Origin of the sequence: Mesorhizobium sp. M1169 (genome assembly GCF_040318345.1) — a bacterium.
Lineage (GTDB): Bacteria > Pseudomonadota > Alphaproteobacteria > Rhizobiales > Rhizobiaceae > Mesorhizobium.
This window is the reverse complement of record NZ_JAMYME010000008.1, coordinates 55,467-110,557: the sequence shown is the minus strand read 5'-3', so window position 1 is coordinate 110,557 and position 55,091 is coordinate 55,467. Positions and strand designations below refer to the sequence as shown.

60 protein-coding genes and 1 pseudogene (2 of these 61 cut by a window edge) are annotated in these 55,091 nt (G+C 63.0%); 29 read left to right on the top strand and 32 right to left on the bottom strand.

Features of this window, described 5'->3' with window-relative positions:
- A protein-coding gene (gene ndk, locus NKH41_RS11085) for a nucleoside-diphosphate kinase (protein WP_023677669.1) crosses the window boundary here: on the top strand, positions 1-43 show its 3' portion. 380 nt of this gene lie to the left of the window's left edge; the window shows 43 of its 423 coding nt (coding positions 381-423); its start codon lies beyond the left edge, outside the window; it ends in the stop codon at positions 41-43.
- 258 nt (positions 44-301) lie between these two features.
- Positions 302-910 (top strand): class I SAM-dependent methyltransferase, encoded by a 609-nt coding sequence (locus tag NKH41_RS11080; protein ID WP_352771755.1) that lies wholly within the window; start codon positions 302-304, stop codon positions 908-910.
- 75 nt (positions 911-985) lie between these two features.
- On the opposite strand, the gene NKH41_RS11075 is transcribed toward NKH41_RS11080, so the two are convergent.
- The 7 genes from NKH41_RS11075 to NKH41_RS11045 form a co-directional block, all read right to left on the bottom strand.
- On the bottom strand, positions 986-1,255 hold the full coding sequence (locus tag NKH41_RS11075) for a hypothetical protein (RefSeq protein WP_352501870.1): 270 nt from the start codon (positions 1,253-1,255) through the stop codon (positions 986-988).
- A 193-nt stretch (positions 1,256-1,448) separates the two neighbouring features.
- Positions 1,449-2,216, bottom strand: coding sequence for a YbaY family lipoprotein (locus tag NKH41_RS11070; protein ID WP_352771753.1), 768 nt, complete (start codon positions 2,214-2,216; stop codon positions 1,449-1,451).
- A 65-nt stretch (positions 2,217-2,281) separates the two neighbouring features.
- Complete coding sequence (locus NKH41_RS11065; RefSeq protein ID WP_352771751.1) at positions 2,282-2,761, bottom strand: molybdenum cofactor biosynthesis protein MoaE; 480 nt, start codon at positions 2,759-2,761, stop codon at positions 2,282-2,284.
- A gap of 3 nt (positions 2,762-2,764) precedes the next feature.
- Positions 2,765-3,022: a molybdopterin converting factor subunit 1 gene (gene moaD / locus NKH41_RS11060; RefSeq protein WP_023677674.1), complete on the bottom strand. Its 258-nt coding sequence runs from the start codon at positions 3,020-3,022 to the stop codon at positions 2,765-2,767.
- Between the two features lies 1 nt (position 3,023).
- On the bottom strand, positions 3,024-3,620 hold the full coding sequence (gene pgsA / locus NKH41_RS11055) for a CDP-diacylglycerol--glycerol-3-phosphate 3-phosphatidyltransferase (RefSeq protein ID WP_023719790.1): 597 nt from the start codon (positions 3,618-3,620) through the stop codon (positions 3,024-3,026).
- A gap of 100 nt (positions 3,621-3,720) precedes the next feature.
- Positions 3,721-5,799: an excinuclease ABC subunit UvrC gene (gene uvrC / locus NKH41_RS11050; RefSeq protein ID WP_352771749.1), complete on the bottom strand. Its 2,079-nt coding sequence runs from the start codon at positions 5,797-5,799 to the stop codon at positions 3,721-3,723.
- Entirely contained in the window at positions 5,796-6,572 is a 777-nt protein-coding gene (locus NKH41_RS11045; RefSeq protein WP_352472599.1) for an SDR family oxidoreductase, read from the bottom strand. Before NKH41_RS11045 ends, uvrC begins: the two co-directional genes overlap by 4 nt.
- 419 nt (positions 6,573-6,991) lie before the next feature.
- On the opposite strand from NKH41_RS11045, the gene NKH41_RS11040 reads away from it, so the two are divergent.
- Positions 6,992-7,642 (top strand): outer membrane protein, encoded by a 651-nt coding sequence (locus tag NKH41_RS11040; protein WP_292662341.1) that lies wholly within the window; start codon positions 6,992-6,994, stop codon positions 7,640-7,642.
- A 77-nt stretch (positions 7,643-7,719) separates the two neighbouring features.
- Here the strand turns inward: NKH41_RS11040 and NKH41_RS11035 are convergent, their stop codons facing one another.
- The 3 genes from NKH41_RS11035 to NKH41_RS11025 all read right to left on the bottom strand — a co-directional run bounded on the left by NKH41_RS11035 (position 7,720) and on the right by NKH41_RS11025 (position 10,244).
- Positions 7,720-8,316, bottom strand: a complete 597-nt coding sequence (locus NKH41_RS11035) for a glutathione S-transferase family protein (protein ID WP_352472598.1) — start codon at positions 8,314-8,316, stop codon at positions 7,720-7,722.
- Positions 8,317-8,799: 483 nt separating this feature from the next.
- Positions 8,800-9,219: a hypothetical protein gene (locus NKH41_RS11030; RefSeq protein ID WP_352493235.1), complete on the bottom strand. Its 420-nt coding sequence runs from the start codon at positions 9,217-9,219 to the stop codon at positions 8,800-8,802.
- Positions 9,220-9,713: 494 nt separating this feature from the next.
- Positions 9,714-10,244, bottom strand: a complete 531-nt coding sequence (locus NKH41_RS11025; RefSeq protein ID WP_352771747.1) for a DinB family protein — start codon at positions 10,242-10,244, stop codon at positions 9,714-9,716.
- Between the two features lie 62 nt (positions 10,245-10,306).
- Between NKH41_RS11025 and NKH41_RS11020 the strand changes: the two genes are divergently transcribed.
- Positions 10,307-10,942 (top strand): TetR/AcrR family transcriptional regulator, encoded by a 636-nt coding sequence (locus NKH41_RS11020; protein ID WP_352617669.1) that lies wholly within the window; start codon positions 10,307-10,309, stop codon positions 10,940-10,942.
- Positions 10,943-10,980: 38 nt separating this feature from the next.
- On the opposite strand, the gene NKH41_RS11015 is transcribed toward NKH41_RS11020, so the two are convergent.
- Entirely contained in the window at positions 10,981-11,733 is a 753-nt protein-coding gene (locus NKH41_RS11015; RefSeq protein ID WP_352472595.1) for a sulfite exporter TauE/SafE family protein, read from the bottom strand.
- 117 nt (positions 11,734-11,850) lie between these two features.
- Between NKH41_RS11015 and NKH41_RS11010 the strand changes: the two genes are divergently transcribed.
- A complete protein-coding gene (locus NKH41_RS11010) occupies positions 11,851-12,210 on the top strand; it encodes a VOC family protein (protein WP_352472594.1) in 360 nt (119 codons plus the stop codon).
- 36 nt (positions 12,211-12,246) lie between these two features.
- Here NKH41_RS11010 and NKH41_RS11005 read toward each other — a convergent pair whose 3' ends face one another.
- From NKH41_RS11005 to NKH41_RS10990, 4 genes are all read right to left on the bottom strand, one after another.
- On the bottom strand, positions 12,247-12,699 hold the full coding sequence (locus NKH41_RS11005; protein ID WP_023677684.1) for a hypothetical protein: 453 nt from the start codon (positions 12,697-12,699) through the stop codon (positions 12,247-12,249).
- A 125-nt stretch (positions 12,700-12,824) separates the two neighbouring features.
- Positions 12,825-13,673: a 23S rRNA (adenine(2030)-N(6))-methyltransferase RlmJ gene (locus NKH41_RS11000; protein ID WP_352771103.1), complete on the bottom strand. Its 849-nt coding sequence runs from the start codon at positions 13,671-13,673 to the stop codon at positions 12,825-12,827.
- Entirely contained in the window at positions 13,670-14,281 is a 612-nt protein-coding gene (locus NKH41_RS10995) for a hypothetical protein (protein WP_352771744.1), read from the bottom strand. The genes NKH41_RS11000 and NKH41_RS10995 overlap by 4 nt, the downstream gene beginning before the upstream one ends.
- 4 nt (positions 14,282-14,285) lie before the next feature.
- Entirely contained in the window at positions 14,286-14,957 is a 672-nt protein-coding gene (locus tag NKH41_RS10990; protein WP_352771742.1) for a TetR/AcrR family transcriptional regulator, read from the bottom strand.
- A gap of 85 nt (positions 14,958-15,042) precedes the next feature.
- Between NKH41_RS10990 and NKH41_RS10985 the strand changes: the two genes are divergently transcribed.
- Positions 15,043-15,510: a carboxymuconolactone decarboxylase family protein gene (locus NKH41_RS10985; protein ID WP_352541657.1), complete on the top strand. Its 468-nt coding sequence runs from the start codon at positions 15,043-15,045 to the stop codon at positions 15,508-15,510.
- A gap of 27 nt (positions 15,511-15,537) precedes the next feature.
- On the opposite strand, the pseudogene NKH41_RS10980 reads toward NKH41_RS10985, so the two are convergent.
- The 5 genes and pseudogenes from NKH41_RS10980 to NKH41_RS10960 form a co-directional block, all read right to left on the bottom strand.
- Positions 15,538-16,529, bottom strand: a pseudogene (locus tag NKH41_RS10980) (aminoglycoside phosphotransferase family protein).
- A gap of 119 nt (positions 16,530-16,648) precedes the next feature.
- Positions 16,649-17,098 carry a DNA polymerase III subunit chi gene (locus NKH41_RS10975; protein ID WP_023719810.1) on the bottom strand — a complete coding sequence of 150 codons (450 nt, stop codon included), beginning with the start codon at positions 17,096-17,098 and terminating at the stop codon, positions 16,649-16,651.
- Between the two features lie 38 nt (positions 17,099-17,136).
- Positions 17,137-18,633, bottom strand: a complete 1,497-nt coding sequence (locus tag NKH41_RS10970) for a leucyl aminopeptidase (protein WP_352771661.1) — start codon at positions 18,631-18,633, stop codon at positions 17,137-17,139.
- A gap of 49 nt (positions 18,634-18,682) precedes the next feature.
- Positions 18,683-19,066 (bottom strand): VOC family protein, encoded by a 384-nt coding sequence (locus NKH41_RS10965; protein WP_352471101.1) that lies wholly within the window; start codon positions 19,064-19,066, stop codon positions 18,683-18,685.
- Positions 19,067-19,139: 73 nt separating this feature from the next.
- A complete protein-coding gene (locus NKH41_RS10960) occupies positions 19,140-20,306 on the bottom strand; it encodes a flavin-containing monooxygenase (protein WP_352771654.1) in 1,167 nt (388 codons plus the stop codon).
- A 354-nt stretch (positions 20,307-20,660) separates the two neighbouring features.
- On the opposite strand from NKH41_RS10960, the gene lptF reads away from it, so the two are divergent.
- From lptF to NKH41_RS10925, 7 genes are all read left to right on the top strand, one after another.
- The gene (gene lptF / locus NKH41_RS10955) at positions 20,661-21,863 is read left to right on the top strand and encodes an LPS export ABC transporter permease LptF (RefSeq protein WP_352471099.1); all 1,203 of its coding nucleotides are present in this window, start codon (positions 20,661-20,663) and stop codon (positions 21,861-21,863) included.
- On the top strand, positions 21,860-22,945 hold the full coding sequence (lptG, locus tag NKH41_RS10950; protein WP_023677695.1) for an LPS export ABC transporter permease LptG: 1,086 nt from the start codon (positions 21,860-21,862) through the stop codon (positions 22,943-22,945). The genes lptF and lptG overlap by 4 nt, the downstream gene beginning before the upstream one ends.
- The gene (locus NKH41_RS10945; RefSeq protein ID WP_352771652.1) at positions 22,945-25,362 is read left to right on the top strand and encodes an LPS-assembly protein LptD; all 2,418 of its coding nucleotides are present in this window, start codon (positions 22,945-22,947) and stop codon (positions 25,360-25,362) included. The genes lptG and NKH41_RS10945 overlap by 1 nt, the downstream gene beginning before the upstream one ends.
- A gap of 117 nt (positions 25,363-25,479) precedes the next feature.
- Complete coding sequence (locus NKH41_RS10940) at positions 25,480-26,406, top strand: peptidylprolyl isomerase (RefSeq protein ID WP_352453231.1); 927 nt, start codon at positions 25,480-25,482, stop codon at positions 26,404-26,406.
- 12 nt (positions 26,407-26,418) lie between these two features.
- The gene (gene pdxA / locus NKH41_RS10935; RefSeq protein WP_352771650.1) at positions 26,419-27,438 is read left to right on the top strand and encodes a 4-hydroxythreonine-4-phosphate dehydrogenase PdxA; all 1,020 of its coding nucleotides are present in this window, start codon (positions 26,419-26,421) and stop codon (positions 27,436-27,438) included.
- Positions 27,439-27,505: 67 nt separating this feature from the next.
- Entirely contained in the window at positions 27,506-28,345 is an 840-nt protein-coding gene (rsmA, locus tag NKH41_RS10930) for a 16S rRNA (adenine(1518)-N(6)/adenine(1519)-N(6))-dimethyltransferase RsmA (protein ID WP_352771648.1), read from the top strand.
- 75 nt (positions 28,346-28,420) lie between these two features.
- Positions 28,421-28,714 carry a DUF1330 domain-containing protein gene (locus NKH41_RS10925; protein WP_352771647.1) on the top strand — a complete coding sequence of 98 codons (294 nt, stop codon included), beginning with the start codon at positions 28,421-28,423 and terminating at the stop codon, positions 28,712-28,714.
- Here the strand turns inward: NKH41_RS10925 and gmk are convergent, their stop codons facing one another.
- The 9 genes from gmk to fabD form a co-directional block, all read right to left on the bottom strand.
- Positions 28,715-29,371, bottom strand: coding sequence for a guanylate kinase (gene gmk / locus NKH41_RS10920; RefSeq protein WP_023677701.1), 657 nt, complete (start codon positions 29,369-29,371; stop codon positions 28,715-28,717).
- A gap of 33 nt (positions 29,372-29,404) precedes the next feature.
- Positions 29,405-30,295, bottom strand: coding sequence for a YicC/YloC family endoribonuclease (locus tag NKH41_RS10915; protein ID WP_352471095.1), 891 nt, complete (start codon positions 30,293-30,295; stop codon positions 29,405-29,407).
- A 138-nt stretch (positions 30,296-30,433) separates the two neighbouring features.
- On the bottom strand, positions 30,434-31,654 hold the full coding sequence (gene mltG, locus NKH41_RS10910; RefSeq protein ID WP_352615821.1) for an endolytic transglycosylase MltG: 1,221 nt from the start codon (positions 31,652-31,654) through the stop codon (positions 30,434-30,436).
- 93 nt (positions 31,655-31,747) lie between these two features.
- Complete coding sequence (gene fabF, locus NKH41_RS10905) at positions 31,748-33,010, bottom strand: beta-ketoacyl-ACP synthase II (RefSeq protein WP_352454402.1); 1,263 nt, start codon at positions 33,008-33,010, stop codon at positions 31,748-31,750.
- A gap of 34 nt (positions 33,011-33,044) precedes the next feature.
- The gene (locus NKH41_RS10900; protein ID WP_006203723.1) at positions 33,045-33,281 is read right to left on the bottom strand and encodes an acyl carrier protein; all 237 of its coding nucleotides are present in this window, start codon (positions 33,279-33,281) and stop codon (positions 33,045-33,047) included.
- Between the two features lie 187 nt (positions 33,282-33,468).
- Entirely contained in the window at positions 33,469-34,206 is a 738-nt protein-coding gene (gene fabG / locus NKH41_RS10895; protein WP_352471093.1) for a 3-oxoacyl-[acyl-carrier-protein] reductase, read from the bottom strand.
- 54 nt (positions 34,207-34,260) lie between these two features.
- Positions 34,261-34,527, bottom strand: coding sequence for a type II toxin-antitoxin system RelE family toxin (locus tag NKH41_RS10890; protein ID WP_352771645.1), 267 nt, complete (start codon positions 34,525-34,527; stop codon positions 34,261-34,263).
- Entirely contained in the window at positions 34,511-34,732 is a 222-nt protein-coding gene (relB, locus tag NKH41_RS10885; protein WP_352467166.1) for a type II toxin-antitoxin system RelB family antitoxin, read from the bottom strand. The genes NKH41_RS10890 and relB overlap by 17 nt, the downstream gene beginning before the upstream one ends.
- 52 nt (positions 34,733-34,784) lie before the next feature.
- Entirely contained in the window at positions 34,785-35,762 is a 978-nt protein-coding gene (gene fabD, locus NKH41_RS10880) for an ACP S-malonyltransferase (protein ID WP_352771643.1), read from the bottom strand.
- 247 nt (positions 35,763-36,009) lie between these two features.
- Between fabD and NKH41_RS10875 the strand changes: the two genes are divergently transcribed.
- Positions 36,010-37,935 carry an LTA synthase family protein gene (locus NKH41_RS10875; protein WP_352771641.1) on the top strand — a complete coding sequence of 642 codons (1,926 nt, stop codon included), beginning with the start codon at positions 36,010-36,012 and terminating at the stop codon, positions 37,933-37,935.
- A gap of 31 nt (positions 37,936-37,966) precedes the next feature.
- Here the strand turns inward: NKH41_RS10875 and NKH41_RS10870 are convergent, their stop codons facing one another.
- Entirely contained in the window at positions 37,967-39,511 is a 1,545-nt protein-coding gene (locus NKH41_RS10870) for a pilus assembly protein TadG-related protein (RefSeq protein ID WP_352771639.1), read from the bottom strand.
- A 453-nt stretch (positions 39,512-39,964) separates the two neighbouring features.
- Between NKH41_RS10870 and rpsF the strand changes: the two genes are divergently transcribed.
- The 13 genes from rpsF (at position 39,965) to NKH41_RS10805 (ending at position 51,949) form a co-directional block, all read left to right on the top strand.
- Positions 39,965-40,465 carry a 30S ribosomal protein S6 gene (gene rpsF / locus NKH41_RS10865; RefSeq protein WP_292663863.1) on the top strand — a complete coding sequence of 167 codons (501 nt, stop codon included), beginning with the start codon at positions 39,965-39,967 and terminating at the stop codon, positions 40,463-40,465.
- On the top strand, positions 40,465-40,713 hold the full coding sequence (gene rpsR, locus NKH41_RS10860; protein ID WP_006203718.1) for a 30S ribosomal protein S18: 249 nt from the start codon (positions 40,465-40,467) through the stop codon (positions 40,711-40,713). The genes rpsF and rpsR overlap by 1 nt, the downstream gene beginning before the upstream one ends.
- A gap of 272 nt (positions 40,714-40,985) precedes the next feature.
- Positions 40,986-41,570 (top strand): 50S ribosomal protein L9, encoded by a 585-nt coding sequence (gene rplI / locus NKH41_RS10855; protein ID WP_254820243.1) that lies wholly within the window; start codon positions 40,986-40,988, stop codon positions 41,568-41,570.
- A 153-nt stretch (positions 41,571-41,723) separates the two neighbouring features.
- A complete protein-coding gene (locus NKH41_RS10850; protein WP_352771638.1) occupies positions 41,724-43,013 on the top strand; it encodes a cyclopropane fatty acid synthase in 1,290 nt (429 codons plus the stop codon).
- 81 nt (positions 43,014-43,094) lie between these two features.
- Positions 43,095-43,418 carry a YnfA family protein gene (locus NKH41_RS10845; RefSeq protein WP_352771636.1) on the top strand — a complete coding sequence of 108 codons (324 nt, stop codon included), beginning with the start codon at positions 43,095-43,097 and terminating at the stop codon, positions 43,416-43,418.
- A gap of 3 nt (positions 43,419-43,421) precedes the next feature.
- Positions 43,422-44,390: a small ribosomal subunit Rsm22 family protein gene (locus NKH41_RS10840; RefSeq protein ID WP_352771634.1), complete on the top strand. Its 969-nt coding sequence runs from the start codon at positions 43,422-43,424 to the stop codon at positions 44,388-44,390.
- A 206-nt stretch (positions 44,391-44,596) separates the two neighbouring features.
- Positions 44,597-46,087, top strand: coding sequence for a replicative DNA helicase (locus tag NKH41_RS10835; protein ID WP_352471085.1), 1,491 nt, complete (start codon positions 44,597-44,599; stop codon positions 46,085-46,087).
- 252 nt (positions 46,088-46,339) lie between these two features.
- Complete coding sequence (gene radA / locus NKH41_RS10830) at positions 46,340-47,758, top strand: DNA repair protein RadA (RefSeq protein WP_352771632.1); 1,419 nt, start codon at positions 46,340-46,342, stop codon at positions 47,756-47,758.
- Positions 47,759-47,805: 47 nt separating this feature from the next.
- The gene (locus tag NKH41_RS10825; RefSeq protein WP_352771630.1) at positions 47,806-48,477 is read left to right on the top strand and encodes a CvpA family protein; all 672 of its coding nucleotides are present in this window, start codon (positions 47,806-47,808) and stop codon (positions 48,475-48,477) included.
- Between the two features lie 125 nt (positions 48,478-48,602).
- The gene (gene purF / locus NKH41_RS10820; RefSeq protein WP_023677717.1) at positions 48,603-50,072 is read left to right on the top strand and encodes an amidophosphoribosyltransferase; all 1,470 of its coding nucleotides are present in this window, start codon (positions 48,603-48,605) and stop codon (positions 50,070-50,072) included.
- A 74-nt stretch (positions 50,073-50,146) separates the two neighbouring features.
- Positions 50,147-50,887, top strand: coding sequence for an SDR family NAD(P)-dependent oxidoreductase (locus NKH41_RS10815; RefSeq protein ID WP_352471083.1), 741 nt, complete (start codon positions 50,147-50,149; stop codon positions 50,885-50,887).
- An 80-nt stretch (positions 50,888-50,967) separates the two neighbouring features.
- Positions 50,968-51,597, top strand: coding sequence for a hypothetical protein (locus tag NKH41_RS10810; RefSeq protein WP_352540796.1), 630 nt, complete (start codon positions 50,968-50,970; stop codon positions 51,595-51,597).
- Positions 51,598-51,727: 130 nt separating this feature from the next.
- Entirely contained in the window at positions 51,728-51,949 is a 222-nt protein-coding gene (locus NKH41_RS10805; RefSeq protein WP_254820234.1) for a hypothetical protein, read from the top strand.
- Positions 51,950-51,983: 34 nt separating this feature from the next.
- Here the strand turns inward: NKH41_RS10805 and NKH41_RS10800 are convergent, their stop codons facing one another.
- Positions 51,984-52,490 carry an OsmC family protein gene (locus NKH41_RS10800; protein WP_352501843.1) on the bottom strand — a complete coding sequence of 169 codons (507 nt, stop codon included), beginning with the start codon at positions 52,488-52,490 and terminating at the stop codon, positions 51,984-51,986.
- 322 nt (positions 52,491-52,812) lie between these two features.
- Between NKH41_RS10800 and NKH41_RS10795 the strand changes: the two genes are divergently transcribed.
- Positions 52,813-53,721: a DMT family transporter gene (locus tag NKH41_RS10795; protein ID WP_502895725.1), complete on the top strand. Its 909-nt coding sequence runs from the start codon at positions 52,813-52,815 to the stop codon at positions 53,719-53,721.
- Positions 53,722-53,917: 196 nt separating this feature from the next.
- Here the strand turns inward: NKH41_RS10795 and NKH41_RS10790 are convergent, their stop codons facing one another.
- The gene (locus tag NKH41_RS10790) at positions 53,918-54,772 is read right to left on the bottom strand and encodes a LysR substrate-binding domain-containing protein (RefSeq protein WP_352771628.1); all 855 of its coding nucleotides are present in this window, start codon (positions 54,770-54,772) and stop codon (positions 53,918-53,920) included.
- 114 nt (positions 54,773-54,886) lie between these two features.
- On the opposite strand from NKH41_RS10790, the gene NKH41_RS10785 reads away from it, so the two are divergent.
- On the top strand, positions 54,887-55,091 hold the 5' portion of the coding sequence (locus NKH41_RS10785) for a tautomerase family protein (RefSeq protein WP_023677725.1). The gene runs 203 nt beyond the window's last position; only the first 205 of its 408 coding nucleotides appear in the window; it begins with the start codon at positions 54,887-54,889; its stop codon lies beyond the right edge, outside the window.

Below are 55,091 nucleotides of genomic sequence, written 5' to 3'. Positions count from 1 at the left end.
GGAGATCAAATACTGGTTCTCGGACACCGAGATCGTCGGCTGAGCCGGCATCCCGAACCCCATCAAAGAGGCCGGCGCAACGCCGGCCTTTTTTGCTAAAGCGCGTCGCGTTCGACCGGCCTCATGCGACGCGCGTCAGGTTTCTTGTCTTGATGCATATCGGTATCGCAAAACCGCTGCACAGTTTTGCGCGACATGCAGTGGCGGACATTTTCAGCTTCAGGCTCCTCGACGGGTCACGGGTGCGTTAAGCTCGGAGGGGCGGATCAAACGCGGTCCCGACAATGGAGCCGACCAGGCCATGACCAGCACCATTCCCGGTTTCTTCCAAGGCACCGAAATGCCAACCAGCGGCTGGTGGGAAGCGCTGTGGCCCGAGCCTGCCAGTGTCCTGGCGGCAGTCGGCATGAAGCCCGGCACGGACGTGGTCGATCTCTGCTGCGGCGACGGCTGGTTCTCGCTGCCAATCGCCAGGGTCGCCCGTCATGTAATCGCTATCGACATCGATGCCGATCTGCTCGAAGTCGCCAGGCGGCGGCTGGCCGAAGGAGGCGCGAGCAATTGCGAGTTTTTGGCGGGCGACGCCTATGAACTTGCCAGGCTGGTGCCTCAAACCGTCGACTTCGTCTTTATCGCCAACGCTTTCCACGGCGTTCCGGATCGGCCGCGGCTTGCCCGCGCCGTGCGCGCGACGCTTGGCCCTGCCGGTCGTTTTGCCATCGTCAACTGGCACCAGTATCCGCGCGAGCAGACCACGGTCCTGGGCGAGCCGCGCGGGCCAAAGACCGAGCTGAGGCTGTCACCCGAACAGACCACCGCGTCGGTGGAAGCGAGCGGGTTCAAGCTCGCCGAGCTGGTTGATGTGCCGCCCTATCACTATGGCGCGGTATTCAAACTCGCGACGAATTGAGAAATATCGCATGAGATGCGGCATCGTCGCCCGATACATGTCGCCCGCCGCCCCCTAGCGGCGGGTTCTGCCAGTCTATTTCGCCTCGCGTTCCTTCACGTTCGCATGTTCATTCGCCGCTGCCGTGTCGGTGGACGGGGTCTTGGTCTCTTCACCTGAAAACGGGCTGCCCTGCCCCGGTGCGAGATCGCCGCTATGGCCGGCCTTGTTGGTCTGGAACGGTTGGCTGTCCGCTTTGAGACCGTGGTCAAGAGCATTGACGAGATGGTCGTCCGCCTTGGCAAGGCCGGTAAAGGCAAGGAGCGATGCACCGGTGGCGGCAAGGATAAGCGTGTGCGTTTTCATGTCTGGACTCCTTTGAGTTAAGGCCAGAACGAGCCGCAGCCATTCTGGCGGCTTCAACGAAGGGACAAACGTCCCTTTTGCCTTACCCGCCATTCATGAAGAACTAACGCGCCCCCTGCCCGGCCTATTCCCGCTGAAACACAACGTGATCGGCATGCGGCTGCCGCGCGGGCCAATCGGCGCGGACTAAGCGCTAGCTCGCGGCGTTGAAGCGCAGGATGTCGCGGCCGTCTCTGTCGGCGATGACAAGCTTGCCGGCGTCGACGTGGTAGGATGCTGCTTTGGCCAGCGCCTCGAACAGCGCCTTTTCCTCGGCCATGACCTGAGGCGCGCAGGCCTTGAAGCTCGAGCCGATGTCGCTGACAGCGATCGTCGAGCCGTTTATCCTGGCGGTGGCGAAATAGACGTTGCAAGGGCCGCTGCCGCCGGCCTTGCCGGCTTCGCTGATGCGGAATGTCGCCCGTGGCTCGGCAATCACGCCGATGCCGTCGATATATTCGACCAGCCAACTTTGGCCGAACACGGAGGCTGCCGCCGGCTCGTCGCCCGGCGCCGCCATTTTCAGCATGATGGTCTGTGGCGCGTCGCTGAGCGGGTCGACCTGGAGGCGCGTATCGGTGACGAATAGCAGCCGGTCATCGACAGTGATGCGCGCCTGCAGCGCGTAGGTCATATCAGGCCGGATCACCCGCGGATCGAAGCTGATCTCGAACTTGATCGGCACCTGGCCGGCCGGCACCACCTTGCGCTCGCCGATGATTGCGGCCGGCGCGTCGGCCAGCGACACGTCGGCAAGCTGCACGGAAAGCACGGCATTGGGCGGCAGCGCGATGCGCTCGCGATACATCACCTCGCCCTTGAGGGTCTTTTCGGCAGCCGCAGAACGATCCGGGACGGCCAGGATGCCGACGGCCAGCGGCACCAGTCCGAAGATGAAGAACTCGGCGATCCTGTCCAGCATGATCCTGCTCCCCTTCCGGCAAAGGGTTTCGCAGGATTACGGTCAATGAATGGCTGTCGCGGGATTTATTCGGACGGCGGCTGCTTCCAGCGGCTCGCCGCCTTGTCGTCGGCATCCTTGGCGTCGACCCAGCCGCCCTCGGAACCGTCGCTATGGTGTTCCTTTTTCCAGAACGGCGCCCGTGATTTCAAATAGTCCATCAGGAAATTCGCGGCCTCGAACGCCGCCTGCCGGTGGGCGGAAGCCGCCACTACCAGCACGATGTTTTCGCCCGGCGCGATCTTGCCGTGGCGATGGATGACGGTGAGCCCCTGCAGCGGCCAGCGCTCGATTGCCTCGCCGGCGATGCGGGATATCTCGGCTTCGGCCATGCCGGGATAATGTTCGAGCTCGAGCGCGGAGAGCCTGCCTTGCTCGTCGCGGCAAAGGCCGGAGAAGGTCACCACAGCGCCGATGTCGCTGCGACCCCTGGTCAGCCTGGCGATCTCGGCGGCGACGTCGAAATCCTCAGCCTGGATGCGCACGACAGGCACCACCGCGGACATGGTTCAGCCACCGGTCATCGGCGGGAACAGCGCGATCTCGCGCGCGCCGGCAATCTTCTCGCGGTGCTCGACATGTTCCTGGTTGATGGCAACGCGGATCACGTCAGGATATTGCAGCGCGTTCTCGTACTCCTCGCCGCGCGATTTCAGCCAGCGCAACAGGTCGGCGACCGTTTCGATGCCGGCCGGCAGTTCGACCTCTTCCTCCGGTCTGCCGATCCGCTCGCGCACCCAGGCGAAATAGATGAGCTTCGTCGACATTTTATTCATCCATGATGTGCTTGAGGCCGGCGCGGAAATAATCGTAGCCGGTGTAGAGCGTCACCAGGGCTGCGATCCACAGCAGCACCAGCCCGGTCTGGGTGGTCAGCGGGAAGATCTTGTCGCCGGCGGGACCTGCCAGCAGGAAGGCGATGGCGATCATCTGGATGGTGGTCTTCCATTTGGCGAGCTGCGTCACCGGCACCGAGACCTTCAAGGCCGCCAGATATTCGCGCAGGCCCGAGACCAGGATCTCGCGGCACAGGATGATGATCGCCGCCCACAGCGACCAGCCGGCGATGCCGGCATGGCGATCGGTGTCGGCGGCAAGCAGCAGCAGGCAAGTGGCGACGAGCAGCTTGTCGGCGATCGGGTCGAGCATCTTGCCGATGTTGGAGGTCTGCTGCCAGGCGCGCGCCAGATAGCCGTCGAAGTAATCGGTGATCGAGGCGAGCAGGAAAATGATGAGCGCCGACCAGCGCGCGAAGTCGCTCGATTTCAGATGGCCTTCCAGGAAGAAGCACAGCACCACCAGCGGCACCGCCAGGATGCGGGCGTAAGTGAGCATGTTGGGCAGGTTGAATGCGCGCTGGGACATGTTTTGGGAACTCTTTCTGCCTGCTTAGTCAAATCAGAAGCGAATGTGGGGGGTCAACAGGCCAGAATCGATTAGCCAGCCGAAATATCGGCAATAGGTCTTAGCTCTCGTGAAAATGATTGTAGACCAATTTCGCCACCTGCTCCGAAATGCCGTCGACCTTGACCAGGTCCTCGACGGCGGCACGGCTGACCGCCTTGGCCGTGCCGAAATGCATCAGCAGCGCGCGCTTGCGGCCGGGGCCGATGCCGCTGATCTCGTCGAGCGGGCTCTTGACCATCTCCTTCTTGCGGCGGGCGCGGTGCGAACCGATGGCGAAGCGATGGACCTCGTCGCGCAGCCGCTGGACGAAATAGAGCACCGGATCGCGAACGGGCAGCGAGAATGGGGCCTTGCCCTTGACGAAGAAGCGTTCGCGGCCGGCATCGCGGTCCTGACCCTTGGCGATGCCGATGGCCACGACGCGGTCCTCGATGCCGAGATCGGCGAGGATCTCGCGCACCGCCGTCATCTGGCCCTGGCCGCCGTCGATGAGGATGACGTCGGGCCAGGCGGGGAAGCCGCCCGCGTCCTCGATATCGTCGCCCGGTTCGGTAGGGCTCGCCTCGCCCGCGCCCTCGGTTTGCGGGGCGTCGCCATGTTCCTTCAACAGCCGCGAAAAGCGCCGCTGCATCACCTCGCGCATCATGCCGAAATCGTCGCCCGGCGTGATCTCGGTCGAGCGGATGTTGAACTTTCGATACTGGTTCTTCACAAAACCTTCCGGCCCGGCGACGACCATGGCGCCGACGGCGTTGGTGCCCATGATGTGCGAATTGTCATAGACCTCGATGCGCACCGGCGGTTTTTGCAGGCCGAAGGTCTCAGCAAAGCCAGTGAGCAGCCGCGCCTGGGTCGAGGTTTCGGCGAGCCGCCGGCCGAGCGCCTCGCGCGCGTTCTGCAGCGCGTTGTCGGTCAGGTCCTTCTTCTCGCCGCGCTGCGGCACGGAGATTGACACCTTGCGGCCGGCGCGGGTGGAGAGGGCCTCCGCCAGCAATTCTTGGTCCTCGACGCCATGCGACAACAGGATGGTGCGCGGCGTCGGCTTGTCGTCGTAGAACTGTGCCAGGAACGACCCCAGCACCTCGCCGGCTTCGAGCGCCGGATCGGCCTTGGGAAAATAGGCGCGGTTGCCCCAGTTCTGGCCGGTGCGGAAGAAGAACACCTGGATGCAGACCTGGCCGCCCTCCTGATGGATGGCGAAGACATCGGCCTCGTCGACGGTCTGCGGATTGATGCCTTGATGGCTCTGCACATGCGACAGCGCCGCCAGCCGATCGCGATAGATGGCGGCGCGTTCGAAATCGAGGTTCTCCGAAGCCTGCTGCATGGCGGCGGAGATCTCCGTCTTCACCTTCTGGCTGCGGCCGGAGAGAAAATCCTTCGCCTCGGCGACAAGCCTTGCATAGTCGCCGTGCGAGATTTCGCCGGTGCACGGGCCGGCGCAGCGCTTGATCTGGAACAAAAGGCAAGGCCGGGTGCGGTTCTCGTAGAAGGAGTCGGTGCAGCTCCTGAGCAGGAAGGCGCGCTGCAGCGAGTTGATGGTACGGCCAACCGCGCCGGCCGAGGCGAAGGGGCCGAAATAGTCGCCCTTGCGCGAGCGCGCGCCGCGGTGCTTGTAAATACCGGGCGAGACATGGTCGCCGGTCAACAGGATATAGGGGAACGACTTGTCGTCGCGCATCAGCACGTTGAAGCGCGGCCGCAAGCGCTTGATGAGGTTGGCTTCAAGCAGCAGCGCTTCGATCTCGGTGCGGGTGACGACGAACTCCATGGTCGATGTCTCGCGCACCATGCGGCCGATACGGCTGGTGTGGAACCGGCCTTGCGCGTAGCTGGTGACCCGCTTCTTCAGGCTGCGTGCCTTGCCGACATAGAGCACGTCGCCGGCGGCATTCATCATGCGGTAGACGCCGGGCGCATTGGGCAGCCGCTTTACCAGCGTCTGGATCACCTCGGCGCCGACCATGCCGTCGGCGTCGCCGGCATGCGGGGTCCAGTCGATGGCGGTGAAGGTAACGTCCGGACCGCTGGCTGCAGGCTCGACGACCTCCTCGGCCGCCTCGTCCTCGAGGTCGATTTCGGGCGGCAGGTCGTCGGCGCCACCGCGCGTTTTTTGTTTCTGGTCCATGGGGCTCATTCCGTCATGCCTGTCACATCGGGCGTCTGCCATGCAAGATGCTGGCCGCCGTCAAGCGCGATCATCTGGCCGGTGACCGAGCGTGCCGCCCAGAGATAACGGATAGTGGCACCGAATTCCGGCAATTCCGGGCCGCGTTTCAGGATCAGCCCGGCAATCTGGGCATCGAAATCGCTGTCGTGCTGGCGCGTGTTCTTCAAGGTCGGGCCAGGACCAATGGCGTTGACACGGATGCGGGGACCCAGCGCCTGCGCCATCATCTCGGTCGCCGCCCACAAGGTCGACTTCGACAGCGCATAGGAGAAATAACGCGGCGTCGGCCGCCAGACGCGCTGATCGATCATGTTGACGATCAGCCCCTCACTGTTCTGCGGCAAGGCCCGGGCGAAAGTCTGTGCCAACAGCGCCGGCGCCTTGACATGCATGGCGAAATGGCGATCCCAGGCCGGCCAGTCGAAATCCTCAACGCTGTCGTGCTCGAACAGCGAGGCGTTGTTGACCAGCAGCGACACCGGCCCGAGCGCCGCCGCCGCGCGACCGACAAGGTTGCTGACGGCGTCCATCTCGGTCAGGTCGGCAGCAATCACTGCGGCCCGGCCATGTCGACCAAAATGACCACTGTTGATTTCGGCCGCCAGTGCCTCCGCCTCGGCCAGCGAGCGATTGCAGTGAATGGCGACGGCAAAACCATGCGCGGCAAGATCTTCGACGATCGCCCTGCCGATCCGTTTCGCACCGCCCGTCACCAGTGCCGTCGCGGCGACCTTGCTCATCTGTCAATCCTTAATCCGATGCCGATTCCGGCCTGCCGGGATCGCGCCGGCAAATTATGGCCCGCCAAGCGTTAAATCCCATTTCCACCTGGGGCAGGATTGTGGCAAAGTGCCCGGTGGGCGTTTTGGCTCGACCGGAATTCGGGCCAGCCCGCCCGCAATATAGGGCTCTGGAGCCCTTACACCAAGCCGTGTGCAGTGCAGCACGGCGAACCTGCTGACATTCGCTGTTGCGAAGATGCAACGTCAAGGTTCTGCCTCATTCGTGCCAGGGAATGACCCAAGTTCAGGTTCGCTTCAGCCGCATTTCGACACGACATTTGGAACCGTTGAACGCCGGATCCGTTTCATCCCCCGGACGGGTTGAGGGCGCTCATAAACAACAAGCCTGTGTCCTGTGGCTTAAGGAGTAAAGAACAATGCAAGCCAATCTTAAATTTGCGCGACCGCTCGCGGTGGCGTTTGGGCTGTTCGCCCTCGGCGGAACCGCCTATGCCGCGGACGTGGTTCAGGAAGAGCCGCCGGCACCTGCCCCGATCGCAGAACTTCCGGTCGCATCCTGGGCCGGTCCCTATGCCGGTGTGAGCGTCGGCTACGGCTTCGCCGGCCACGCCAAAGCCAAAGACATTGGCGTCGACGTCGACACCAAGGGTTTTGTCGGCGGCGTCTTCGGCGGCTATAACTGGCAGCAGGAGAACTTCGTCTACGGTGCCGAAGCCGATATCGGCTACAACGGCGTCAAGGGCGACGATGCCGGCATCGAGGCCAAGGGTGGCTTCGAGGGCTCGCTGCGTGCCCGCCTCGGCTACGCTGTCACCCCGGACATCCTGCTCTACGGCACCGCCGGTGGCGCGCTGAAGAACCAGAAGATTGAAGCTGCCGGCGTAAGCGATACCAACACGCAGTTTGGCTGGACAGCCGGCGTCGGTACCGACATCAAGATCACCGACAATGTGTTCGGCCGTGTCGAGTATCGTTACACGGACTTCGGCAGGAAGGACTTCGACGGTATCGGCAAGGTCAAGTCGACCGACAATCGCGTCACTTTCGGCGTCGGTATGAAGTTCTAAGTCGTCCAAGCCACGACACGAAAAAGCCGGGCCTCGCGCCCGGCTTTTTTTGTGGCACCGGTTGAGGCCGCCCGCCCTCAAGCCGGGATGGCGGGCTTCAGCTCCGGGAATTTCTCGTCGAAGCGTGCCGCCCAGCGCGTCAGCCGGCCGCGGCCCTTTTCCCATTTTCCAGCGAAGCGCAGCGAGAGATAGCCGAGGCAGGCGCGCAATGCGATCTGGCCGAGGGTGATTTTCTTCGGCAGCTTCGGCGGGTTCGCGTTGAGCAGATCGAGCGCGTCCGAAATCTTCGTCCACTGGCGCTCGAGCCAAGGCTGGTAGACCATCTCTTCCGGCCGTGTGCGCCGCTCGTAGACCATCGACAGCGCGCAGTCGCAGATGCCGTCGGCCAATGCCTCCAGCACCTCCGCCTCCAGGCGCTTGTCGGGATTGCGCGGAAACAATGCGTTCTTCGACATCCGGTTGAGATGCTGGGTGATGGCGCGGCTGTCATGGACCGAGCGGCCGTCGTCGAGCACCAGCACCGGGATCTTGCCGAGCGGATTGGCGCCGATCAGCGCGGCCGGTCTTTCCTCGGTCTTTATCGGCACGAGATCGACGGCGATGCCGGCATGTAGTGCTGCCATGCGCACCTTGGAACTGTAGGGAGAAGTAGACGCGTAGAGCAGTCTGGGCATTGTCAATTCCTGTTTGCCGGCTACAGCTCCATATGCCTCATTGGACGCGCAAAGGATGCGGTAGCATTGTGACTTCGCGCATGACCCTCACCGAAAATCGATTCCGACAGGGGCTCGTGCATGGGCACCGTTGACCGATCATGCAGGGTTCATCAACGGCCAGAGGCGGAAAACCGCGCCGCCAGCGTACAACCATTGTCTCGCGTTCGGATGCGATGAATCGGAGGTGCGGCGGCAGACGCGAGCACGTCGGACAATCCAGATCCGAGCAACTACCAACCAGGCCTTCCGAAGGTTTGGTTTTGGCAGCCACGAAAATCCCACCGGACTTCGCCGCACGGCGAAGTCCTGGGAGCTGCGAAAAGACGTCTTCCTCCCGCCTCTTTCTCGTCCTGCCCGACCGTCAGCCAGCAAGCGAGGCGCCTATTAGGCATCCCGCCATGGCTGTCTTGAGTACTGTCCCCGGCGATCGGAGAACGGCGACTACTTCTTGGCCTTCGCCTTTGCGGGCGCTGCCTTCGGCTTGGCCGCGGGCGCTGCTTTCTTCACTGCTGCAGAAGATTTCGCAGCGGCGGCCTTTGCCGGTGCTGCCTTCTTCGCAGCGGGCTTCGCCACGGCCTTTGCAGCCGGCTTCTTGGCCGGTGCAGCCTTGGCCTTGGCCGGTGCTGCTTTTGCCTTGGCAGGTGCTGCTTTCTTCACGGCCGGTTTTGCCGCGGCCTTGGCGGCCGGCTTTTTGGCCGGCGCTGCTTTTGCCTTAGGCGCAGCGGCCTTCGCTTTGGCCGCGGGTGCTGCTTTCTTCACAGCAGTTGCGGCCTTTGCCGCGGCTGCTTTTGCCGGTGCTTTCTTTGCCGGTGACTTTGCCGGTGCCTTGGATGCCGGCGCTTTGGATGACTGCTTAGCCATATCATGCCCCTTCCGTTGTGCCGACGGCCGTTATTGACCCGGCGCGCATTGCATATCTGACTCGCGGCTTGCTAGCCAGCGAAGCATTAGAATGATTTTTGCAGCTTAAGTTTCGGTTACAGCGAGCGCGCGACCATTTTACCCGCGCAAAAACCGGCTGCGAATCTTTGTGTCCCGCAGCGAAGTCCTGCGACAGAAATTCTGCTCGCTCTATCTCGACCGGTCTTCTCGTCAAGCTCAGGACCTTTTCGACCAGCTTTGCGCTTCAACGTCCGACGCTCAGCGCGAACATTGTCAAGAGCGAAGGCGGTCGCCCGCCTCGTCTTGTCCGAAACGATAAACTACAGGTAAGTAGGAAGCAACGCGACGAGCACGCCACTGCACTATCTTGCACGACGCGATGAAAGTAAGCAGACAGCTCGCATTTCTGAAGGACAGGATATCGCTCGATAGATCCGGTCGAGCCGACCGCGTGATCGAATGCGCTCGGCCGTTCAGGCGCCGAGCGGCTCACGGCATATCTGCAGCCGGCGCGAAGGCTCGGCCCTGTGGAGATGGACGGCGAAGGTATCCCATGGCGGCATGACCGAAATCTGCGCCAGGATGCGCCCCGCTTCACCGCGATGATAGCCGCCGTGGAGTACGACGTGGGTCAGCATTTCCTGTCGCGACATCAATGCCTTATCCCCGTCGGTGAACACGAATGCGACGGGCTCGGACAGCTGCCGCGACGAGACGGTTTCGAGATAATCGAGATACCAGCGATCGGTCGCTGCGACTGCGGCGCGAAGTTCGTCGAACGCCGGCGTGTCCTCGGTGCTATCGGCGGAGTAGCCATGGCTTGCGTCAACCAGGTGCGCCGAGAATATCCGCGACACCACATGGCTGTAATCGACGAGCGGTATCACGGCCTGCCGTTCCTTGCCGTGAACATGCGGGTCGAGATTCGCGAGCTTTTCCAGCAGTTCCTCATTGGCCCAGACCTGATAGGCAAACAGGCTGCGAAGCAGAGCGAGCGCATTCATGGTCGGTGTCCTTTTCCGGAAATGCGAGTATGTTGTTTATATTTTCAGGAGAATGGGCGAACGTGTCTACCCGCATTGCAAAACCGCATCCGCGCATGCGCAAACAGCCGCGCCAGGCGCGTTCCAGGGCAACCGTCGAGGCGATCATCGAGGCGGCGGCTCATGTTCTGAGCGGGCTGGGGTGGGCCGGCTTCACCACCAACAAGGTTGCCGAGACAGCAGGTGTAAGCATCGGCACGCTCTACCAGTATTTTCCCGACAAGCTTTCCCTGCTCGCCGCCGTCCGGCGCCGTCACTTCGATCATGTGCTGTCAGTCATTCGCGATTCGGCGGAAGACCAAAAGCCGCTCAGGAAATTCGCGCAGGAGCTGGTGCGCGGCATGATCGCCGCGCACAGCATTCACCCGACACTACATCAGGTGCTGCTCGACAAGGCGCCGGGCGATCGCGGCTCCAGGGCCGCCCATGCTTCGTTCCAGGCACAATACCTCAATCACTATGCGACTGCTGTCGCCACTTATCGCAAGCCAAGGAAAGGCGCCGACACGGAGGCCGTGGCGCGCGTGCTGTCGTCAGCGATCGAAGGTGTGATCCACAACGCGGCACGCCGGAACATGCTCGCCGCGCCGGAGCTGCAAAAGCAACTCGTCGAACTGATCTGCGCCTACCTATCGGGAGCGGGCCGTATCGGTCGATAGCGCATGGCACGGCGGAAGTCGGGATTTCTGTGTGTCGTTCAAACCCGGATTATGAGTTGCGGCAAGGACGATGCCAACAATGCCGCACCTGATGCGGCCAAGAGTGTGAGGACGATCTTTCGAAAAGTCGCCTCGCTAACGCCGATGTAGAGTCTCGCGCCAAGGAGTGTCGGTATCAACATCGCCGGCGCGACGACGGCAAACATCGGCAGCATTTCGAGCTTGATCTTTCCGGCCGCAAGATAGGCGGCCATCGTCATGGAGAGGGTCACAAGGTTGAAATTCTGGATGACAATACGCTGCCTGTCCTTTTCCCATTGGCGCAGCACGCACCACAGCGTTGGAACCGGGCCGGTGAAGCCGCCAAGTCCACCCATGATGCCGCCAACCAGACCTATTGCACCGTCTGCAACAGGACCCCCGACCGTGATGGGAGGGAGGCGAGGCGCAAAGAGCATCAACGGACACCAAACGACCAGCAGCGCGCCGAAGACCAACTTGAACAACTGCACATCCAGCAAAGGCAGGATGGCGACACCGACCGGAATCCCGATGATCCCGCCGATCAGGAAGGGCAGCAGAAGCTTGAGGTCGAAGCCCCGGCGGACGGTGACGGCGGCGATGATCTGGCCGGTGAACGCCCCAAAAACCGCCATGGCGGCAGCAAGCTGGGGCTCCACGGTCCAAACCCAAATCGACATGGCAACCAGGCTGAAAGCGAACCCGGAAAGCCCCTGGACGAAGCCTGCAACGACCGCGCCGAGAGCAACAGTATAAACAAGCGAATCCATGTGGTGCTGTTTCCCCCGCAAAATGATCGATGTGGTCGGTTGGCGTTGACATGCATGGAAGTCTCCGATTTTCGCAACCTCGTCCGACCTTGGACCCTCAACACCAGAGAGGTATGAATGTCCTCCTTGCCGAGCTTGGCATTTGTCACATGGTTTTCGGCTGATCCCAGATCAGCCGCGGCTTTCTACGCGAATTTCGGAATTGTCTTCAGGCAAGAGCAGCATGGCTCCGGTCCGATACATTTCGCGTTCCAAGGTGAAGGGCTTGCGATCGAACTCTATCCGGCAGAAGCAACGACGCCGGAAGGAGCGGGAACGATGATCGGCTTCGAAGTCGCCAACGCAGATGAAGCTGCTTCTGCCGCCAAGGCCAACGGCTTTGGAATCATTGCGGACGTCAAGGCGACGGCTATGGGCAGACGTGTGATCGTCCGTGATCCTGATGGCCGTCAGGTGTTCCTTTTCTCGACCACCTAAGTGACGCAACAATCCGTCGGGATCGGAAGGCGCTGGTCAGCGCAGGACGCGGCACCGGCCGTTGTAGACCATCCAGCGGTCGAAGCCCGAGACGCAGAATTCGACATTGTCGCCGATCGAGGCAAAGCCCTGGCCCTCCTCGATCAGGTACCAGATGGTGCGAGCGCCGCCGTCGGAGAGGCTGACGGTGGCGCCGCAATAACGGCGGCCGATCGGCCAGGTGTCGTCGGCCGGCAGATAGCGATGCTGGTGGATGCGCTGGAAGTCGACGATCTGCACATCCGGCAGATGCGGCACGTGATGCACCTGATAGGAGAAGCGGTCGGTGATCTTGTTCAGCACCCAGGCCTCGCCGCAGACGCCGCTATCCTCGTCGGTATAGATTGCAAGGTCGGCCGCCTGGACTGCCTGGGTGACGCCAAGAGGCGCGGCCAGCGGCGTGCAAAAGGCGAGCAGTGCGGCAAGGGCGGATTGGGCGAAGCGAGTCATGGCAGCCTCTCAAGGTCGACTACGCGCACTGTGCGGATTCGCTGACGCGCGGTCAAGCGGTTGTAGCGACCGTGGTTGTGGTGACGATGGTTGCGCTGACGGAACGGCAGGGCCGCGCCCTCAAACTACTCTCCCGCCAGCCAGTCCAGCGTCCAATGAGACGGCTGCTCAAGTGCAAGCAGCCGGTGCAGCGCCGGCAGCAGCGTCCGTAACTCGCCTTCCAGCGTGAAGGGCGGATTGACCACCACCATGCCGCAGCCGTCGAGGCTCGGCTCGACGGCGTCCGGCCTGATCTCAAAACCGATGTCGAGCAGCTTCGAAATGCCCGTCTGCTTCAGCGCCTTGCGGAAGGCGGCGACCGCCCTGCGGTCCTTGAGCGGATACCACAGCGCGTAAATCCCTCCTGGCCAGCGCCGATGGGCTCTTTGCAGCCCGTCGACCAAGCGACCGAACTCGCCCTCTTCCTCGAAAGGCGGATCGATGAGCACGAGGCCGCGCTTTTCCTTTGGCGGCAGATGCGCGCCGAGGGCCAGCCAACCGTCGAGCTCGATCACCCGGGTCTGGAAGTCGCCGTCGAACAGCGCCTTCAGCCTGGCGGCATCCTTAGGATGCAGCTCGACCGCCGACAGCCGGTCCTGCTTGCGCATCAGGTGCCGGGCGATCAGCGGCGAACCCGGGTATTTTTTCACGCCGCCGTCCGGATTGAGCGAGCGGACGGCTTCAAGATACGGCGCCAGCAGTGCTGCCGCCGGCGCATCGAGGGCCGCATCGACGAGCCGGCCGATGCCGCCTTGCCATTCGCCGGTCTTTTGCGCTTCGGTCGAGGACAGATCGTAACGGCCGATCCCGGCATGGGTGTCGATGACCCGAAACGCCTTGTCCTTCTGTTTCAGATATTCAATCAGCCGGCTGAGCACGACATGCTTGACGACGTCGGCGAAGTTCCCGGCATGGTAGGCATGGCGATAGTTCAATTGGAGCCCCTGCCCCAGCGCGGCGGTGGCGGCTGCGAGTTCGGATTTTCCGGCCGACGGCCGCCGAAACGGAATGCCAGCACCAGCCCGACCAGGCCCGCCGCCATCAGGGAAAAACCAACCGGGCGCGCCCGGCGGTCGACCTCGCCGGCCCCCGAGCGCAGGACGAGATCGACGGCCTGCATCGGAATGCCTTCGGCGTCGCCCGGACCGACGGTGAAGATGTAGGAACCAGGGGTAACGGTCGGGATCAGGCCGGCCTCGTCGCGAAAGATCCTGTCCGGCAGTTGCGGGCTGACCTGGCGCGGATTGTCGGAGTGATTGAACTGCAGCGTCGAGGCGAGCACCGTCCTGCCGCCAGTGGCGGCAGTGAGGGTCAACACAGTGCGCTGCTGCGAGACGATGCGCTCGGCTCTTGCCGTAAGGTCGACCAGCAGGCGTAGCGGCCCGTCGCGTGCGCTCAGGGCCACCGTTACTGGCTTGAACCGGCCCTGGTCGTAAACTCGCCAGGTGCCGATCTCACGGCCGGAGAAATTGGTCATCGCCCAGGGATAGACGACGCCGATGCCGGTGCCGATGAGCAGTATCAGGGCGAACAGGGAGCGCATGACATCAAGACCCGGTGTTCGGCGCGCTGGCGCGGTCGCGGGCGTTCTCCATTTCGTCCAGGAGCATGTCAAGGCCAAGATCAAACGTCCGGTCGAATTCGGCGGTGCCGAAATAACGCCCGGCCGCAGCTACTTTTGGAAAATCCTGCGCCAGTTGCTCGTCGCTGACGATGGTCACGGCCGAAGGCCCCTTTGCATAGCCGGCAGTCTCGTCGAGGATGGCACCCATCAGATAATAGCCAGTGGTGCGGAACAGCCGCGCACCCAGTTGCGGTCCGAAGCCGCCGGCCTCGAACAGGCCAAGGATGCCGTTCAGCCAAGTGAGACAGGTCGGCGAATTCATCCGGTAGGTTACAAGGAACGTGGCAAAGGCCGGGTGCTCACGCGCGACGCGGCGGAAATCCTGCACGGCAATGCGTAACCTTTGTCGCCAAGGGAGGTCCGCGTCGGGCATTTCGAGGGAGCCGATCAGCCGATCCACCAAGGCTTCGAAGAGATGCGCCACCGAAGGAAAGTGGTGATAGATGCTCATGGCTTCGCAGCCGAGTTCTGCCGCCAGCTTGCGCATCGAAAACCCGGCGAGGCCCTCGCTCTCGATCACCTTCAAAGCGGCATCCTCGATCATCTCGCGAGACAGCCGGCCGCGCGGTCGCTTTTTTTTGATCGATGTGTCCATGGTGCCGCTTGACAACTTACGCTGTAAGGTTCATTTTCGACGTTACCTTACACCGTAAGGCCAACAAACGCCAGAGGAGAATGTCATGTCTGCCTATCGTACTCTTTCATCAACGCATTCTTCCATCCGCCGCGCCTGCCTGCTCGCCGCCACCTGTGTGCTGACCCTGGCTGCAGCTCCTTCTTATGCCGATGAGTATGACGCGACCGTCAAGGACATCCAGTCGACCATGGGCGGCGTACCGAGTTTCGTAATGCAGTTCCCGAAAGCCGGTCTGCCTGGTGCATGGGCCGAGGTCAAGGCCATCCAGCTCAGCGACAAGACGGCGCTGCCGCCGAAGGTCAAGTCGCTGATCTCGCTCGCGGTGGCGGCGCAAATCCCGTGCAACTACTGTATCTGGTCGGACACGCAGGACGCCAAGCGCGCCGGCGCCACCGACGAGGAGATCCAGGAGGCGGTCGCCGTTTCAGCGCTGACCCGCCATTGGAGCACCATCTTCAACGGCATGCAGGTCGATTTCGATACGTTCAGGAAGGAGATGGGCGGGCAGTGATGCTTTCGTTATTAGAGCGGGACGCGTTCAGACTGAATTAGCCTTCCCGTTTCGACTGTTTGTGTGATCCGCCAGCACCTCATCGATGACCCGCCACGATTTTTCCGCCTCGCGCTGGTTGCCGTCATGTCCCGAAGCGACGATCAGCGCCTTCCACAGCGCCCAGCCCCGTGCGCGCGCCCAGCTGTGCTCGTCAAGGGCAATGGCGTCGCGGAACGCCTGACGGCTCTCGCCGTAAAATTCCGTCCACGCGATCACCAGATCACAGGCAGGATCGCCGATAGCCGAACTACCGAAATCGACGACCGCGTAGAGCTTGCCATCTTCGACGAGCAGATTGCCCGAGGCGACGTCGCCATGGACCCAGACCGGCGGCCCATGGCCTAGCCCGGCCACGGCCCGGGCCCCCCCCGCCCAGGCGGGGGCGGTGTGGGTTCGGGCCCCCCGCCCCCCCCCCGCCCGCCCCCCCCCCCCCCGCCGCCCGCCCCGCCCGGCCCCCCCCCGCCGGCGCGGGGGGCCTGGGCCCGGGGCCCCCCCCGCGCCGAGAGCGCGGCTCGGGTCTCGGCGTCGTAGACCGAAAGCCGGCCACCGCGGTGGAAATTATGCTGCCCTGCCGGTGGCCCGTCGGCAGCGTCGATCCGGTAGAGCGCAACCAGAAAGCCGGCCAGCGAACGGGCGAACTCAGTAAGATCGGCAATCAGTCCACCAGCCGCCGGTCTGCCGCCAAGCCAGCGATAGACGGACCAAGGCCATGGATAGCCTTCCCCGGGCGCGCCTTTGGCCAGCGGCACGGGTATCGGCAGAGGTAGGTGAGGCGCCAAGCGGGGCAGCCAGCGATGCTCCTTCTCGACCTGGGCGACATAGGCGGCAGCGCTCGGCAGCCGCACCGACATGCTGTCGCCCAGCCGGAACGTGCGGTTGTCCCAGCCGCCAGGCTCGACCGTCTCTACCGGCAGGTCCGCCCATTTGGGGAACTGCGCGGCAATCAGCCGGCGAACAAGTGCGGCATCTATCGGCATGCCTGGCGTTCGTTCATCGGGCGGCATCGGGCTTGCTCCGGTCTTCTGAATAGCCGGCGGTCCATCCTTTTTGTCGTCGCACTCTTGCGGCGCCAGTGATTCCCTTGCCGGCAAATTCTCTAAGCCTTGCGTTCCCAGCGCCGGTCAGGCGTTTGCTGCCAGTAGGTCACGGTGTGGCCGGCCTCCTTCATTGTCTTCCAGTGCGTGCGTGCCGCCTCTAGCTGGGCTGCATCGTGACCGTCGAACAGGAACACGGCGCGCTGGTAGCCGCCAAGCTCCGGCGGCACCGCCCCATCGACCAGGAAGCGTATCTGCGCCTGGTTCGGATTGTCAGGGCCGACGGTCAGAAGCACCGGCTGCTCGGCGGGATGGGCTTCGCGATCCGTTGCGTGGGCCAGGAATGAATCGTCCCGGAAAGTCCACAGATGCTGGTCCAGCGCGTCGCGCCGTTCCTCGGTGCCGGTCTGCACCACGGCACGCCAGCCGCGATCGATACTGCGCTCCAGGAGGCCGGGCAACGCATCCTCCAGCGTCGATTCGGTCAGGTGATAAAACAGAATCTCGGCCATGCGTTCAGTCTACATTGTCGGAGTCCCGCCCCAGCCGCTCATTGCTCGTAATGATCGCGCACCAGCCGGTCGAGCAGCCTGACGCCGAAGCCTGAAGCCCATGACTGGTTGATCTCGTTGGAAGGCGCGCCCATCGCGGTGCCGGCGATGTCGAGATGCGCCCAGGGCGTGTCCTTGACGAAGCGCTGCAGGAACTGCGCGGCGATAATGGCGCCGCCATGGCGGCCGCCGATGTTCTTCATGTCAGCATTCTTGGAATCGATCAGCTTGTCGTATTCGGCACCGAGCGGCATGCGCCACACCCGCTCCTGCGTCGCCTGTCCGGCCGCCGTCAACCGGTCCGCCAACTCGTCATTGTTGGAGAACAGGCCGGCATAATGCTGGCCGAGCGCGACCATGATGGCGCCGGTCAGCGTCGCCAGATTGATCATGAATTTCGGCTGGAAGCGGTCGTTGCAGTACCAGAGCGCATCGGCCAGTACCAGGCGGCCCTCGGCGTCGGTATTGAGCACTTCGATAGTCTGACCCGACATCGAGGTGACAATGTCGCCGGGTCGCTGAGCGTGGCCGTCGACGGCATTTTCAACCAGCCCGACAATGCCGACGACATTGACCTTCGCCTTGCGCGCGGCCAGCGCGTGCATCAGGCCGGTGACGGCAGCAGCGCCGCCCATGTCGCCCTTCATGTCCTCCATGCCCGACGCCGGCTTGATCGAATTGCCGCCGGTGTCGAAGGTGACGCCCTTGCCGACGAAGGCGACCGGGCTTTCCTTGGCCTTGCCGCCGTCCCACCGCATGACCGCGATGCGGGCGCCACGCGGCGAACCCTGCGCTACGCCCAGCAGCGAACCCATGCCGAGCTTCTTCATCTCCTTCTCGGCCAGGATCTCGACCGTGACGCCGAGCGCCTCCAGTTCGGCGATGCGGGCGGCGAATTCCACCGGTCCCAAAACATTGGCCGGTTCATTGACCAAATCGCGCGCCAGCAAGACGCCGTCGATCACCGCCGCTTCATCGGCGAAGGCCTTCTTTGCAGCTGCCGGATCGGCGGTGTGAATAGTCACCTTGACCGGCTTTTTTGGCTCGCGCCTGTCGTCACCATTGTTCTTTTTGGTCTTGTACTTGTCGAAGGAATAGCTGCGCAGCAGGATGCCCGCTGCAAGCTGAACGGCTTGCCTGCCGCTGACGGCCGCACCGGGAAGATCGAGCACGACGGCCACTTCGGTTGCCTTGCGAAAGGACGCGGCAATCGTGCCGCCGAGCTTCAGCCAGGCATAATCATCGAGATTGGAGCCCTTGCCGGCACCGACCGCCACCAGCCGCTCGAGCGATGTCCCTTCCGGTGCCAGCACTTCGACCAGGCTGGCGAATTTGCCGGTGAAGTCGGCGACCGGGAAAGCCCGCTCGAGGGTCTTTGCCGGATCGCAAGCCCTGGCGGCATCGCTGAGGCCGCCCTCGTCGGCCACCAGAACGAAAACGCTGCCTTTTTTGGGCGCGGCGAATTTGGCAAAGGCGATCGAGGGTCTCGAATTCATCATGTCCTGCTTTCGGGGAAGTGAGTTGGATTATTGCGAGAAACGTTCGTCAGTGAGCGGCGGGTTGAAACAGCTCGATGACATTGCCCGATGGGTCTTCGAGCAGCGTCTGGGAACCGCCGACGCCCGTTATGATATCGTTGCGAAAGACAAGTCCAGCACTCTTGAGGCGCGCAACCTCTTCTTTCAGGTCCGGCACCACCAACAGGATGCGATTCCAACCTCCTGGCACCGGCTGCCGGCCATCCGGCATCGCCCGTGCACCCGAACTGCCGGGGCCGCTTAGAAGGAGCCGTAAAGCGCCGCGTGTGACGGAAGCAAAAGCCGGTCGCGCGTCCTGTTCAACAGCGAAGCCCAGATGTCCACAGTAGAAGTCGATCGAGGCGGCGACATCATCGACCATGTAGCGAATGCTGACTGGCGTCATGACCATTGACCTTTCGGTTCGAGCACCTTTCAACAAGGCGTGTCTATTGCGGGCGGAACAGTCGGCATAGTCCGGCTCATCATCGCTGGTTGACAATCCGCGCCGCTATCGCCCTGGCCTGAATGCGGGCGTTGGCGAAACAACCGCGAATGCTCGGCCGCATGCCGGTAAACCACAGACCGGGCAATTTCGGATCGGCATCGCCGCCGTTGAAAAGCGGAACGCCCTTGCCGTCGAGAACGCCGAGCTTGCCGAACATCTGCTCCAGACCGGTGCGATAGCCGGTCGCCGCAATGACGATATCGGGCGTGATCGACCTGCCGTCATTCAATACGATGCCGTCGTGGGTAAATTCCCGCAATGGTGGCACCACCACGATCGTGCCTGCCTTTATGGCGCGAACCGCGCCGTCATCGGCTGCGATCGCGGTGTAGTCGGCGCTCAGACGGCTCGCACCGCCTATGGGAGCCGGCGGAAGCCCAAATTTCGTCAGGTCGCCGAAAACCAGGTGCTGGGTTGTCGCCATCACCGCATCGGCCAGCCGCACCGGCAAGCTCGCCATCAACGGTGAAAGCCTGTGGACGGCGACCTTGCCGATGCGTTTCGGCAGCAGCGACGGGCCGTTGCGGGCCGACAGCCAGATGCTTTGGGCATCTGCATTCGCAAGATGGTTGAGTGCGTCGAACCCCGAATTGCCGGCTCCGACGACCAGCACCCTTTTGCCGACGTAGTCCTTCGCCTCGCCAAAATCGGCCGAATGGATAATCCGGCCTGCAAAATCCTTCATGCCTTTCCACGCAGGAATAAACGGCTGCCGATCGCGCCCGGTGGCGACGACGACATGACGCGCCAGACGACGTCCGGCGTTCGTCCGCACGGTCCAGTGATCGCCGTCGAACGTGATCTCTTCAACGGCAACGCCGAATGCGACCGGCAGACCATGCGCCTGGCTGAAATCGTTCAGATGGCGAATGACGGCCGATTTATGCGGAAAAGCCGGGGTGCCTGCGGGATAGCCGACGCCGGGCAGCGTCGAGAGATCGCGATGCGTATTGAGGTGCAGCCGCTGGTGCCGCCTATGCCAGGGTTCGGCAAGCCGGCTCTCCTTTTCCAGGACGAGCGTCGGTACGCCGGCCTTCATCAAGGCATGAGCGGCGGCAAGGCCGGCCGCGCCGGCTCCGACCACGATCGCGCCGTCAAAAACGGCTTCCCGACCGGTAAGACTGCGCAATTTTTCCGCTTCCATGCTGGGGCTCAACAGATCCTGACCCGTCTTATCACGCCGCGGCGGTCGCGACCGGCGCGACATTTGGTCGTTTTGCCGCATTTGACAAGACTTTGGCCGAAATCGCTCCCATATGCGATATCGAACCATCCACGATTCGTCGCGGCACGGCCCCGCTTCCCGCCGCAACCTGTTGTTAACCAACAATGTTCGCTCTTTCTTATCCATTGCCGCCGACACTCCGGCCCAGCGGATTTTGCGATCCGGGACTGAACCCGGATCGAACCGCCAAACTGAGCCAGTTGTGCAGCCGGCGCCGGACGACTACCTTGTTCCAAGGCATGATGCCGTTCGAAATCGCCGAGAAAAGCCTTCATGAAGGTCGTTGAACGTTACATCATGCGCCGTGCTTTCGCGGTATTCGCGCTGGCGCTCGTCTGGACGCTGGCGATCGTCTGGACGACTCAGGTGCTCGCCCGCATCGACCTCGTCACCGATAGCGGTCAGTCGGCCCTCACCTTCTTCGAAGTCGCAGCGCTGATCATCCCGACGATCGTTCCGATCGTCGTGCCGTTCGCCCTGGTGGTCGCGGTCGCCCAGATCCTCAGCGTGATGAATTCTGATTCGGAGCTGGCCGTCATCAATGCCGCCGGCGCTTCACGCTGGACCATCGTCAGGCCGATCATGCTTCTGGCACTTGCAGCCAGCGTTTTTTCCTTCGCCGTCGACAATGGCGTCGACCCTTACGCACGCCAGAAGAACCGCGAGTTGATTGCGTCATCGCGTGCCGATCTGTTGTCGTTGATCATCCAGGAAGGCACCTTCCGCAAGATCGACGACGGCCTGTTCCTGCAGGTTGGCGAACGGCTTCCCGACAACCGCCTCGGCGGCATCTTCGTCGCCGATTCGCGCGAAGAAGGCGTCAATCTCATCTACTACGCCAAGACCGGCAGCATCATCGAACGCGGCGACGAGAAGGTGCTGATGATGAATGACGGCGTCATCCATCGCAAAACCATGACCGGCGACCTCTCGGTGATCCGGTTCACCTCCTACGCCTTCGACTTGTCCGCTTTCATGTCGGCATCATCTGATATCCTGCTTTTGCCGAAGGACCGGACGACCCAGTATCTGCTCAATCCCAGTCCGAACGACAAGATGTACCAGCAAAAGCCGAACAGGTACCTGGCCGAGCTCAACCAGCGTTTTTCCGAGTGGTCCTATTCGCTCGTCTTCGCGCTGATCGCGCTCGCCGTTGCCGGAGATGCGCGCTCGCATCGCGAGGCGCGTGTGCACCCGCTGATCACGGCAATCGCGATCGCGCTGTTCGTGCGCTGGCTCGGGTTCTTTGCCGCCGGCAAGGCCGACAAGGTGCCGCAATATGCCTATATGGTCTACGGCGTCCCGATCGTGGCATCGGCGATCGCCATCTGGTTCATTGTTTCCAACCGGACCATGGAACTGCCGGTTGCCTGGGCCGATTGGATAACCAATCTTGCCGGCCGCTTCAGTGACGGCTGGAGCGCCATCAAGCTCCGTTTTGCCGGGCGTGGCGCATCCGGACAGGGAGCCGGCTGATGGGCTGGACTCTGGGTCGGTACTTCTTCTTTCGCTATGTGACGATCACCATCTGGTTCTTCATCGGCCTCTTGGCGCTGGTGTTCCTGATCGATTTCACCGAGCTTTCCGGCCGCACGACTGGCGTGCCGGGCTTCACCTACGCAACTGCGTTCGCCATTTCGGGGCTCAGGATGCCGATGATCATGCTGCAGACGGTGCCGTTCGTCGGCCTGTTCTCGGCGATGGCGACGTTGGTGTCGCTCAACCGCAAATACGAATTGGTCATTGCCCGTTCCGCCGGGGTTTCCGCATGGCAATTCCTGCTGCCGTGCTGCATCGGGGCGCTGCTGTTTGGAGCCTTGTCGGTCGGCGTCATCAATCCGGTAGCCGCGCACGCCTATTCCTGGTCCGAGGAGATCGAGACCCAGCTCCGTTCGGGCAAGTCGAACAGCGTCTCGGCCGATGCTGCGCCCTGGATCAGGCAGAAAACCAACGCCGGCGATACCATCATCGGCGCGCGCGCCATTCTTAATCAAGGCCTGGAGATGGCCGACGCGGTCTTCTTCAGCTTCAGCCCGCAAGGCGACATCATCGAGCGCAAGGATGCGGCGCGCGCCTTTTTGCGGGACGGCTACTGGGAATTGCAGGACGTCAAGGTGTTCCGGGACGGTACCATCCAGTCGTTACCCAGCGATCGGCTGCCGACCAATCTCAAGCCGGAATTCGTGCAAGAGCGGTTGGCGCGCCCTGAGACCATTCCCTTCTACGATCTGCCCGGCAAGATCGAAGTGGCCCGCTCCTTCGGCCTCAAGGCAAATGCCTTCGCCATGCAGTTCAATTCCCTGATTGCGCTGCCGTTCCTGCTTGTCGCGATGACGCTGATTGCGGCAACGGTATCAATGCGATTTGCGAGGATGGGGCAGTCGGCAACGATGATTCTGGGTGGCATCGTGGCCGGGTTTCTGCTTTATGTCGTTTCGGTGCTGGTCAAGGCATTCGGCGTAGCGGGATTCGTACCCACGGCCGTAGCGGCTTGGGTCCCGGTTGTCGTGGCTATGTTCTTCGGGGTGACATTCCTGCTATACAAGGAAGACGGCTAGTGAGGGAGGCGGTTTTGCGCAGCCATAGGCACGCCGGTTTGGCACGCGCCTCTGCGGCGAGCGCCTTGGCATGCCTGCTTGCCAGCGCCGCCCCGGTTGCTCCGGCTTTCGCCCAGGACGTCAGTGAGCTGGCAACGAAGGTTCCGAGCGGCACGCAGATGCTGTTGGCAGCCGATACGCTGGTCTACGACAACGACAAGCAGACAGTGACGGCCGTCGGTGGCGTCCAGATCGACTACGGCGGCAACCGTCTCGTCGCCCAGCGGGTCGAATACAACCGCAACACCAAACGCCTCGTCGCCAGCGGCAATGTCGAACTCGTCAATAGCGACGGCACCAAAATCTATTCGCAACATGCCGACATCACTGACGATTTCGCCGACGGCTTCGTCAACGCGCTGCGGGTCGAGACCATAGACAAGGCGTATTTCGCCGCCGAAAGCGCGGAGCGCATGGGCGGCGTGCTGACGACGTTCCACAATGGCGTCTACACCGCCTGCGAGCCGTGCGAGGACAAGCCCGACAAAGCGCCGACCTGGCGTATCAAGGCCAGGAAGATCATCTGGAACGGCGAGAAGAAGACGGTTCGCTTCGAGAACTCGAATTTCGAGTTCTTCGGCTTTCCGCTGGCCTATCTGCCGGCTTTCGAGATCGCCGACCCAACGGTCAAGCGCAAGAGCGGCTTCCTGATCCCCGGCGTCGCCTACAAGAGCGATCTCGGCGTCGGTGTTAAAGTCCCCTATTATTTCGCGCTCTCGCCGACCTACGATCTCACTGTCACTGGCAGCGGCTATACCAAGCAAGGTTTCCTCGGTGAGGCCGAGTGGAGGCAGCGCTTCAACAACGGTCAGTACAGCCTGAAGATTGCGGGCATCCGGCAGGAGAATCCCGACGCCTTCATCGACGACAATGGCCACAACGTGAATTCGGGTACCGAAGGCGACCCGAACAGGTTCCGCGGCATGATGGGCACCCAGGGCCAGTTCGCCATCAACCCGCGCTGGGACTTCGGCTGGGACATCCTGCTGCAGAGCGACAAGAATTTCGCGCGCACCTACGACATCGATGGCTTCAACGATAGCGTGCACCGCTCCGAGGTGTACCTGACGGGGCTCAACGATCGCAATTACTTCGACGTGCGCGCCATGCACTTCGAGGTTCAGGAAGACACGCTCGCCAGCGATCCGACTGCACGCGCCGCCAAGCAGCCCTGGGTGCTACCCTCGCTCGACTACGCCTATATCCCCGACATGCCGGTGGCCGGCGGGCAGCTGTCGTTCGACGTCAACGCGCGGGTCATTGACCGCGACAGGCTCGATACGGCTCTTGCAAATTCGGGCATCCCTTCGTCCGTCAACAACGTTCGCGGCATCGACGGTCAATCCGGGCGCCTTACCGCGGAAGCCGAATGGAAGCGCACCTTCACCACCGATGGCGGGCTGCTGCTGACACCGCTCCTGGCGCTGCGGGGCGACGCCGGCTACGTCAACGCCTCCTCGGCCTCGCTCGACGCCGTCAACCAGATGGCGACCAATCTCGGCGTCGAGGACGATATGCGTTCATCGCTTGCCCGCTACATGGCGACCGCCGGCCTTGAGATGCGCTGGCCGGTGCTGTTTTCGATGACCAGTTCCAGCCATGTCTTCGAACCGATGGCGCAGGTATTCATGCGTCCGAACGAGCAATATGTCGGCGGGCTGGCGGTCCCCAACGAGGACGCCCAGAGCTTCGTCTTCGACGCCACGACGCTGTTCGAGCGCGACAAATTCTCGGGCTATGACCGCATGGAAGGCGGCACACGCGCCAATGTCGGGCTGCGCTATTCCGGCGCATATGACAATGGCTGGGGCACCAATGCGGTGTTCGGCCAATCCTACCAGCTGGGCGGCCAGAACTCGTTCGGCACGCCGGACCTGGTCAATGTCGGCGCCTATTCAGGCCTTGAAACTGCAACCTCCGACTATGTCGGCCTTGTCGGCTTCAACAGCCCCAGCGGGTTTTCCGGCTCGGTCAGCGGCCGTTTCGACGAGCAAAGCTTCGAGATCCGCCGCGCTGAGGTAAAGGCCGCCTTTTCAGGCCTGCCGGTATCGCTGAGCGCCAAATACGCCTTCATCCAGGCGCAGCCACTCTATGGCTTCTCAACCGATCGCCATGAGGTTACGCTCGGCGCCTCGACACATCTTGCCGAGAATTGGCGCGTCTTTGGCACCGGCACATATGATCTGGAGCAGAGCGTTCTGGTCAAGGACGGGGTCGGCTTTGCCTATAGTGATTCGTGCTTTACCTATTTGATGACGTTTTCGGAAAGACGTGACCTGAACACCAAGGAAGTATCGCAGAACGTCGGCTTCAACCTGTCGTTCCGCACGCTCGGCGATTTCGGCTCGTCGCAACGCTCCATCGACACCATTCAATAACGGGCAGCGGTCGGCAACGGGGCGGCTGGCGGACGACATTGTTTCGCCGCATAGAGCAGGCACGAATTTTGACGGCCTGAACTGGGATAGGTTCGGCTGAATCGGGATGGAATTGGGATGCTTTCGATGAGGAAATACCTCTTTTCGGCAGGGTTCGCGCTGCTGGTGGCGTTCTCGACCACCGCGGTGACACGGCCAGTTTTCGCCACCGAGATCAAATACGTCGTCAACAATATACCGATCACCACCGGCGACATCCAGCATCGGGCCGCTTTCCTGCGCCTGCAGCACAGAAAGGGCGATGCCGGCCAGGAAATGATCGACCAGACGCTGCGCCTGGCCGAAGCCCGGCGGCTCGGCATCCGCATCAGCGACGAGCAGGTCGATGCCGCTTATCAGCGTTTCGCCACCAGCAACAAGATGCCGCTCAAGCAGCTTGACGGCGCGATGGCGCAATCCGGCGTCACCAAGGAGCATTTCAAGGACTTTATCCGGGCGCAGATGGCCTGGAACCAGGCGCTGACGGCGCGTCACCGTTCTAGCGACGGCGGCGGCGCCATGAGCGAGCAGGACCTCGTCAAGCGCATGCTCGAAAAAGGCGGCAGCAAACCGAGCGCCACAGAGTACATGCTGCAGCAGGTCATCTTCGTGGTGCCGGCGGCCGAGCGCAGCGCGACGCTGGCCAAGCGCAAACGCGAAGCCGACGCTATGCGCGCCCGCTTCAACGGCTGCAACACCACGCGCGAATTCGCCAAGGGCCTGATCGATGTCACCGTTCGCGATCTCGGCCGGGTGCTGGCGCCGCAATTGCCGGCGGACTGGGCCGAGCAGATAAAGGCTACAAAGGTCGGCGGCGCCACCACGACGCGCGAAACCGACCGCGGTGTCGAATTCATCGGCATCTGCTCGTCGCGCGAAGTGTCAGACGACAAAGCCGCGCAGATGGTGTTCCAGAGTGAAGGTTCGAGCGACAAGAACGCCGACGAACTCTCGAAGAAATATGTCGAGGAGTTGCGGAAGAAAGCCCGCATAATCGAGCGCTGAAGTCGACGCGCCGTGGCTGACGCAGAGCTTTCGCTGGCGTTGAGCGTCGGCGATCCGTCCGGCCTGGGGCCGGACATCGCCATCGCTGCGTGGCAGGCCCGCGAAAGCGCTGGCGTTCCGTCATTTTATCTCCTTGCCGATCCGGCACTGATTGCCGCGCGAGCGCACAGGCTCGGCACCGATATCGCGATTGCCGAGACGACGCCGGCGTTAGCGCCGGGGGTGTTTTCGCGCGCGCTGCCGGTGGTGGCGCTTGCTGCCCGTTTCGTCGACAGTCCCGGCCGCCCGGATCCAGCCAACGCCGCCGGCATCATCGAGGCGATCGACCGCGCCGTTGCCGACTGCCTGGCCGGCCGCGCTGCCGCGGTCGTCACCTGCCCCATTGCCAAGAAGCCGCTCTACGACGCCGGCTTTCGCTTTCCCGGCCACACCGAATATCTGGCGCATCTGGCATCGCTTCACACCGGCACCGAAGTGACGCCTGTGATGCTGCTTGCCGGACCGGACCTGCGCACCGTGCCGGTCACCATCCACATCGCGCTGGCCGAGGTGCCGAAAGCGCTGACGACGGACCTTATCGTCGCCACCGGCCGCATCACCGCCGCCGATCTTGCGAACCGCTTCGGAATTGCCAAGCCGCGGCTCGCCATTGCCGGCCTCAACCCGCATGCCGGCGAAGGCGGCACCATGGGCACCGAAGACGAGCGGATCGTGCGCCCGGCGGTCGACCGGCTGAGGCAGGAAGGAATCGACGCCTTCGGGCCGTTGCCGGCCGACACGCTGTTTCATGCTCGCGCCCGCGCCGGCTACGACGTGGCGCTCTGTATGTATCACGACCAGGCGCTGATCCCGGCCAAGGCGCTGGCGTTTGACGAGGCGGTCAACGTCACGCTCGGCCTGCCCTTCGTCCGCACCTCGCCCGACCACGGCACCGCCTTCGATATCGCCGGCAAGGGCATCGCCCGTGCCGGCAGCCTGATTGCAGCGCTGAAACTCGCTCGCGTTCTTGCCGATACCGGGAAGAGGCCGTAGGCCCTGAGCCCAATCAGCCAAATTCGATGGCCTTAACCCGATGAGCCCGCCTGATGAGCCCAGCCCGATGAGCATAGACGGCCTGCCGCCACTGCGCGAGGTGATCGAGCGCCATGGGCTGCAGGCGAAAAAGGCGCTGGGCCAGAATTTTCTGCTCGACCTTAACCTGACAAGCAAGATTGCGCGAACCGCCGGCGACCTGAGCGACGTTACGGTTATCGAGGTCGGTCCCGGTCCGGGCGGGCTGACCCGGGCCCTGCTCCTCAACGGCGCCCGGCGGGTCGTCGCCATCGAGCGCGATGAGCGCTGCCTGGCGGCCTTGGCCGAGATCGCGAACCACTATCCGGGCCGGCTAGAGATCGTAGCCGGCGATGCGCTGAAAGCTGATTTTGCAGCGCTTGCAACAGGAGTGCCGGGAGGCGGCGGGCCGGCGAAAATCGTTGCCAACCTGCCCTACAATATCGGCACCGAATTGCTGATCCGCTGGCTGACCGTCACCGAGTGGCCGCCCTTCTACACATCGATGACACTGATGTTCCAGCGCGAGGTCGCCGAACGCATTGCAGCCAGCCCCGGCAGCGATGCCTATGGTCGGCTCGGCGTGCTGGCCGGCTGGCGGACGGAGGCGAGGATTGCCTTCGACGTGCCGCCGCAGGCGTTCACGCCGCCACCCAAGGTGACGTCCTCGGTCGTGCATCTGGTGCCGCGCGCCAGCCCCTTGCCGGCAGAGGTGAAACGGCTCAGCCGCGTCACCGAAGCGGCGTTCGGCCAGCGCCGGAAAATGCTGCGGCAGAGCGTGAAAAGCCTCGGCGGCGAGGCGCTGCTTGCCCGTGCCGGCATCGATCCGACCAGGCGCGCCGAGACGCTCAGCGTCGAGGAGTTCGTTCGCCTGACCAACGCGGTGTGATGCCGGGACGCGTCTGCGTGGAATTTCCGCTCTCACGGCCATAGATAGCCGGACAAACCTGCCCGGAGACAAGCAATGGCCGCCTATGTCATTTCCGACGTCACGATCCGCGACGCAGAGGCGATCGAAGCTTATCGCATCCGCGCGGCTGCCTCCATCGCCCAGCACGGCGGGCGCTATCTGGTACGCGGTGGCAAGGTGGAAATGTTGGAAGGCGACTGGTCTCCCGGGCCGCTGATCATCGTCGAATTCCCGAACATGGACACGGCGCGGCGCTGGTATCGCTCGGCCGAATACGCCGCTGCATTGGAGCTGCGCGACGCCGCGCTCAGCCGCAATCTGATCCTGGTCGAGGGGATAGCGCGTTGATCAATCCGTCTTCTCGTCGAGCAGCCCCGAGACGAAATCGAACAGGCCGGGCCGGCGATCGCGTCTGAGCCGTTCGGCGGTGACGATGCCGCGCACCTCGGCGAAAGCGCGGTCGAGATCGTCGTTGACGATGACGAAATCATATTCCTTCCAGTGCTCGATCTCGTTGCGGGCGTTCTTGAGCCGCGTCTCGATCACCGCTTCCTGGTCCTCGGCGCGACGCTTCAGCCGCGCCTTCAATTCCTTCATCGATGGCGGCAGGATGAATATCGAGACGATGTCGGCGCGCATCTTCTCCTTGAGCTGCTGAGCGCCTTGCCAGTCGATGTCGAACAGCATGTCGCGGCCTTCGGCCAGCGCCTGTTCAGCCGGCTCGCGCGGCGTCGCGTAGCAATTGCCGTGCACCTCCGCCCATTCGAGCAGCGCATCGGAATCGCGCAGCCGCTCGAACTCGCGCATGGTACGGAAGTGGTAATGGACGCCCTCGATCTCGCTGCCGCGGCGTGGCCGCGTGGTGACCGAGACCGACAATTCCAGGCTGGAATCGCTCTCCAGCAGATTGCGCGCAATCGTCGACTTGCCGGCGCCTGACGGCGACGACAAGACCAGCATCAGCCCGCGGCGCCGAATGCGGGAACCCACATCCCTAGCGGTCATGGGGCTTGGCAGTCATGTGGCTTGGCATCGGGATCATTCCAGATTCTGGACCTGTTCGCGAAACTGGTCGACGACCGCCTTCAGTTCCAGCCCGATGGCGGTGACCGCGGCAGCATTCGACTTGGAACACAGCGTATTCGATTCGCGGTTGAATTCCTGTGCCAGGAAATCGAGCTTGCGGCCGATGGCGCCGCCGCCGCCGAGCAGCGCCCGGCCTGACGCCACATGTGTCTTCAGCCGGTCGATCTCCTCGCGTATGTCGGCCTTGGTGGCCAGGAACGCCGCTTCCATATGCAGCCGGCTGGCGTCCAGGTTGGCAGACGCGTCCATCAACAGGCGGATCTGCTCGGCGAGCCTTTCGCGGATCGTGGCCGGTTCGCGTGATGGATCGGCCTCGGCCCGCAGCGTCAGCGCCTCGATGGCATCGATATGGCCGGACAGCAGGGAACGAAGTGCCGCACCTTCGCCCTGGCGCGCCTGGTGCAGCCCGTTCAGTGCTGCTTCCAGCGCCGACAGTATTGCGGTATCGAGCGCACTGCGCGCCTCTTCGGTTTCGATGGTTTCGGGAATGTCGAGGACGCCGCGCAGCGCAAGCAGGCCGTCGGCCGCCGCAGGGGCTACTCCGAACTGCTCCTGCAGCCGCTTGGCCAAGCCCGCCAGATCCTTCAGGAAAGCCTCGTTGACCACGGGTTGCGCTTGCGCGCCGGCGGCGCGGCCAATGGTCAGCGTCATCTGGAAATTGCCGCGCGCAAAACGCTTCTGCACCGTCTGCCGGACGGCCGGCTCCAACCGGTCGAAACCTTGCGGCAGCCGCAGCCTGACCTCGACGCTTTTGCCGTTGACGGACTTGGCTTCCCAGGCAATCGAAGTGCCGTCGTGTTCGGCGACACTGCGCGCAAAACCGGTCATGCTCTGCAAGTTCATGTAGCCGTGCGTCCCTTTGCCGAATGCCCCTCAAGCCGGAGCGATTTTCTCCGGACAGGACCATGTGAATTTCAATGCCATGGCAGCCCTTGCACATCCACCCGGATATGCACAGGGCCAAACTGATGGCGTCCGGCCCTACTGGGCGGCGGTGGGGCCTGCATCGTCAACGATGGCTCCCGCCGGCGTGTCGGCTCCGGTATTGGTTGCTCCGGCCTTGGCGGCGTCCTGCGCCTGCTTTTTCAGCAGTGCCCGGTAGCGAGCGACATTCTCGTTATGCTCATCGAGCGTCGAGGCAAATACGTGCCCGCCGCTGCCGTCGGCGACGAAGTAGAGATCGCTGGTCTTCGACGGATTGGCGACAGCCTCCAGCGCCGCACGGCCGGGATTGGCGATCGGCGTCGGCGGTAACCCGTTGATCAGATAGGTGTTGTAGGGCGTCGGCTTCTGGATGTCCGACTGATAGATCGGGCGGTCGATGGGTTTGCCCTTGCCGCCGAACAGGCCGTAGATAATGGTCGGGTCCGACTGCAGCCGCATACCCTTGGCCAGCCGGTTGAGGAAGACGGCGGCTACGCGCGAGCGTTCATCGCCCTTGCCGGTCTCCTTCTCGACGATAGAGGCCAGGGTGACAAAATCCTCAACGTTGGCGATCGGCAGATCCGGCGCTCGGCGCTGCCAGACCTCGTCGACCAGCTTCTTCTGGTCGGCCAGAAGCTTGTCGACCATCTGCTGGCGTGTTGCGCCGCGGGTGAAACGCAGCGTGTCGGTGGCGAGGCTGCCCTCAGGTGGAGTGGTCGACGGCATATCGCCGGTCAGCGCGTCCTGCTCAGCGATCCGTTGCAGCGCCTGCTCGACCGTCAGCCCCTCGGGGATAGTCAGCGAATACATCACCGACTTGCCGCTCTTCAGCAGTTCCATGATATCGTGCATCGACGCCTGCGGCTTGATCTCGTATTCGCCGGCCTTCAGGGCGGAATCATTGCCGAAGGCGCGCACGCCAAGGCGGAAAATGCGGGCGTCGCTGATCAGACCTCGCCGCTCAAGCTGGTCGGCGATTTCCTGGACGCCACTATTCGGCTTGACCAGGAAAGTGTCGCCATTGGCCGACGGGCCGGGCTCGTTGAACTCCTGCTTGCCGAAATACAGCGCAACACCTGCCGCCAGCACCATCAGCATCACCGAAGAGATGACGAAGTTCATGAACACGACGAACTGGCTGCGCGAGGCACGCGAGCGCTTCGGTGGCGGCGTGCCGGCCTCGGGCCGCAACGCCTCGCTGGCCGTCTTCGGCACGATAGGGCCGGGCGTTGCTGCCCGTTGCCCGAATTCCCCGTTATCGGCCGGATTTGTGTTCATAGCGCCCTACCATTTGATCTTGCGACGAATCCCCTCGGGCAGAGTAGGGGCGAATATGGCAAAATTGACGGCAGACGGAAACCGGCAGAGCGGTCAGCCATTGTAGCGCTGGAAGACGAGCGAGGCGTTGGTGCCACCGAAGCCGAAGGAGTTGGACAGCGCCACGTCGATCTGCCGGGCCCGCGGCTTGTGCGGCACCAGGTCGATCGCCGTTTCGCGCTCCGGATTGTCGAGATTGATGGTCGGCGGCGCGATGTTGTCGCGAATGGCGAGGATCGAAAAGATCGCCTCGGCAGCACCAGCCGCGCCCAGCAGGTGGCCAATCGACGATTTGGTCGACGACATCGATATCTTTGAGGCGGCATTGCCGACCAGCCGCTCGACGGCGCCGAGTTCGATCGTATCGGCCATGGTCGAGGTGCCGTGCGCGTTGATGTAGTCGACATCGGCCGGCGTCAGCTTCGCCCGGTTCAGCGCCGCGGTCATGCAACGGAAAGCGCCGTCGCCGTCTTCGGCAGGCGCGGTGATGTGATAGGCGTCACCGGTCAGACCGTAGCCGGTGACCTCGGCATAGATCTTGGCGCCGCGGGCCTTGGCGTGTTCGAGCTCCTCGAGCACGACAACGCCGGCGCCCTCGCCCATGACGAAGCCGTCGCGATCGCGATCATAGGGGCGTGAGGCCGTTTGTGGCGCATCGTTGCGCTCGGTGGAGAGCGCGCGGCAAGCGGCGAACCCGGCGACCGACAGTCTCGTCACCGGCGCTTCGGCGCCGCCTGCGACCATAACGTCGGCATCGCCCCAGATGATCAGCCGGGCGGCATCGCCGATGGCGTGCGCACCGGTCGAGCAAGCGGTGACGACGGCATGGTTGGGGCCTTTCAGCCCATGGCGGATCGAGACCTGACCGGAGACGAGGTTGATGATCTGGCCAGGGATGAAGAATGGGCTGATGCGGCGCGGACCGCGTTCCTTGAGGATCATCGCATTCTCGGCGATGCCTTCGATGCCGCCGATGCCCGAACCGATCAGCACGCCGGTGGCGCACTGTTCCTCATGCGTCTTCGGCTGCCAGCCGGAATCCTTGAGTGCTTCGTCGGCGGCCGCGATCCCGTACAGAATGAAGTCGCCGATCTTGCGCAGTTCCTTCGGCTCGAGAACGGCTTCAGGATTGAAAGTGGCATTGGAGCCGTCACCGCGCGGAATGACGTGGGCGACCTTGCAGGCAAGGTCTTCCACCTCGAATTCGGTGATGCGCTTGGCTGCGCTGCGGCCGGTCAGAAGCTCCTTCCAGCTGTGCTCGAAGCCCATGCCGAACGGCGAAAGCAGCCCAAGGCCCGTGACGACGACACGCCTCATCGCAGGTCCTCCCCGGTGATGACTGCAAATAGCGTCAGGCGGAGGCCTTGTCGATGTATTTCACCGCATCGCCAACAGTCAGGATGGTCTCGGCGGCGTCGTCCGGGATTTCGACACCGAACTCTTCTTCGAACGCCATGACAAGTTCGACCGTGTCGAGGCTGTCCGCGCCCAGATCATCGATGAAGCTCGCCTGCTCCGTCACCTTGTCGGCATCGACGCCAAGGTGCTCGATGACGATCTTCTTGACGCGCTCTGCGGTGTCACTCATTTGGGCATCCTCGTCTTTTGGTTGTCTGTCTTCGTTAGCGGGCAGAATGCCGCTAATCAAGCTGAAAGATGGTCCTGCCGGAAACGCAGCGGAACAGGACCGGTTTTTGCCCGAACCGCCGGGTTGCGGGCGGCATTACACGAAAAATCCCGTGCATCCAAGACGGAATGAAGCGTTTTCCCAAGTGTTAGATCATTGCCATGCCGCCATTCACATGAATGGTCTGGCCGGTGACGTAGGCTGCCTCGTTGGAAGCTAGGTAGGCGACGGCTGAGGCGACTTCGGCGCCCGTGCCCATGCGCCGGGTCGGGATCGCCGCCATGATCGCCTCTTTCTGCTTGTCGTTGAGCTTGGCGGTCATCGCCGATTCGATGAAGCCCGGGGCGACGCAGTTGACGGTGATATTGCGGGTGGCGATCTCCTGCGCCAGCGATTTGGAAAAGCCGATCATACCGGCTTTGGAGGCGCAATAGTTGGTCTGGCCGGGATTACCCATGACGCCAACCACTGAAGTGATGTTGATGATGCGGCCATGGCGGCGCCGCATCATCGGATGGGTAAGCTCGCGGGTCAGCCGGAACACGGCGGTCAGGTTGACCTCGAGCACGCTATCCCAGTCGGCGTCAGCCATGCGCACGAACAACCCGTCCTTGGTGATGCCGGCATTGTTGACGAGGATGTCGACGCCTTCGAGGTCAGCTTCCGCCTTCTGGCCGAGCGCCTTGACGTCGTCGCGGTTGGAAAGATTGGCCGGGAAAAGCTTGACCCGGTCGCCCAGTTCGGCGGCCAGCGCCTCCAATTTCTCGATACGTGTGCCATGCAGGCCGACGATGGCGCCCTGGCCGTGCAGCACGCGGGCGATCGCCTCGCCTATACCTCCCGATGCGCCGGTGACGAGCGCCTTGCGGCCGGTCAATTCGAACATGCTTTATCCTCTTCCCAAATCGTACTGGCCAATCATACGGGCCGGTGAGTTCGGCTATCTGTAAACGTTGCCGCGGTGGCCTATGGTTACCACCAGAATGACGAGCCGGTTATCCTGCACATCGCAAATGATGCGATAATCCCCGACGCGATATCTCCAAAAGGTTGCGAGCGGGCCCTTCAGCGGTTTGCCGAGTTCACGCGGGTTGTCGAGAACGGCAATGCGGTTTTCAATAAAATCACGGATACGGTGACGTGTCTGCGGATTCAGTTTTTCGACAAATTTTCGCGCCGAGTGGGCGTATTCAAGCGTCCAGGCCACGCCAGAAGTCCTCGGCTCTCATGACGTCTTCTTCACCACGCCTGATCCGCTCAACGACTTCGGCAGCCAGGTAGTAATCCTCCAAGTCCTCCAGACCACGTTCAATGAGCTCGCGCAGATAGTAGGCCTTGCTGCGACCAGTCTTGGCCGCGAGAAAATCCAGGCGCTGCTCGACTTCAGGAGAAAGGCGGATCGATGTGGGCATGCCGCACCTTGTTGCGATACATGTATTCATATAGCGGCAAGCACTGATGAATTCAAGCTACGTGGTCACCCAAGGCGGCAAGTGCCGTTTCGACCTCCGCCGCCGATCCGATGCTGCTGGTGGCAATGTCGCGGTTGATGCGGCGGGCCAGCCCCGACAGCACCTTGCCGGCGCCCACTTCGTAAAGCGTCACAACGCCGTTGCTGCCGAACCACTCCACCGTTTCGCGCCAGCGCACGCGCCCGATCACCTGTTCGACGAGTCGGCGGGCGATCTCGTCGGGATCGCTCGTCGGGGTCACCGTAACATTGGAGACCAGCGGCACGACCGGCGCACTCTTCGTCACGGCGGCCAGCGCCTCCCGCATGATCTCGGCCGCAGGCTTCATCAATGCCGAATGGAAGGGCGCCGAGACCTGCAGCATCAGCGCCCGCTTGGCGCCCTTCTCCGTGCATAGCCTCGCCGCCAGTTCGACCGCTGGCCTAGCGCCAGAGATCACCAGCTGGCCGCCGCCATTGTCATTGGCGATCTGGCAAACCAAGGCTTGTGCGGGATCTTTGGCGGCGCCCTGGGCGGCCTCTGCGCAAGCGGCTTCGACGTCGGCCTGCTCCAGCCCGATGATCGCCGCCATGGCGCCCTCGCCGGCCGGCACAGCCGCCTGCATGGCATTGCCGCGGATGCGCAATAGCCGGGCGGCGTCGGCGACCGAAACGAAACCTGCGGCCGCAAGTGCCGAATATTCGCCGAGCGAGTGGCCGGCGACATAGGTGACCTTGCCGTTCAGGGAGAAGCCGCGCGCCTCCAGCGCCCGGATTGCGGCAAGCGACACCGCCATCAGCGCCGGCTGGGCGTTGGCGGTCAGCGTCAGCGTCTCTTCCGGGCCTTCCCAGATCAGCTTCGATAGGTTTTCGCCGAGCGCGTCGTCAACTTCCTCGAAGATCCGCCGCGATTCCACAAAGGTATCGGCGAGGTCCCTGCCCATGCCGACAGCCTGGCTGCCCTGCCCCGGAAAGGTGAATGCGATGGCCATCGGCGGCTCCCAGCTGCTGGTTCACGTTGCCTGTGACGCAAGGCGTGCGGCCAAGTCAAGTCCAACCTTGATCGCGTAATATCGGCCGAGTGCCTGTTTCGGCAGGCTTTTTGGCGATCACTCATGATGAAAACCGCTCACGATTTGTTTGCTGGCTCTTCTTATTTCCGCCACAGGCGCTAGGCTTTGCGTGACAGTTCGATGACAATCGAGTGACGCTTTTGTTGCGGGCCGGGGAACTATTGAAGTGGCAAAGACCAAGCAGAGCGCAGCCGAGGCGGCGCCCCAGTTTCTTGAAGGCGATCCGTCGACCGGCTATCTGCCGGCGCGCAAATGGCCTGTCATCCGCTATGGCCTTATCAGCTTGCTGGCTGCGGCCATCCTTGTGTTTGCCATCGAACTGATCGTGCGCGGCAACTTTGCCGGCACCATTGATTTCTTTCTGCAGCCTTTCAAACCCGGCTGGACCACGATCATCATTTTTGCGCTGATCCTCATCGGCCTCGACGCCGTGCTCGGCCGCAGTCATCAGAGCCTGATGATCGTCGCGCCGCTGACATTGTCGCTGGCGTTCGTCGGCCACCAGAAGTCGCTGTATCTCGGCGATCCGCTCTATCCGACCGATTTCCTTTATTCCCGGCAGATCGTGGCACTGATGCCGCTTCTGGTACGCGATCGCCCGGGAACCGCCATTGCCCTGGCGATCGGCATCGTCGGCGGGCTGTCGCTGCTCGTCTATGGCTGGCGGCTATGGCGCCGCCGCGTTCCGGCGCTCAGCCACAAGGGCCGCCTTGCCCGGCTGACGCTGACAGTACCGCTGATCGCCTTCTTCGTTTCCATCATGGACTATGCCACTTTCTCGTGGACGCGCGACCGGCTGCAGATCATCCCGATCATGTGGGACCAGAAGGAAAACTATGCCTCGAACGGTTTTGCGCTCGCCTTCGCGCTTAACGTTCCGATGGCGCATGTCTCGGCGCCGCCCGGCTATTCCGACAAGGCGATCGAAGCGATCGGCAAACCGCAGGTGACCGCCTCGGTACCTGCCGAGAAGCCCGACATCATCGTCGTCATGAGCGAATCCTTCTGGGATCCGACCAAGCTACCCGGCGTCACCATCACACCCGACCCTATCCCCAATGTGCGGGTACTGCGCACGGGTTACATGTTCTCGCCCGAGTTCGGCGGCATGACGGCCAACATCGAGTTCGAGGCCCTGACCGGCTTTTCCAACGCCTTCCTGCCGGCGGGCAGCATTCCCTACCAGCAATATGTGCGGACACCGACTCCCTCGCTGGCGACCTTCCTGAAAAGTCAGGGCTACCGGGCGCGCGCCATCCATCCCGGCACTAACTGGTTCTGGAACCGGGGGGCCGTCTATGCCGATTTCGGCTTCAACGACTTCAAGTCCGAGGAGACGTTGCCGCCCATGCAGAAGCGCGGACCGCTCGCGTCGGACGCTGCGATGACCGACGAGATCATCCACGAAGCCGATACCAGCGCCGAGCCGGTGTTCTTTTTCGCCGTCAGCCTGCAGAACCACGGGCCGTATGAGCCGTATCGCTATAACAATCCGACCCACAAGGTGCAGGCGCCGATCAGCCAATGGGCGCGTGAATCGCTGTTGAGCTATGCCGAAGGCTCTTCCGACGCGGACCGCGGCCTCGAGCGGCTGATCGAATGGGCGAAGAAACGCGAGCGGCCGACCGTCATCGCGTTCTTCGGCGACCATCTGCCGCCGCTTGGGCCGGTCTACGTCGAGACCGGCTTCCTGAAGGACAATGTTGCGCCGCGCAAGGAGGCGGCCGACCAGATGCTGCTGCACCACCAGACGCCGCTGATCGTCTGGTCGAATCGCAGCGGCCCGACCGAGGATCTGGGCGCCGTCAGCCCGTCCTTCCTGCCCTACCATATCCTGAAGACAGCCGGCATCAGCCATCCCTATTACACCGGCTTCCTCGGACAGTTGCGAGAGCGCTACCGCGTTATCGACCGCAATTTGCTTTTGGCACCGGGGGGCGACGCCACCCCCGATTGGTCGCGTCAGAAAGAGATCGATCCGGCAATCCGCGACTTCCGTCTGCTGCAATACGACATGATGTTCGGCAAGCGCCATGCGGCGCCCGATTTCTTCCCCGAAACCACAGGCAAAGTGGCTGCACACACGAGTTGAGCAGCGGCGGCGGGAGAGCGGCCGACGTCGTTCAATTCGTCAAGTGCAGCTGCGAAATCGAGCTTCCGATTTTCAGGAAGACGCCTTCGAGCTGACTGACGTCGTTGGTCGGGTAATAATCCGACGGCGACGATGCGCAGGCCTCGTAGAGCTTGCGGTTGGCTGCGGTGTCGGCCTGCAGCAGCACTGTGAAGATCTGCACGTCCTGCTTCTTCAATGTGTTGCATACATTGGTTGTCCAATCGTCGACATTGCGCGCAGCCGCGGTCTGGTCGCTGGATCCAAACCGACCCGAGGCCAGGAATCCGTAGGAGCCATAGTCCGACTTCTGTGGCGTATCCTTCGCGCCATAGACAACATTCTCGCCGTCGGTGAGCAGCAGCACCGTTTTGGTCGTGCCTGACGCCCTGAACGGCGCGCCGTCGCTGTAAGGCGGTGCCGGCGAGAGCACCCGCATCCCCCATGACAAGCCTTCCGAAACATTGGTCCCCGAGCCGTTCCATTCGATCATCTCACCGACGGCCTTCCGCAATTTGTCGAAATCATCGGTCAGCGGCACTATCGGCGTCGGACAGGCCCGGTTTGGGCCGATAGTCAGTGGGCCTCTCTTGTCGTTGATGAGCTTCATCGTCGAAACACTGTACTTCGCCATGTCGCTGGTGAGGCCGGGAAGCAGGGTGACGACGGTATCGTCGAGATAGGAATTGTTGTAGCCGGTCGCTGAATTGCCGTAGGAGCTGTTTGGATTTCTAGCGTTACCTGGATCGTCCGGCGCGAAATAAGGTACGAACAGGGTGTCCGGTTTGTTTTGGTCGGGCGAAATGTCGGAAACATTGTTGGTTCCTGGCCGCGCTTCGACGCAGCCTCTCCATTCGACGCCCAATTGCTTGAACAGATCCATATGGTTGACGCGCTTGCCGCCGACCGAGGGGAAATTGGCGCCGTTGTTCGGCGATTTGCCGGCCATGTCGATCCAGGCCGGATCGTAGTCCTCGCCCTTGACGTTGACCGCGGTAACGAACGGCACCACCGCGACACGTACGCTGCGCGTCGGCGACTTCGCCGCTTCGAGCATATCAATCAGGGCCGTCGCCGCCGTCCGCAATGCGCCGATGCGATCGTTGCTGGCCATCGACCCGGTGTTGTCGAGCACCAGCACGACTTCGAGCTGATTGGTCGATTCGACGGCGCCGGCATCGACGGTGATGCGCTTGTCGTTGCCGAACAGGAAGGCGAAGTTCAAATTGACGTCCGCCGTGGCGACAGCCTTGGTCTGGATGTAATTGAGGCCCCTTTCCACGGTAAGCGTCGCTTCGGCGTTCCTCAACTCGCTGTGGCCGGCGACATTGGTCTGGAAGTAGCGGTCGAAGACGTCCTTGCGCGAAGCCTCGATGTCGCCGAGATGCGAAGATGCAAGGTTCGCGGCATCGAGCGCATTCTGCAAGCTGACCTTGGCCCTCATCAAGGTGGACACGTCCACGGCAAAGGCGACGGCGGTCAGAACCGCAGGCAGCCCGAACGCCAGCATCAGGGCAAAGTTGCCGCTCTTCGAACGGCAGAATTTGTCGAAAAGCATTTTTGTCCCCAAACCGCCTTGCTGCCGAACTCGCGCAGACTGTTTGCTTTTGCATCCGCATGATGAACGACGGGTTGCCGCCACGCCCGCCGGTGCTGGAACTTCGCATGGTGGTTAAGGTCCGGTTTCAGGAATCCGCAAGCCTTGCCGTCGAGACCCGTGGCGCTCTGGGACGGTAGGGCCGTTTGCTCCGTGGTTTGGCCTTGCTTTGCGGTCAAATTCCTGTATAGACGCCCGCAATCTGCCGGTCCTTGCTGGGGGCTGAACGGAGGGCCGGAGGTTTTTCGAAACCTTCGCGTGAAGCCAGAAGCGCTTCCGCCTCCCGTGTCTCCGCTCTCGACCGTCTCGTCATGCTCCTTTCTTCCCCGCCTTCGCAAGGATTGCGGGTCAGAGAAGTTGCAGAGGCTTTTGCCGCCGGGAACCGGGAGAGAAACGAAGAAAGGCACGAACACTATGGCTCTATACGAACATGTGTTTCTTGCCCGGCAGGACCTCTCGCAGCAGCAGGTCGATGCGCTTGTCGAACAGTACAAGGGCGTCATCACCGCGAATGGCGGGTCCGTCGGCCGGGTCGAGAACTGGGGACTGAAGTCCCTCACCTACCGGGTCAACAAGAACCGGAAGGCATATTATACACTCATGGACATCACCTGCCCGCCGGCCGCGCTCAACGAGATGGAGCGCCAGATGGGCCTGTCCGAGGACGTGCTGCGTTTCCTGACCATCAAGGTCGATGCGCATGAGGAAGGTCCGTCGGCAATGATGCAGAAGCGCGAAGAGCGCTCGGAACGCGGCGGCTTCGGCGACCGCGACCGTGGCGATCGTGGCCCGCGCTCATTCGGCGACCGCGATCGCGGTGACCGTGGTGATCGTCCGCCGCGCAGCTTCGGGGATGGCGGTGCCGATCGTGGCCCGCGCCGTCCGCGCGAAGGCTTTGAAGGAGCCGCAGAATAATGGTCGACATCAACCAGATCCCAACCCGGCGCCCCTTCCACCGTCGCCGCAAGACCTGCCCGTTCTCCGGCGCCAACGCGCCGAAGATCGACTACAAGGACGTGCGGCTTCTGCAGCGCTACATCTCCGAGCGCGGCAAGATCGTGCCATCGCGTATCACCGCCGTAAGCCAGAAGAAGCAGCGCGAACTCGCCAAGGCGATCAAGCGCGCCCGCTTCCTCGGCCTGCTGCCCTACGTGGTCCGCTAACACTGATTAGTTGACCATGATCTTATCCGAAAACCGGTTTCCACTTTTCGGGATCATGGTCTAGCCAGCGGGCGGTTCGCCGCCCGCTTTTCACCGGCCACGACGGGCGTAGCCGGATCGAACACCAAATCCCGGGTTGGATTTCGACAAGAGATCCTAACTGCCGCGACAGGCAGGACAGCGACACAGGCGGCGACGCCCCAGCTTCCTGACCTGTTCCAGACAACTCGGCGCCGATCCTGAGGATAGCGCCCAAGCGAAGGAACAAAACCATGGAAGTCATTCTTCTCGAACGCGTTTCCCGCCTCGGCCAGATGGGCGATACCGTCAAGGTCAAGGACGGGTTCGCCCGCAATTTCCTGCTGCCGCAAGGCAAGGCGCTGCGCGCCAACGAAGCTAACAAGAAGAAGTTCGAGGGGCAGCGGGCCCAGCTCGAAGCCCGCAACCTGGAGCGCAAGTCCGAAGCCGCGCAGATTGCAGAAAAGCTCGACGGCAAGAGCTTCATCGCCGTGCGCTCGGCCGGCGAAACCGGTCAGCTTTATGGTTCGGTCTCGACGCGCGACATCGCCGAGCTGGTGACGGCGGAAGGTTTTTCGGTCAACCGCAACCAGATCCTGCTCAACCAGCCAATCAAGACCATCGGCGTCACCAATGTGGCGATCGCGCTGCACCCGGAAGTCGAGGTTACCATCACGCTCAACATTGCCCGCACGGCCGACGAAGCCGAGCGCCAGGCCAAGGGCGAAACACTGACCACCGCCGAAGCCATCTACGGCGAGGACATCAACGATAATGCGCGGCCGGAAAACTTCTTCGATCCGAATGCGGAGTTCGAAGGCGGCGAAGACAACGGCTGATCGTCATTCGTCGGCATTCGCCGGCTAATCGCTATTCTGGACCAATGCCCGGGCCTCGTACCCGGGCATTTTTATGCCAAATGGAACTTTTCGAACCCCTATATCTTGATGCAGAATAGGACAGCATGTCTGGCCGAGAGGGGACAATTGGTCATGAATATTCTGCTGAAACGCGTTCTCGACCGCCTGGTCCGCACAGGCAATCTCAAGGTGACAGGGCCGCAAGGCTCGATGGTGACTTTCGGTGGCGGCAGCGGCGAGCCGGTGCACATGCACATCAAGACAAGGCATGCCGAGCGCGCAATAACCTTCGATCCGATGCTGGCGGTGCCGGAAGCCTACATGGACGGTGAACTCGACATTCTCGAGGGCGGCGTGCTGGGGGTGATGCGGATTGCCTTCCAGAACATGGGCAGCGGCGGTATCGATGCCACCTGGTCGAAGGCGATCGAAGGTCTGCGCCACGCCTTCCGGCGCCTGCAGCAGATCAACACGGCGTCGCGGGCGCGCCGCAACGTGCAGCGCCATTACGATCTGTCGGGCGACCTCTACCGCCTCTTCCTCGATGAGGACATGCAATATTCCTGCGCCTATTTCGAGCAGCCGGACATGACGCTCGACGAGGCCCAAGCAGCCAAGAAGCGCCATATCGCCGCCAAGCTCAGGCTGAAGGCGGGCCAGACGGTTCTTGATATCGGCTCCGGCTGGGGTGGGCTTGGGCTCTATCTAGCCAAGGCGTTCGACGTCGACGTACAGGGCGTGACGCTGTCGACCGAGCAGCACGGCGTCGCCACCGACCGCGCCCATGCGCAAGGCCTGCAAAACCGGGTGCATTTCGACATCAAGGACTATCGCGAACTCAATGAACGTTTCGACCGCATCGTCTCGGTCGGCATGTTCGAGCATGTCGGGGTCAATCATTTCCGCACCTTCTTCGACAAATCGGCGACGCTGCTGAAGCCGGACGGCGTCATGCTGCTGCACACGATCGGCCGCTCCGGCGTGCCGTGGGCAACCAGCGCCTTCATCCGCAAGTACATCTTCCCGGGCGGCTACATCCCGTCGCTATCCGAAGTGATGCCGGCCATCGAAAAATCGGGGCTCGTCGTCACCGACATCGAGGTTCTGCGGCTGCATTATGCCGAGACGCTGAAGCATTGGGGCGAGCGCTTCGCGGCCAACCGCGACAAGGCCAGGGCGATTTATGACGAGCGCTTCTGCCGCATGTGGGAGTTCTATCTTGCCGCCTCGGAAGCTGCCTTCCGCTGGCAGGATCTGGTGATCTTCCAGATCCAGATTGCCAAGAAGAACGACACGCTGCCGATGACGCGCGACTACATGGCCAGTTGCGAGAAGGCGCTGGAGATGCGCGATCTTGGACGTCGCGAAAAGGCTCCGGTGGCCAAGCCCACTCGCCGCCGCAAGGTGGCGGATCCGGAGTAGACTGCCGGCATCACGCCATTGCCGCTTGCCATTGCCGGCCGGCACGCTGAAAAGGGTCCCGTCAAGGCAGGACCTTTTTTCATGACCTACCTCCTCTACGTCGCCGCCGCACTTGCCGAGATCGCCGGCTGCTTTTCGCTCTGGGCGTGGTGGCGGCTGGACAAGTCGCCGCTGTGGTTGGCGCCCGGTCTCGTCTCGCTCGTGCTATTCGCGTGGCTGCTGGCGCTGGTCGACACCAGCGCGGCGGGCCGGGCCTATGCCGCCTATGGCGGCATCTACATTGCCGCCTCGCTGGCCTGGTTGTGGCTGGCGGAAGGCGTGCACCCCGACCGCTGGGATCTTGCCGGTGCCGCGATCTGCATCGTTGGCGCCTCGGTCATTCTGCTCGTACCTCGGACTGCCTAAGCGATGGAACTGCCCATCCCGCTTAGACAAGGCGTCGAGCGCCTTCTCGAACAGGTGCCGTTGCCGATGCTTAAGCAAGCGGCAAAGACGCTGTCGGACCGCTACCGCGCCGAGTTGCGCGACGGTCGCCTGCACATGGCCGAAGACATGGCGGTGAAGGCCTATCTGGCAACGCGGCTGCCGGCGACCTATGCCGCCATCCGCGCCAGCCTCGATGCGGTCAGCGAGGCACGGCCGGATTTTTTCCCAAAAACCCTGCTCGATGTCGGCGCCGGCCCTGGTACGGTGCTTTGGGCCACAATCGATCTCTGGCCCGATCTCGAACAGGCGGTGCTGCTCGAGGCCGGTGCCGCGGTGCGACGCGTCGGCGAGGCGCTTGCCGCCGAGGCGGTCACTGCCAGGACCGCCTGGCGGACCGGCGACATCACCATCGACCTGGCCGAGCTGGAGCCGGCCGATCTGGTGACCTCAGCCTATGTGCTGGACGAGATCGCGCCGGCATCGCTGGCAAAACTCGTCGACCGGCTCTGGCAGCTGACCGCCGACACGCTGCTGGTCGTAGAGCCAGGCACGCCGGCCGGCTGGCAGCGCATCCTTGCCGTGCGCCGGCAGCTGATCGAGGCGGGCGCGCATGTGCTCGCGCCATGTCCGCATGAGGCGCCCTGCCCGCTCGTCGCTCCCGACTGGTGCCATTTCGCCCGTCGCGTCGCCCGCTCGCGCCTGCACCGGCTGGCCAAGGATGCCGAGGTGCCGTGGGAGGACGAGAAATTCATCTTTGTCGCGGCCTCCCGCCATCCGGCCGCTCCGCCTCGAGCGCGAGTGATCGCACCGCCGAAGTCGGGCTCCGGCAAGGTCTTGCTGAAGCTTTGCGAACAGGATGGGGGTGCTGCCGAGCGACTGTTCACCAAGCGCGACGGCGAGACGTTCAAGGCCGCGCGGCGACTGGATTGGGGTGATGCCTTGCCGGAATGACCGGCAGCTATTTTCCTGTTTTGTTCTCGCCTTAGAACGGCTAGGCTCGCCATCTTGATTCGAGTCAATCGAGATTCTTTCCACCGAAAGATCCTGGCTGTGAATCGCGGGCATCAAAGTTGGTTGGTTGGGGACTGATGCAGATAAGTCATCACCGACTTGTCTCGTTCTGATATCGAGAGACGGGGATCAGGACCGGGGACATCATGGCAGAGGCAGCACGAAAATTCGGCGTGGCGGAAACACCGCTCTATCGCGAGGCGCCGAACAATATCGAGGCCGAGCAGGCGCTGCTCGGCGCCATACTGGTCAACAACGATGCCTTCTACCGCGTCTCCGACTTCCTGAAGCCCGGCCATTTCTACGAGCCGCTGCATAGAAAGATCTTCGAGGTCGCGGCCGAGCTCATCCGTATGGGCAAGATTGCGACGCCGATCACGCTGAAGACCTTCCTGCCGGCCGACGAGAAGGTCGGCGACATGACGGTGGCGCAATATGTCGTGCGGTTGGCGGTCGAGGCCGTCACCGTCGTCAACGCCACCGACTATGGCCGCGCCATCTACGATCTGGCGACGCGGCGCGCGCTAATCACTGTCGGCGAGGACATGGTCAACATCGCCTATGACGCGCCGGTCGACATGTCGCCCTCCGACCAGATCGAGGATGCCGAGCGGCGCCTGTTCGAATTGGCCGAAACCGGCCGCTACGATGGCGGCTTCGAGAGCTTCACCGATGCCGTCAAGACCGCCGTCGACATGGCCAATGCGGCTTATATGCGCGACGGGCATTTGTCGGGCGTTGCTACCGGCTTGCGCGATCTCGACCGCCGCATGGGCGGCCTGCAGTCGTCCGACCTGATCATCATTGCCGGCCGCCCCGGCATGGGCAAGACCTCGCTCGCCACCAATATCGCCTTCAACATCGCCGAGGCCTATGTCCCGGCGCAGCAGGCGGACGGCTCGTTCAAGGCGGCCAATGGCGGCGTCGTCGGCTTCTTTTCGCTCGAAATGTCATCCGAACAGCTGGCCACCCGCATTATTTCCGAACAGACGGAAATCCCGTCGTCGAAAATCCGGCGCGGCGAGATCAGCGAGATGGATTTCGAAAAGCTGGTCGCCTGCTCGCAGACAATGCAGAAAATCCCGCTGTTCATCGACCAGACCGGCGGCATTTCCATCGCTCAGCTGTCGGCCCGCGCGCGTCGCCTGAAGCGCCAGCGCGGCCTCGACGTCATCGTTATCGACTATATCCAGCTGATGCAGGGATCGAGCGCGAAATCCTCGCAAAACCGCGTCCAGGAAATCACCGAGATCACCACCGGCCTCAAGGCACTAGCCAAGGAGCTGGCGGTGCCGATCATCGCGCTGTCGCAGCTGTCGCGCCAAGTCGAGAGCCGCGACGACAAGCGCCCGCAGCTTTCGGATCTGCGCGAATCGGGCTCCATCGAGCAGGACGCCGACGTGGTGCTGTTCGTCTACCGCGAGGAATATTATCTGAAGAACCGCGAGCCGAAGCCGGGCACCGACGAATACATCAAATGGGAACACGAGATGAACGAGATGCGCGGTAAGGCCGAGGTCATCGTCGCCAAACAGCGCCACGGCCCAACGGGATCGGTCAGCCTCGCCTTCCAGGGCGAATTCACCCGCTTCTCGGATCTTGCGGAAGAGCATCATATTGCGGAGAGGTTTGAGTAAGCGTTTGGCAGATGTCGTAACAAGAATGCGGGAGTACGGCGTTCCTTCACGCCCTCCTCTGTCCTGCCGGACATCTCCCCCACGAGGGGGGAGATTGGCCGTCGCCACTGCCGGCTCTTTAATTCTCAACGCTGCAAATTGGCGAAACCCGAAGCGCAATCCGATCTCCCCCCTCGTGGGGAAGATGTCCGGCAGGACAGAGGGGGGCGCTGTCCCGCCGACCTGTCTTTCAATTGCCGCAGGCCGCGCCTGATGGCCAAATCCCGCATTCAGTTCATCTGCCAGAATTGCGGTTCGGTGCATCAGCGCTGGGCCGGCAAATGCGATGCCTGCGGCGAGTGGAACACGCTGGTCGAGGAAGGCACGTCAGGCGGCATAGGTTCCGGCCCGGCCAATACGCGCAATGCACGCAAGGGCCGCGCGGTGGTGCTGACCAGCCTCTCCGGCGACATCGAGGACGCGCCGCGCATCGTCTCCGGCATCGGCGAACTCGACCGCGCCACCGGCGGCGGCTTCGTGCGCGGCTCGGCGCTGCTGGTCGGCGGCGATCCCGGCATCGGCAAGTCGACGCTGCTCACCCAGGCCGCGGCCGCGCTGGCGGCAAAGGGCCACCGCATCGTCTATGTCTCTGGCGAAGAGGCGGTCGCGCAGATCAGGCTGCGCGCCCAGCGGCTCGGCGTCGCCGACACCCCGGTCGAGCTCGCCGCCGAAACCAATGTCGAGGACATCCTCGCCACCATCGCCGATGGCAAGCGGCCGGATCTGGTCATTCTCGATTCGATCCAGACGCTGTGGACCGATATGGCCGATTCGGCGCCCGGCACGGTGACCCAGGTGCGTGCCGCCGCCCAGGCGATGATCCGCTACGCAAAATCCACAGGGGCGGCGATCGTTCTGGTCGGCCACGTCACCAAGGAGGGCCAGATCGCCGGACCGCGCGTCGTCGAGCACATGGTCGACGCGGTGCTCTATTTCGAGGGCGAAGGCGGCCACCACTACCGCATCCTGCGCACGGTCAAGAATCGCTTCGGGCCAACCGATGAGATCGGCGTCTTCGAAATGTCGGACAAGGGCTTGCGGGAAGTCGCCAACCCGTCCGAGCTTTTCCTCGGTGAGCGCCATGCGAAGTCGCCGGGTGCCGCGGTTTTCGCCGGCATGGAAGGCACACGGCCGGTGCTGGTCGAGATCCAGGCGCTGGTGGCGCCATCGACGCTGGGCACACCGCGCCGCGCCGTCGTCGGCTGGGACGGTGCCCGGCTGTCGATGATCCTGGCGGTTCTGGAAGCCCATTGCGGCGTCCGCTTCGGCACGCACGACGTCTATCTCAACGTTGCCGGCGGCTACCGCATTTCGGAGCCGGCGGCCGACCTGGCAGTGGCGGCGGCACTGGTTTCCTCGCTCACCGGTCTTGCCCTTCCCGCCGATTGCGTCTATTTCGGCGAAATCAGCCTTTCGGGTGCGGTGAGGCCGGTTGCGCATGCGCAGCAGCGCCTCAAGGAAGCCGAAAAGCTGGGTTTCGGACGCGCGGTTCTGCCCTTGGGCAGCGAGGAACTTGCTGGTGGTAATGGGGTCGGGGGGATCGGAGCCGGCGCTTTCCAGCCCACCGAGCTTGCCGATCTCGTGGCGCGCATAGCCGGCTCTCGGCGCAGCCGCGCCGACGAGCAAGAGTGATGCGGCTCGTCGAGTCGTGAAAAAGAGATCGGAGTGGGGCGAAAAACATGCCGATTACGCTGCTTGACGGAATTCTCGTCGGCTTCACCCTGGTCTCGGCGATGCTCGCTATGGTTCGCGGCTTTTCGCGCGAGGTCCTGTCGATCATCTCCTGGGCAGCCGCCGCGGCCGCCGCCTTCTTCTTCTACAAGCCGGTGCTGCCTTACATTCAGCCCTATGTCGACAACGAAAAGGCCGCCATGGCGGCGGCCGCCGGTATCGTCTTCATTGTCGCGCTGATCGTCGTTTCGGTCATCACCATGAAGCTCGCCGACTGGATCATCGATTCCAGGATCGGCGCGCTCGATCGTACACTTGGCTTCCTCTATGGCGCGGCGCGCGGCATCCTGGTCGTCGCTGTCGCGCTGCTTTTCTTCAATTGGCTGGCCGGCGCCAAGGCTCCAGGCTGGATTGCCAACGCCAAGTCAAAGCCATTGCTCGAATCGATCGGCGCCAAGCTCGAAAGCCTTCTGCCCGAGGATCCGGAAAACGCCATCCTCAACAAGCTCAATCCGAATCAGCCGGCCACCGAGACGCCTCTGGCCCCCGACGCGCCCGCGGCGGAAGCCCCTGCCGCCGGCGACGACGCCACCGCTCCGGCACCCGACGACAGCGATGCGCCGCCGGCCGACAATGCGCCCGCGACGCCGGCACCTGCAAACCCGGCGCCGGCAAACTGATTTTGACAGACTTGCGAGGCTCAGGACTGTCGATCATGTGAACGCCGCACGACGTGCGTTGCTTTCGATGCGCTATGACCTTATATGGCGACTTAAGCGGAGCTTGAGCCCCAATGGCAGCCTCAGTGGCAGACGCAGACGACGTGCTTTCCGCCGAAGCCGACGACCATTTCCACGACGAATGCGGCGTGTTCGGCATTTTCGGCCGGCAGGACGCCGCAGCCATCGTAACGCTCGGTCTGCATGCGTTGCAGCATCGAGGCCAGGAAGCGGCCGGCATCGTTTCCTATGACGGCACCCAATTCCATGTCGAACGCCATGTCGGCCTGATCGGCGACACCTTTACTAAGCAGCGTGTCATCGACAGCCTGCAAGGCAACCGTGCCATCGGCCACACACGCTATGCCACCACCGGCGGCGCCGGTCTGCGCAATATCCAGCCTTTCTTCGCCGAACTTGCCGATGGCGGCTTTGCCGTCGCCCATAACGGCAATCTCACCAACGCCATGACCGTTCAGCGCGCCCTCCAGAAGCAAGGCGCCATCTTCTCTTCCACCTCCGACACCGAAACGCTCCTGCACCTGGTTGCCACCAGCAAGGAGCGCGACCTGAATTCGCGCTTCATCGATGCGGTGCGCCAAGTCGAAGGCGCCTTCTCGCTGGTGGCGATGACGTCCAAGAAGATGATCGGGTGCCGCGACCCGCTCGGCATCCGCCCGCTGGTGCTCGGCGATCTCGACGGCGCCTGGATTCTCGCCTCCGAGACCTGCGCGCTCGATATTATCGGTGCGCGTTTCGTGCGCGACCTGAAGCCCGGCGAAATGGTCGTCGTCACCAGCAAGGGCATCGAAAGCCTGTTCCCGTTCGAGCCGCAGAAGACCCGCTTCTGCATCTTCGAATATGTCTATTTCGCGCGGCCGGATTCGTCGGTCGAAGGCCGCAACGTCTATGAAGTGCGCAAGCGCATCGGCGCCGAGCTGGCGCAGGAAAGTCCGGTCGAAGCCGACATCGTCGTGCCGGTGCCGGATTCGGGCACGCCGGCGGCGATCGGCTTTTCGCAGGCCGCGGGCATTCCGTTCGAGCTCGGCATCATCCGCAATCACTATGTTGGCCGCACCTTCATCCAGCCCGGCGATTCGATCCGCCACATGGGTGTCAAGCTCAAGCACAACGCCAATCGCCGCATGATCGAAGGCAAGCGTGTGGTGCTGGTCGACGATTCGATCGTGCGCGGCACCACCAGCCAGAAGATCGTCCAGATGGTGCGCGATGCCGGCGCCAAGGAAGTGCATATGCGCATCGCTTCGCCACCGACGCGCGCCTCCTGCTTTTACGGCGTCGACACACCGGAAAAGTCGAAGCTGCTGGCGTCGCGCATGTCGGTGGAGGAGATGGCCGAGTTCATCCGCGTCGATTCGCTCGGCTTCCTGTCGATCGACGGGCTCTACCGCGCCGTCGGCGAGGCCGGCCGCGACAACGAGCAGCCGCAATTCTGCGACGCCTGCTTCACCGGCCAGTATCCGACCCGGCTTGCCGACTTCGAAGGCTCCGACAATGTGCGCACGCTGTCGCTGTTAGCGGCCGGCGGGTCATAGGCCTTGCCGGTCCGTTTGTCTCCCTCCCCTTAGCCCCTCACGGCGGTTTCACCTTGCCTGTCGGAATCCATCGTATGAGCCTTGACCTCTCCGGCCGCGTTGCGGTCGTCACCGGCGCCTCGCGCGGCATCGGCTATTTCATCGCCAGGGAGCTTGCCGCCGCCGGTGCGCATGTGATTGCGGTTGCCCGCACCGTCGGCGGGTTGGAAGAACTCGACGACCAGATCAAGGCAGGTGGCGGACAGGCGACGCTGGTACCGCTCGATCTTGCCGACATGGCGGGGATCGACCGGCTGGGCGGCGCCATCCACGAGCGCTGGGGCAAGCTCGACATACTGGTCGCAAACGCCGCCGTGCTCGGCGTCATCGCCCCGATCGGCCATGTCGAGGCCAAGACCTTCGAGAAGGTGATGACCATCAACGTCACAGCAACATGGCGGCTGATCCGCTCGGTCGACCCGCTGCTCAGGCTTTCCGATGCCGGCCGTGCCATCGTGCTGAGCTCCAGCCTTGCCCACTCCGCACGCGCCTTCTGGGCGCCTTATGCGGCGTCGAAGGCAGCGGTCGAGGCCATGACGCGTTCATGGGCGCATGAGACCGAAAACCTGCCGCTCAGGGTCAATGCCGCCGATCCCGGGGCAACGCGCACCGCGATGCGGGCGCAGGCCGTACCCGGCGAGGATCCTGAAACACTGCCGCACCCTTCGGAGATCGCCAAGCGAATCGTGCCGCTGGCCAGCCCTACGCTCAAGGAGACCGGGCTGATCTTCCAGGCCAAGCACAATCGCTTTGTCGCCTACCGGCAGCCGAAGTAGCCACACATCGCATTTTGCCGGAAGAATTGCGCCGGCACCAACGTTGTTCGGGTGCCACAATTCGAGAAACGGAGGACCAAATGCGGAGACTGCTTCTCTTGACTGCCACCGCGCTGCTTGCAGTGATCGGCGCCGCGTCGTCGCAGGAGGCAACGATGAGCTTTTTCGTCACCAGCGTCGGCTCCGGCAAAGGCGCCGATCTCGGCGGTCTCGCCGGCGCCGACGCCCATTGTAGTTCACTGGCCGAAGCCGCGGGCGTTACCGGCAAGACATGGCGCGCCTATCTCTCGACCAGCGATACCGATGCACGCGACCGTATCGGCAAAGGCCCGTGGTTCAACGCCAAGGGCGTCAAGATCGCCGATGATGTCGCTTCCCTGCATAGCGATGCCAACGCCATCACCAAACAGACGGCACTCGACGAAAAGGGCCAAATGGTCAACGGCCGCGGCGACACGCCCAACCGGCACGACGTGTTGACCGGCTCCAAGCCGGATGGCACGAAAATAGCCGACCAGACCTGCGGCGACTGGACGCTGAGCGGAGCAGAAGGTGTGGCGATGATGGGTCATCACGATCGTACCGGCCTCGATGGCTCGGCAGCCGCCAAATCGTGGAATTCCTCGCATGCGTCACGCGGTGGCTGCAGCCAGGAGGCGCTGAAGGGCACCGGCGGCGACGGCCTGTTCTATTGTTTTGCGGTGAACTGAACCAAAACGAACCGACATCACGTGGCTGTGATGCCGTGGCTTAACGCCGCGCTTTGGCCCAGCTTTCGCCGCTGGGCCGGAGTTGCTAGGATCGTGCGACTCCCAAAACAAGCAGAGCGAGGAAATACTCATGGCGGCACCGAGCGTAGCGTTAGTCTGGTATCTGGTGATCGCCGGCCCGCAAGGCGGCATGGTCGTGCTGCCCAGCACATTCGACACCCGCGAACAGTGCGCCTTCGCCATAACCGAATACCAGAAGCAACCGACGCCGGCCGGCTGGTCGGTGCAGTGCGTGCCGAGCGCCTCGCCCTTCGCCGACGAGGGCGACGCCGAGGAGCCGTCGGCGCAGTAGGACAGCGTGATCTCCCCCCTTGAGGGGGAGATCGTCAGCGTCGCGCGCTTACCGTCAGCTCCGGCTTCTGGCTGATGGTCTGGAACACGACGCAGTAGCGCTCGGTCAGCTTGAGCAGCGCATCGATGCGCTCCTGCGGCTCGTCGGTGTCGAGGCCAAATGTCAGCCGGATGGCGCGGAAGCCAACCGGCGCATCCTTTGCCACGCCAAGCGTGCCGCGAAAGTCCAGGTCGCCTTCGGCTTCCACCGTGGCGGCCCCAAGCTTGAATTCCAGCGCCGTCGCTACCGCCTTCAGCGTGACGCCTGCGCAAGCCACCAGTGCCTCCAGCAGCATGTCGCCGGAGCAGAGTTCGAGCCCGGTGCCGCCGGTCGCCGGATGCAGCCCCGCAATGGCGATCGCCCTGCCTGTCTCGACCTTGCAGGCGATCGATTGGTCGTCGATCGAGCCTTTGGCGCGGAGAGTAATCAGCGCGCGCGAGGCGTTGTCGCGATAGGCCTCCTTCAGCGGCGCCTGCACGGCCTTCAATGCGATCGCATCCATTTTGTCGTCTCCCATAATTGCCCTGGCTTCGCTGCTTTACGGCTATGCCGCCTGCCCCAAACGCAAGTCCGCGCTGGCGTAGCGCTTGGCAGGGTTTCGCCGGTATAGCCTGACGATACGGGGAGCATCCAACGCCATCACACCGTCTCTCGCAACACATTCGTAAGGCCGCCGGACATATGGCCGATATCGCCATTGTGAAAACCCGCGAACGGGTTCTTGCCGGAATCCTGTTCAGCGGGGCTGCCTACCTGCTGTTTTCGATGCAGGACGCCTCAAGCTGACACTATGGTGTCAGGAAGGGGCAGCGTAGGCTGGTGAGATGACGGGATCGCTGGACATGCCATGCACAGTGGAAAGCGCCCGCGAGCGTACCCTCGGCATCATACTGGTCTCGGCATCGGCGGCCGTCTTCGGCCTCACCGGCGTGCTGACCAAATCGATCCATGCCGACCCGCTGACCATTACCTGCTGGCGCGGCTTCGTCGGCTCGATCCTGATCAGCCTCTATGTCCTATGGCGCCGCCAGCGCTCCGGCGGTCGCGACAGCTTGCGACTCGGCTGGCGAGGCTGGCTGCTGGCGATCGAGGGCGCGCTCGCAAGCATCGCCTTTATCTCGGCGTTCAAGTTCACCTTTGTCGCCAATGTCGCGATCATCTATGCCACGGCCCCGTTCGTCACCGCGCTGCTGGCCCTCCTGTTGGTCCGCGAGCCGTTCCGGCTGCAGACGGTTGCCGCCGCCGCTGTGTCACTATGCGGTGTGGCAATCATGGTCTGGTCCGGCTTCGGCACCGGCCATTTGTTCGGCGACGGGCTGGCGCTGCTGATGACGATCGGCAGCGCGCTCTACATGATCATGGTGCGCGCCTTCCGCGACACGCCGGTGGTGTGGGCGGGTGCGGTGTCGGCATTCCTTTTGTTCGTGCTCGGCTGGTTCGTCGCCGATCCGCTGGCTGTCTCGGCCAGGGACGCTGTGCTTCTAGCCACCTTCGGCGCCTCGTTCGCGTTGGCTTCGATCCTGTGGACGGAGGGCACCCGGCTTATTCCTGCGGCCGAGTCCGGATTGCTGGGTTCAGCTGAAGTGCCATTCGCGATCCTGTTTGCCTTCCTGTTCCTGGCGGAGATCCCGCCGGCAGCCAGCATGGTCGGTGGCGCCATCGTGCTTTGCGCGGTGTTCGCTCACGCCGGCCGCGACTGGCTGATGGCCAGGCAGCGCGCAGCGGATGCATGACCAATCCTCGCCGCGTCCGAGCGCGAGTTGGTGGTCCGATCACGAGAAATCCGGTCCTGAAAATTAATTTGAAAAGTCATGGAACCATCATAGGGCTCAGGCATTATGGCTGCGACGGGCCACCCCAAGTCCCCCCAAACCCCTCGGCCCGTCCTACTCAGAAGCCGACCGCAAGGTCGGCTTTTTCTTTGCTGGCTCAATTGGCCAAGGCCAGGTTGCCGCTGAACAACGCGGCCAGATCCTGCGCCGGCCGGTCGGCATCCTCACGCAAGCGGACGGCGAATTCGGCGACCGGCACCGGCGGCAGATCAAGATCGCGCGGCGCCTCGACGATGCCGGAATGAGCGAAGCGCGCCGTCCGCAACGTCAAGGCGATGCCGGCGTGCACCGCCGTGCGCAGGCCGGCAAGGCTGGCACTGCCGGCAGCAATGCGGTAGCGACGGCCGGCCGCATCGAGTGCACTGGTCGCCGCTTCGCGAAACCCGCAATGGGGATCGAGCAACGCCAAGGGCAGTTCGTCGTGGCGGGTGGCCAGCCCGTTCTGTGAGCAAAGCCAGATCATTGGTTCCTTGAGCACACCGACTTCGTCCCGTGTCGGCACCTGCCGCATGGCAATGGCCAGATCAAGGGTGCCGGCCTGCAAAGCCTGCGCCAGTTCGGCGGAACGGCCGACGCGCAGTTCGATCCTGACGCGCGGATGGCTGACAGCAAAAGCCCTGAGAAGCTGCGGCAAGCCGCTGTCGGCGAAATCCTGCGTGGTGCCGATGGCGACGCGCCCGTCGGCGTGCGCGCCTTTGAGGGCCAGCCACGCCTCGCGGTGCGCGGCAAGGATGCGACGCGCGTGAACGATCAGATCCTCGCCTGCCGGCGTCAGGCCGCGCCCTCGCCCCTGCGGCACCAGCAGCGGTTCGCCGACAACATCCTCCAGCCGCTGCATCTGCGCGGTCACTGCGGACGGCGAGCGACCGACGATCGACGCGGCCCGCGCCAGGGAACCGCCATCGACGAAAGCGAGGAAAGTCTTGAGGAGGTCGGGATCGAACAACTGCATAATTCGATGCTATCAAAGTATTTATCAAAAACAATTCGATTTTTTTGATCAAAGGACGATGGCATGATTTTTTCGACGGCGAAGAGGCGCCGCTTGAAACCGAGGAGAAGAAATATGCCGATCATCAATGTCAGCGTTACCGGCAAGCCCGATGCCGCTTTGTCCGCCGCCATTGCCAAGGAAGTGACCGAACTGACGGCCACGCATCTGCGCAAGGACGCGACGATCACAGCTGTTGCCATTTCCTATCACGACCCCGAGCACTGGTTCGCCGGCGGCAAGTCGCTGGCCGAGCATGGCACCAACACGGCCTGGCTCG

Excerpts from the sequence above, each read along its gene's own strand:
- NKH41_RS11080 (WP_352771755.1), top strand. The coding sequence starts at position 302 with ATGACCAGCACCATTCCCGGTTTCTTCCAAGGCACCGAAATGCCAACC.
- NKH41_RS11075 (WP_352501870.1), bottom strand. The coding sequence starts at position 1,255 with ATGAAAACGCACACGCTTATCCTTGCCGCCACCGGTGCATCGCTCCTT.
- NKH41_RS11070 (WP_352771753.1), bottom strand. The coding sequence starts at position 2,216 with ATGCTGGACAGGATCGCCGAGTTCTTCATCTTCGGACTGGTGCCGCTG.
- NKH41_RS11065 (WP_352771751.1), bottom strand. The coding sequence starts at position 2,761 with ATGTCCGCGGTGGTGCCTGTCGTGCGCATCCAGGCTGAGGATTTCGAC.
- moaD (WP_023677674.1), bottom strand. The coding sequence starts at position 3,022 with ATGTCGACGAAGCTCATCTATTTCGCCTGGGTGCGCGAGCGGATCGGC.
- pgsA (WP_023719790.1), bottom strand. The coding sequence starts at position 3,620 with ATGTCCCAGCGCGCATTCAACCTGCCCAACATGCTCACTTACGCCCGC.
- uvrC (WP_352771749.1), bottom strand. The coding sequence starts at position 5,799 with ATGAGCCCCATGGACCAGAAACAAAAAACGCGCGGTGGCGCCGACGAC.
- NKH41_RS11045 (WP_352472599.1), bottom strand. The coding sequence starts at position 6,572 with ATGAGCAAGGTCGCCGCGACGGCACTGGTGACGGGCGGTGCGAAACGG.
- NKH41_RS11040 (WP_292662341.1), top strand. The coding sequence starts at position 6,992 with ATGCAAGCCAATCTTAAATTTGCGCGACCGCTCGCGGTGGCGTTTGGG.
- NKH41_RS11035 (WP_352472598.1), bottom strand. The coding sequence starts at position 8,316 with ATGCCCAGACTGCTCTACGCGTCTACTTCTCCCTACAGTTCCAAGGTG.
- NKH41_RS11030 (WP_352493235.1), bottom strand. The coding sequence starts at position 9,219 with ATGGCTAAGCAGTCATCCAAAGCGCCGGCATCCAAGGCACCGGCAAAG.
- NKH41_RS11025 (WP_352771747.1), bottom strand. The coding sequence starts at position 10,244 with ATGAATGCGCTCGCTCTGCTTCGCAGCCTGTTTGCCTATCAGGTCTGG.
- NKH41_RS11015 (WP_352472595.1), bottom strand. The coding sequence starts at position 11,733 with ATGGATTCGCTTGTTTATACTGTTGCTCTCGGCGCGGTCGTTGCAGGC.
- NKH41_RS11010 (WP_352472594.1), top strand. The coding sequence starts at position 11,851 with ATGTCCTCCTTGCCGAGCTTGGCATTTGTCACATGGTTTTCGGCTGAT.
- NKH41_RS11005 (WP_023677684.1), bottom strand. The coding sequence starts at position 12,699 with ATGACTCGCTTCGCCCAATCCGCCCTTGCCGCACTGCTCGCCTTTTGC.
- NKH41_RS10995 (WP_352771744.1), bottom strand. The coding sequence starts at position 14,281 with ATGCGCTCCCTGTTCGCCCTGATACTGCTCATCGGCACCGGCATCGGC.
- NKH41_RS10990 (WP_352771742.1), bottom strand. The coding sequence starts at position 14,957 with ATGGACACATCGATCAAAAAAAAGCGACCGCGCGGCCGGCTGTCTCGC.
- NKH41_RS10985 (WP_352541657.1), top strand. The coding sequence starts at position 15,043 with ATGTCTGCCTATCGTACTCTTTCATCAACGCATTCTTCCATCCGCCGC.
- NKH41_RS10975 (WP_023719810.1), bottom strand. The coding sequence starts at position 17,098 with ATGGCCGAGATTCTGTTTTATCACCTGACCGAATCGACGCTGGAGGAT.
- NKH41_RS10970 (WP_352771661.1), bottom strand. The coding sequence starts at position 18,633 with ATGAATTCGAGACCCTCGATCGCCTTTGCCAAATTCGCCGCGCCCAAA.
- NKH41_RS10965 (WP_352471101.1), bottom strand. The coding sequence starts at position 19,066 with ATGGTCATGACGCCAGTCAGCATTCGCTACATGGTCGATGATGTCGCC.
- NKH41_RS10960 (WP_352771654.1), bottom strand. The coding sequence starts at position 20,306 with ATGGAAGCGGAAAAATTGCGCAGTCTTACCGGTCGGGAAGCCGTTTTT.
- lptF (WP_352471099.1), top strand. The coding sequence starts at position 20,661 with ATGAAGGTCGTTGAACGTTACATCATGCGCCGTGCTTTCGCGGTATTC.
- NKH41_RS10940 (WP_352453231.1), top strand. The coding sequence starts at position 25,480 with ATGCTTTCGATGAGGAAATACCTCTTTTCGGCAGGGTTCGCGCTGCTG.
- rsmA (WP_352771648.1), top strand. The coding sequence starts at position 27,506 with ATGAGCATAGACGGCCTGCCGCCACTGCGCGAGGTGATCGAGCGCCAT.
- NKH41_RS10925 (WP_352771647.1), top strand. The coding sequence starts at position 28,421 with ATGGCCGCCTATGTCATTTCCGACGTCACGATCCGCGACGCAGAGGCG.
- gmk (WP_023677701.1), bottom strand. The coding sequence starts at position 29,371 with ATGACCGCTAGGGATGTGGGTTCCCGCATTCGGCGCCGCGGGCTGATG.
- NKH41_RS10915 (WP_352471095.1), bottom strand. The coding sequence starts at position 30,295 with ATGAACTTGCAGAGCATGACCGGTTTTGCGCGCAGTGTCGCCGAACAC.
- mltG (WP_352615821.1), bottom strand. The coding sequence starts at position 31,654 with ATGAACACAAATCCGGCCGATAACGGGGAATTCGGGCAACGGGCAGCA.
- fabF (WP_352454402.1), bottom strand. The coding sequence starts at position 33,010 with ATGAGGCGTGTCGTCGTCACGGGCCTTGGGCTGCTTTCGCCGTTCGGC.
- NKH41_RS10900 (WP_006203723.1), bottom strand. The coding sequence starts at position 33,281 with ATGAGTGACACCGCAGAGCGCGTCAAGAAGATCGTCATCGAGCACCTT.
- fabG (WP_352471093.1), bottom strand. The coding sequence starts at position 34,206 with ATGTTCGAATTGACCGGCCGCAAGGCGCTCGTCACCGGCGCATCGGGA.
- relB (WP_352467166.1), bottom strand. The coding sequence starts at position 34,732 with ATGCCCACATCGATCCGCCTTTCTCCTGAAGTCGAGCAGCGCCTGGAT.
- fabD (WP_352771643.1), bottom strand. The coding sequence starts at position 35,762 with ATGGCCATCGCATTCACCTTTCCGGGGCAGGGCAGCCAGGCTGTCGGC.
- NKH41_RS10870 (WP_352771639.1), bottom strand. The coding sequence starts at position 39,511 with ATGCTTTTCGACAAATTCTGCCGTTCGAAGAGCGGCAACTTTGCCCTG.
- rpsF (WP_292663863.1), top strand. The coding sequence starts at position 39,965 with ATGGCTCTATACGAACATGTGTTTCTTGCCCGGCAGGACCTCTCGCAG.
- rpsR (WP_006203718.1), top strand. The coding sequence starts at position 40,465 with ATGGTCGACATCAACCAGATCCCAACCCGGCGCCCCTTCCACCGTCGC.
- rplI (WP_254820243.1), top strand. The coding sequence starts at position 40,986 with ATGGAAGTCATTCTTCTCGAACGCGTTTCCCGCCTCGGCCAGATGGGC.
- NKH41_RS10850 (WP_352771638.1), top strand. The coding sequence starts at position 41,724 with ATGAATATTCTGCTGAAACGCGTTCTCGACCGCCTGGTCCGCACAGGC.
- NKH41_RS10845 (WP_352771636.1), top strand. The coding sequence starts at position 43,095 with ATGACCTACCTCCTCTACGTCGCCGCCGCACTTGCCGAGATCGCCGGC.
- NKH41_RS10840 (WP_352771634.1), top strand. The coding sequence starts at position 43,422 with ATGGAACTGCCCATCCCGCTTAGACAAGGCGTCGAGCGCCTTCTCGAA.
- NKH41_RS10835 (WP_352471085.1), top strand. The coding sequence starts at position 44,597 with ATGGCAGAGGCAGCACGAAAATTCGGCGTGGCGGAAACACCGCTCTAT.
- radA (WP_352771632.1), top strand. The coding sequence starts at position 46,340 with ATGGCCAAATCCCGCATTCAGTTCATCTGCCAGAATTGCGGTTCGGTG.
- NKH41_RS10825 (WP_352771630.1), top strand. The coding sequence starts at position 47,806 with ATGCCGATTACGCTGCTTGACGGAATTCTCGTCGGCTTCACCCTGGTC.
- NKH41_RS10815 (WP_352471083.1), top strand. The coding sequence starts at position 50,147 with ATGAGCCTTGACCTCTCCGGCCGCGTTGCGGTCGTCACCGGCGCCTCG.
- NKH41_RS10810 (WP_352540796.1), top strand. The coding sequence starts at position 50,968 with ATGCGGAGACTGCTTCTCTTGACTGCCACCGCGCTGCTTGCAGTGATC.
- NKH41_RS10805 (WP_254820234.1), top strand. The coding sequence starts at position 51,728 with ATGGCGGCACCGAGCGTAGCGTTAGTCTGGTATCTGGTGATCGCCGGC.
- NKH41_RS10800 (WP_352501843.1), bottom strand. The coding sequence starts at position 52,490 with ATGGATGCGATCGCATTGAAGGCCGTGCAGGCGCCGCTGAAGGAGGCC.
- NKH41_RS10795 (WP_502895725.1), top strand. The coding sequence starts at position 52,813 with ATGACGGGATCGCTGGACATGCCATGCACAGTGGAAAGCGCCCGCGAG.
- NKH41_RS10790 (WP_352771628.1), bottom strand. The coding sequence starts at position 54,772 with ATGCAGTTGTTCGATCCCGACCTCCTCAAGACTTTCCTCGCTTTCGTC.